54 protein-coding genes, 1 tRNA gene and 2 pseudogenes (1 of these 57 cut by a window edge) are annotated in these 52282 nt (G+C 38.2%); 27 read left to right on the top strand and 30 right to left on the bottom strand.

Annotated elements, in window-relative coordinates; all coding sequences use genetic code 11:
- Window positions 1–256: 256 nt before the first annotated feature.
- Both CA730_RS14275 and CA730_RS14270 read left to right on the top strand, forming a co-directional pair.
- Complete coding sequence (locus CA730_RS14275; RefSeq protein WP_096668224.1) at window positions 257–982, top strand: hypothetical protein; 726 nt, start codon at window positions 257–259, stop codon at window positions 980–982.
- A gap of 17 nt (window positions 983–999) precedes the next feature.
- Window positions 1000–1665 carry a hypothetical protein gene (locus tag CA730_RS14270; protein WP_157749980.1) on the top strand — a complete coding sequence of 222 codons (666 nt, stop codon included), beginning with the start codon at window positions 1000–1002 and terminating at the stop codon, window positions 1663–1665.
- Between the two features lie 12 nt (window positions 1666–1677).
- On the opposite strand, the gene murD is transcribed toward CA730_RS14270, so the two are convergent.
- Window positions 1678–3060 carry a UDP-N-acetylmuramoyl-L-alanine--D-glutamate ligase gene (gene murD, locus CA730_RS14265; protein ID WP_096668220.1) on the bottom strand — a complete coding sequence of 461 codons (1383 nt, stop codon included), beginning with the start codon at window positions 3058–3060 and terminating at the stop codon, window positions 1678–1680.
- An 80-nt stretch (window positions 3061–3140) separates the two neighbouring features.
- Window positions 3141–5291, bottom strand: coding sequence for a glycine--tRNA ligase subunit beta (glyS, locus tag CA730_RS14260; protein ID WP_096668218.1), 2151 nt, complete (start codon window positions 5289–5291; stop codon window positions 3141–3143).
- 468 nt (window positions 5292–5759) lie between these two features.
- Between glyS and CA730_RS14255 the strand changes: the two genes are divergently transcribed.
- A complete protein-coding gene (locus CA730_RS14255) occupies window positions 5760–6350 on the top strand; it encodes a Uma2 family endonuclease (RefSeq protein WP_096668216.1) in 591 nt (196 codons plus the stop codon).
- Here the strand turns inward: CA730_RS14255 and CA730_RS14250 are convergent.
- Window positions 6344–6661 carry a hypothetical protein gene (locus CA730_RS14250; RefSeq protein ID WP_197705445.1) on the bottom strand — a complete coding sequence of 106 codons (318 nt, stop codon included), beginning with the start codon at window positions 6659–6661 and terminating at the stop codon, window positions 6344–6346. The two genes, CA730_RS14255 and CA730_RS14250, sit on opposite strands and share 7 nt — an antisense overlap.
- Before the next feature lie 274 nt (window positions 6662–6935).
- On the opposite strand from CA730_RS14250, the gene CA730_RS14245 reads away from it, so the two are divergent.
- Window positions 6936–7397 carry a DUF29 domain-containing protein gene (locus CA730_RS14245; protein ID WP_096668214.1) on the top strand — a complete coding sequence of 154 codons (462 nt, stop codon included), beginning with the start codon at window positions 6936–6938 and terminating at the stop codon, window positions 7395–7397.
- Between the two features lie 204 nt (window positions 7398–7601).
- Here the strand turns inward: CA730_RS14245 and CA730_RS14240 are convergent, their stop codons facing one another.
- The 4 genes from CA730_RS14240 to CA730_RS14225 form a co-directional block, all read right to left on the bottom strand.
- A complete protein-coding gene (locus CA730_RS14240; protein WP_096671536.1) occupies window positions 7602–8144 on the bottom strand; it encodes a Uma2 family endonuclease in 543 nt (180 codons plus the stop codon).
- A gap of 145 nt (window positions 8145–8289) precedes the next feature.
- Complete coding sequence (locus CA730_RS14235) at window positions 8290–9048, bottom strand: Uma2 family endonuclease (protein WP_096668212.1); 759 nt, start codon at window positions 9046–9048, stop codon at window positions 8290–8292.
- A gap of 96 nt (window positions 9049–9144) precedes the next feature.
- Entirely contained in the window at window positions 9145–9558 is a 414-nt protein-coding gene (locus CA730_RS14230; protein WP_096668210.1) for a tetratricopeptide repeat protein, read from the bottom strand.
- 600 nt (window positions 9559–10158) lie between these two features.
- A complete protein-coding gene (locus tag CA730_RS14225; protein ID WP_096668208.1) occupies window positions 10159–11604 on the bottom strand; it encodes a glycoside hydrolase family 13 protein in 1446 nt (481 codons plus the stop codon).
- 98 nt (window positions 11605–11702) lie between these two features.
- Between CA730_RS14225 and smc the strand changes: the two genes are divergently transcribed.
- Window positions 11703–15332, top strand: a complete 3630-nt coding sequence (gene smc, locus CA730_RS14220) for a chromosome segregation protein SMC (protein ID WP_096668206.1) — start codon at window positions 11703–11705, stop codon at window positions 15330–15332.
- Window positions 15333–15387: 55 nt separating this feature from the next.
- Window positions 15388–16908 (top strand): AAA family ATPase, encoded by a 1521-nt coding sequence (locus CA730_RS14215; RefSeq protein ID WP_197705444.1) that lies wholly within the window; start codon window positions 15388–15390, stop codon window positions 16906–16908.
- Window positions 16909–16972: 64 nt separating this feature from the next.
- Here CA730_RS14215 and CA730_RS24425 read toward each other — a convergent pair whose 3' ends face one another.
- Window positions 16973–17149 carry a hypothetical protein gene (locus CA730_RS24425; RefSeq protein ID WP_157749979.1) on the bottom strand — a complete coding sequence of 59 codons (177 nt, stop codon included), beginning with the start codon at window positions 17147–17149 and terminating at the stop codon, window positions 16973–16975.
- Between the two features lie 95 nt (window positions 17150–17244).
- Between CA730_RS24425 and CA730_RS14210 the strand changes: the two genes are divergently transcribed.
- Complete coding sequence (locus CA730_RS14210) at window positions 17245–18015, top strand: Rpn family recombination-promoting nuclease/putative transposase (protein ID WP_096668204.1); 771 nt, start codon at window positions 17245–17247, stop codon at window positions 18013–18015.
- Between the two features lie 401 nt (window positions 18016–18416).
- Here the strand turns inward: CA730_RS14210 and CA730_RS14205 are convergent, their stop codons facing one another.
- Both CA730_RS14205 and CA730_RS14200 read right to left on the bottom strand, forming a co-directional pair.
- Complete coding sequence (locus CA730_RS14205; RefSeq protein ID WP_015080096.1) at window positions 18417–18821, bottom strand: type II toxin-antitoxin system VapC family toxin; 405 nt, start codon at window positions 18819–18821, stop codon at window positions 18417–18419.
- Window positions 18822–18828: 7 nt separating this feature from the next.
- Complete coding sequence (locus CA730_RS14200) at window positions 18829–19125, bottom strand: hypothetical protein (RefSeq protein WP_027402408.1); 297 nt, start codon at window positions 19123–19125, stop codon at window positions 18829–18831.
- Between the two features lie 637 nt (window positions 19126–19762).
- Here CA730_RS14200 and CA730_RS14195 point away from each other — a divergent pair.
- Together CA730_RS14195 and CA730_RS14190 are read left to right on the top strand one after the other, a co-directional pair.
- Window positions 19763–20155 carry a type II toxin-antitoxin system VapC family toxin gene (locus tag CA730_RS14195; RefSeq protein ID WP_231939841.1) on the top strand — a complete coding sequence of 131 codons (393 nt, stop codon included), beginning with the start codon at window positions 19763–19765 and terminating at the stop codon, window positions 20153–20155.
- A gap of 83 nt (window positions 20156–20238) precedes the next feature.
- Window positions 20239–20466, top strand: a complete 228-nt coding sequence (locus tag CA730_RS14190; RefSeq protein WP_096668202.1) for a hypothetical protein — start codon at window positions 20239–20241, stop codon at window positions 20464–20466.
- A gap of 70 nt (window positions 20467–20536) precedes the next feature.
- On the opposite strand, the gene CA730_RS14185 is transcribed toward CA730_RS14190, so the two are convergent.
- On the bottom strand, window positions 20537–21178 hold the full coding sequence (locus CA730_RS14185; RefSeq protein ID WP_096668200.1) for a restriction endonuclease subunit R: 642 nt from the start codon (window positions 21176–21178) through the stop codon (window positions 20537–20539).
- Window positions 21179–21416: 238 nt separating this feature from the next.
- A complete protein-coding gene (locus CA730_RS14180; protein WP_096668198.1) occupies window positions 21417–22358 on the bottom strand; it encodes a DUF2382 domain-containing protein in 942 nt (313 codons plus the stop codon).
- 140 nt (window positions 22359–22498) lie between these two features.
- Between CA730_RS14180 and CA730_RS26460 the strand changes: the two are divergent.
- Both CA730_RS26460 and CA730_RS14170 read left to right on the top strand, forming a co-directional pair.
- Window positions 22499–22689 (top strand): annotated as a pseudogene (locus tag CA730_RS26460) (hypothetical protein); the annotation flags it as partial.
- Window positions 22690–22830: 141 nt separating this feature from the next.
- Window positions 22831–23820: a PRC-barrel domain-containing protein gene (locus CA730_RS14170; protein WP_096668197.1), complete on the top strand. Its 990-nt coding sequence runs from the start codon at window positions 22831–22833 to the stop codon at window positions 23818–23820.
- A 79-nt stretch (window positions 23821–23899) separates the two neighbouring features.
- Here CA730_RS14170 and CA730_RS14165 read toward each other — a convergent pair whose 3' ends face one another.
- The 5 genes from CA730_RS14165 to alr form a co-directional block, all read right to left on the bottom strand.
- Window positions 23900–25393, bottom strand: coding sequence for a P-loop ATPase, Sll1717 family (locus tag CA730_RS14165; protein ID WP_096671534.1), 1494 nt, complete (start codon window positions 25391–25393; stop codon window positions 23900–23902).
- 10 nt (window positions 25394–25403) lie between these two features.
- Window positions 25404–26810, bottom strand: a complete 1407-nt coding sequence (locus CA730_RS14160) for a tyrosine-protein kinase family protein (protein WP_197705443.1) — start codon at window positions 26808–26810, stop codon at window positions 25404–25406.
- 3 nt (window positions 26811–26813) lie between these two features.
- Entirely contained in the window at window positions 26814–27245 is a 432-nt protein-coding gene (locus CA730_RS14155; protein ID WP_096668193.1) for a HEPN domain-containing protein, read from the bottom strand.
- A gap of 324 nt (window positions 27246–27569) precedes the next feature.
- A tRNA-Leu gene (locus tag CA730_RS14150) sits at window positions 27570–27651 on the bottom strand.
- 121 nt (window positions 27652–27772) lie between these two features.
- Entirely contained in the window at window positions 27773–28960 is a 1188-nt protein-coding gene (gene alr, locus CA730_RS14145; RefSeq protein WP_096668191.1) for an alanine racemase, read from the bottom strand.
- Between the two features lie 540 nt (window positions 28961–29500).
- Between alr and CA730_RS14140 the strand changes: the two genes are divergently transcribed.
- Both CA730_RS14140 and CA730_RS14135 read left to right on the top strand, forming a co-directional pair.
- Window positions 29501–29998 (top strand): HNH endonuclease, encoded by a 498-nt coding sequence (locus CA730_RS14140; RefSeq protein WP_096668189.1) that lies wholly within the window; start codon window positions 29501–29503, stop codon window positions 29996–29998.
- A 659-nt stretch (window positions 29999–30657) separates the two neighbouring features.
- Window positions 30658–31944, top strand: coding sequence for a DHH family phosphoesterase (locus CA730_RS14135; RefSeq protein WP_096668187.1), 1287 nt, complete (start codon window positions 30658–30660; stop codon window positions 31942–31944).
- A gap of 54 nt (window positions 31945–31998) precedes the next feature.
- On the opposite strand, the pseudogene CA730_RS14130 reads toward CA730_RS14135, so the two are convergent.
- Window positions 31999–33242 (bottom strand): annotated as a pseudogene (locus tag CA730_RS14130) (DNA cytosine methyltransferase).
- A 77-nt stretch (window positions 33243–33319) separates the two neighbouring features.
- On the opposite strand from CA730_RS14130, the gene CA730_RS14125 reads away from it, so the two are divergent.
- Window positions 33320–33541 (top strand): hypothetical protein, encoded by a 222-nt coding sequence (locus tag CA730_RS14125; protein ID WP_096668185.1) that lies wholly within the window; start codon window positions 33320–33322, stop codon window positions 33539–33541.
- A gap of 15 nt (window positions 33542–33556) precedes the next feature.
- Here CA730_RS14125 and CA730_RS14120 read toward each other — a convergent pair whose 3' ends face one another.
- Both CA730_RS14120 and CA730_RS14115 read right to left on the bottom strand, forming a co-directional pair.
- The gene (locus tag CA730_RS14120; protein WP_096668183.1) at window positions 33557–34396 is read right to left on the bottom strand and encodes a TdeIII family type II restriction endonuclease; all 840 of its coding nucleotides are present in this window, start codon (window positions 34394–34396) and stop codon (window positions 33557–33559) included.
- Window positions 34397–34410: 14 nt separating this feature from the next.
- Window positions 34411–35784, bottom strand: a complete 1374-nt coding sequence (locus tag CA730_RS14115) for a DNA cytosine methyltransferase (protein WP_096668181.1) — start codon at window positions 35782–35784, stop codon at window positions 34411–34413.
- Between the two features lie 155 nt (window positions 35785–35939).
- On the opposite strand from CA730_RS14115, the gene CA730_RS14110 reads away from it, so the two are divergent.
- Window positions 35940–36113: a type II toxin-antitoxin system HicB family antitoxin gene (locus CA730_RS14110; RefSeq protein ID WP_096668179.1), complete on the top strand. Its 174-nt coding sequence runs from the start codon at window positions 35940–35942 to the stop codon at window positions 36111–36113.
- 204 nt (window positions 36114–36317) lie between these two features.
- On the opposite strand, the gene CA730_RS14105 is transcribed toward CA730_RS14110, so the two are convergent.
- The 10 genes from CA730_RS14105 to psbB all read right to left on the bottom strand — a co-directional run bounded on the left by CA730_RS14105 (window position 36318) and on the right by psbB (window position 46419).
- Window positions 36318–36920 (bottom strand): cytochrome c oxidase subunit 3, encoded by a 603-nt coding sequence (locus CA730_RS14105; protein ID WP_096668177.1) that lies wholly within the window; start codon window positions 36918–36920, stop codon window positions 36318–36320.
- A 114-nt stretch (window positions 36921–37034) separates the two neighbouring features.
- Window positions 37035–38687, bottom strand: coding sequence for a cytochrome c oxidase subunit I (gene ctaD, locus CA730_RS14100; RefSeq protein WP_096668175.1), 1653 nt, complete (start codon window positions 38685–38687; stop codon window positions 37035–37037).
- A 49-nt stretch (window positions 38688–38736) separates the two neighbouring features.
- Complete coding sequence (locus CA730_RS14095; RefSeq protein ID WP_096668173.1) at window positions 38737–39663, bottom strand: cytochrome c oxidase subunit II; 927 nt, start codon at window positions 39661–39663, stop codon at window positions 38737–38739.
- A gap of 89 nt (window positions 39664–39752) precedes the next feature.
- A complete protein-coding gene (locus CA730_RS14090) occupies window positions 39753–40364 on the bottom strand; it encodes a DUF2231 domain-containing protein (RefSeq protein ID WP_039199347.1) in 612 nt (203 codons plus the stop codon).
- Entirely contained in the window at window positions 40361–40861 is a 501-nt protein-coding gene (locus CA730_RS14085; protein WP_027401298.1) for a DUF2231 domain-containing protein, read from the bottom strand. Before CA730_RS14085 ends, CA730_RS14090 begins: the two co-directional genes overlap by 4 nt.
- Before the next feature lie 629 nt (window positions 40862–41490).
- The gene (locus CA730_RS14080; protein ID WP_096668171.1) at window positions 41491–42156 is read right to left on the bottom strand and encodes a nitroreductase family protein; all 666 of its coding nucleotides are present in this window, start codon (window positions 42154–42156) and stop codon (window positions 41491–41493) included.
- A gap of 322 nt (window positions 42157–42478) precedes the next feature.
- Window positions 42479–43234 carry an HAD family hydrolase gene (locus CA730_RS14075; RefSeq protein ID WP_096668169.1) on the bottom strand — a complete coding sequence of 252 codons (756 nt, stop codon included), beginning with the start codon at window positions 43232–43234 and terminating at the stop codon, window positions 42479–42481.
- A gap of 119 nt (window positions 43235–43353) precedes the next feature.
- Window positions 43354–44394, bottom strand: a complete 1041-nt coding sequence (locus CA730_RS14070; RefSeq protein WP_053538713.1) for a 30S ribosomal protein S1 — start codon at window positions 44392–44394, stop codon at window positions 43354–43356.
- A 296-nt stretch (window positions 44395–44690) separates the two neighbouring features.
- Complete coding sequence (locus tag CA730_RS14065) at window positions 44691–44795, bottom strand: photosystem II reaction center protein T (protein WP_039199353.1); 105 nt, start codon at window positions 44793–44795, stop codon at window positions 44691–44693.
- A 97-nt stretch (window positions 44796–44892) separates the two neighbouring features.
- Window positions 44893–46419, bottom strand: coding sequence for a photosystem II chlorophyll-binding protein CP47 (gene psbB / locus CA730_RS14060; protein WP_096668167.1), 1527 nt, complete (start codon window positions 46417–46419; stop codon window positions 44893–44895).
- Window positions 46420–47126: 707 nt separating this feature from the next.
- Between psbB and CA730_RS14055 the strand changes: the two genes are divergently transcribed.
- From CA730_RS14055 to lepB, 12 genes are all read left to right on the top strand, one after another.
- Window positions 47127–47702, top strand: a complete 576-nt coding sequence (locus tag CA730_RS14055) for a TerD family protein (RefSeq protein ID WP_096668165.1) — start codon at window positions 47127–47129, stop codon at window positions 47700–47702.
- A 12-nt stretch (window positions 47703–47714) separates the two neighbouring features.
- The gene (locus CA730_RS14050; RefSeq protein WP_096668163.1) at window positions 47715–48320 is read left to right on the top strand and encodes a TerD family protein; all 606 of its coding nucleotides are present in this window, start codon (window positions 47715–47717) and stop codon (window positions 48318–48320) included.
- Window positions 48321–48323: 3 nt separating this feature from the next.
- The gene (locus CA730_RS14045; protein ID WP_096668161.1) at window positions 48324–49031 is read left to right on the top strand and encodes a zinc-dependent metalloprotease family protein; all 708 of its coding nucleotides are present in this window, start codon (window positions 48324–48326) and stop codon (window positions 49029–49031) included.
- A 45-nt stretch (window positions 49032–49076) separates the two neighbouring features.
- Complete coding sequence (locus CA730_RS14040; RefSeq protein WP_096668159.1) at window positions 49077–49259, top strand: Hsp70 family protein; 183 nt, start codon at window positions 49077–49079, stop codon at window positions 49257–49259.
- A gap of 105 nt (window positions 49260–49364) precedes the next feature.
- Entirely contained in the window at window positions 49365–49565 is a 201-nt protein-coding gene (locus tag CA730_RS14035; RefSeq protein WP_157749978.1) for a hypothetical protein, read from the top strand.
- 92 nt (window positions 49566–49657) lie between these two features.
- A complete protein-coding gene (locus CA730_RS25660) occupies window positions 49658–49993 on the top strand; it encodes a hypothetical protein (RefSeq protein ID WP_231939840.1) in 336 nt (111 codons plus the stop codon).
- A 17-nt stretch (window positions 49994–50010) separates the two neighbouring features.
- Entirely contained in the window at window positions 50011–50343 is a 333-nt protein-coding gene (locus tag CA730_RS25655) for a hypothetical protein (protein ID WP_231939839.1), read from the top strand.
- Complete coding sequence (locus tag CA730_RS26080; RefSeq protein ID WP_269076470.1) at window positions 50321–50449, top strand: hypothetical protein; 129 nt, start codon at window positions 50321–50323, stop codon at window positions 50447–50449. Before CA730_RS25655 ends, CA730_RS26080 begins: the two co-directional genes overlap by 23 nt.
- Window positions 50446–50940: a LysM peptidoglycan-binding domain-containing protein gene (locus CA730_RS14025; RefSeq protein WP_096668155.1), complete on the top strand. Its 495-nt coding sequence runs from the start codon at window positions 50446–50448 to the stop codon at window positions 50938–50940. The genes CA730_RS26080 and CA730_RS14025 overlap by 4 nt, the downstream gene beginning before the upstream one ends.
- A 114-nt stretch (window positions 50941–51054) precedes the next feature.
- The gene (locus CA730_RS26075) at window positions 51055–51180 is read left to right on the top strand and encodes a hypothetical protein (protein ID WP_269076469.1); all 126 of its coding nucleotides are present in this window, start codon (window positions 51055–51057) and stop codon (window positions 51178–51180) included.
- Entirely contained in the window at window positions 51173–51664 is a 492-nt protein-coding gene (locus CA730_RS14015; protein WP_096668153.1) for a nucleotide exchange factor GrpE, read from the top strand. Before CA730_RS26075 ends, CA730_RS14015 begins: the two co-directional genes overlap by 8 nt.
- 89 nt (window positions 51665–51753) lie before the next feature.
- Window positions 51754–52282, top strand: partial view of a signal peptidase I gene (gene lepB / locus CA730_RS14010; protein WP_096668151.1) — the 5' portion only. It continues 44 nt past the right edge of the window; the window shows 529 of its 573 coding nt (coding positions 1–529); it begins with the start codon at window positions 51754–51756; its stop codon lies beyond the right edge, outside the window.

The raw sequence follows: 52282 nt of genomic DNA, 5'->3' as shown, positions 1-52282 counted from the left end.
AGATTTTTGATATCTGACGCACCTTACCAATGTGCCAGTTGCGTAAGTCCTGAGATCTCCAACAAGATCCGACAATTAGTAACACAAAGAAAAAAAGTATTAAAAATTGTAAATCTTTGATTGAATCTGAGATGGAAAATGAGATGAAAAAAATGAAATCTCAAGAATTGAAAGATGGAATTAATTTAAAAAGCTATAGTTTCACTGGAAAAGATTGGATATATTATTGTAAGAACGATGATTATATCAGTAATTTATGGGAAGATTATGTAGAAATAAAAGAAAAAAATACTCACAATTTTTTTCTTCACACATAATAAATTGTATCCATGAATTAGAAAATAAATATTTTACAAATACTGAATGGATATTACCTACTTCAACATTAGTAATTGTAAATAAACAATTCAGATATATTTTTGGTGATCCATATATAATTGAAGATTTTTTTAAATCAAATCCCGTAAATGATCAAAGTATTGTTGTATTAATAAATAAATTAATGACTGTTGATGACATATTGGAAAGTTGGATAGAATATAATAATCTACAACATAGATATCCTATTTTTAAAGAAGCATTAGAAGCACATAACGAAAAAAATTTTTTCTTAAGTGTTTCAACTTTAATTCCTCAAGTAGAAGGCGTTATCAGAGATATAATAGAAAAAAATACTGATATTACTAAGATGAAGAAAATTCCTGATAGTGATGGTTTATCAGATAGTGACATTGAGAGAGTAATTACATCATTAAAACTAATTTGTAACCAAGAAAAAGACATTAACAACATAGGTAATATTTTAAGTCCGTTATTGGAAATGCTGAAAAAATTGTACAAAGATGATAGAGAAATACCTAATAATGATGGATTATATCGTAAAGGTCTTTGTCATGGAGGAATAACTAATTTTGGTACGGCTAAAAATTCTTTAAAGTTAATACTTATGCTTGATAGACTAATTTTTTTATTCATGATTTAATAAATAGTTTTTGAAATGTGTCTAACAAATTAATGATGAAACTTATGATTATAGAAATTGAAAATCAATTTTATCCTAATTGGATTTTACCAACTTCAACTTTTCACAGTGAAACGGTTTCGCAAGTTGTAAAGGATGCCTATGAACAGCAACTAACACCAGATCAAATATTTGTTGATAAATTAATGGTATTATCAAAAATTGAAGAAACTTTAGATAATTGGAAAAATAAAAGAAATAGCAATGTAGAAGAAAGATTTCCTATATTAAAAGAAGGAATGACAGCCTATTTAAAAGAAAAATATTACTTGAGTATATCCGCACTAATACCACAAATAGAAGGATTATTAAAAGATGCGGCAAAGGAAGTTGGTCTTAAAGGAGTTATTTGTTGGAAAAAGCTAGATAACGAATGCCTGGAAAATGCGGTTAATACCTTAATGGAAAAATGGAAGGAAGAAATTTGGATAAACGATAAGTTAGTAGATTTACTTAATGAGAATTTCCCCAAAGTGATTGCTTATCTATATAAAGAATATGATTCAGAAATAGATGAAGAAAATCAACTTAATCGTCATGGAGTATGTCACGGAATACAAACGAATTTTGGTATTGCGACAAGTTCTTTACGTTTAATTCTAATAATTGATAGAATTATCTTCTTCATGGCAGATGAGAAATAAGTTAATTCTACCCTACGGTACTAGGTATTTTTGGCACAATTGCCGAAAGTCTTCACCCCGCATTTCAAAGTTAGGATATTGGTCAAAACTAGCGCAAGCTGGAGATAGTAATACTACTGAGGCTTGATATTTTTTGGCTAATTCCGCAGACATGGATACAGCGTTTGCCATTGTTTCCACTATGTGATAATTACTATATCCCACCTCTTGCAGACGTTTAGAAAATGCTGGTGCTGCGTTACCTACGAGTAAGACAGCGGCGGCTTTAGCTTGAATTTGGGCTAACCAGGCGGTATCATCTCCGGCTTTGGCTTCTCCACCAGCGATTAAAATGGCGGGACTTTGCACAGATGCTAATCCTACTTCGGCTGCGTCGTAATTGGTGGCTTTGCTATCATTAATAAAATCAATGCCTTGCCAATTGCAGATATGCTCTAAGCGATGGGGAACGCCAGGGAATTCACGGACAGCTTGAGAAATAGCGGCAATATCTATACCTGCTAATCTAGCAGCGGCGACGGACATGAGGAGATTTTGCTGGTTATGTTCCCCTACCATTAGCAATGCAGATACCTCAACAATGGGTTGGGGTGTGGCGGTGATTTTTTCCATTACCCAGCCATTTTCTATATAAAAGCCTTTTTCACCGATTAGGAATTTTTCACCTTTAACGGTTGTCCAATAGGCATTTGGCCAATGAGTTAATCCTAATTTGTTCAAATAAGTATCATCACCATTAAATATTTGAATTTGGGAATTATGTAATAATTTGGCTTTGATATTATAGTAATTTTCTAATGTTTTATGTCGGGCTAAATGATCTGGGGTGAAGGTTGTCCAAATCCCAATGCGAGGCGCTAAAGTAACGGAAGATTCGATTTGATAACTACTAAGTTCACCAATTATCCAATCAGGGCGATTTTGGATTTTAGATTTTGGATTTTGGATTGCAACTTCACAGGCGGCGTGACCAATGTTACCACAGGCGGGAGCGTTCAATCCTGCTGTTTGGAAAATGGCCGCAGTTAACGCGGTGGTGGTGGTTTTACCATTTGTACCAGTGATTGCTACCCAAGGAATATCTTGTAAATGTCGCCAAGCTAGTTCCATTTCACCAATAGTTTCTATGCCTATTTCTCGCGCTTTGGCTAAAATAGGAATATCCCAAGGAACTCCGGGACTGACAACTATTAATTTGGATATATCAGAATTGGTGAATTCTGGTTTGTGTCTTAATTTGACGGTAATGTGTTTGCTGGCGAGTTGTTGTTGTTGTTCGAGGAGGGTTGGGGAGGTGCTACTATCGCAAAGTTCAACCTCCCAGCCTTCCTGTTTCAACAATCTTGCCGCAGCAACACCGGATTTTCCGAATCCAATAATTAACGCTTCTGGCATAGACTTTGTAGCATCCCTGGTTAAGCTCCCCTATTGTAGTGTTAATTGGTGCAAATTACACAACTTTTTGTTGCTTTAGGCTACAAATTTTTGACTATTGCGCCAAAGTCCGCCAGTACACGGGCGTGATTTCGTAATAATCCCAGCAGATTTAGACGATTTTGCTTAATATCGGGATTTGCGTCCATAACTAAAACGCTGTCTTCACCATCAAAAAATGTACTGACAGTGGGGGCGATTTTTGCCAGTGCGGTTACTAACAGTTGGTAGTCCCGGTTTTGTTGTGCTGCTTGGGTTTGAGGAACTAATTCGAGTAAAGCGTTATAAAATGCAGATTCGGATTTTTTCTGGAACAGTTGGGGATTAATTAAAGGTTGTGGTTCTAGGGTTTGGAAGTCTAGATTTCCCTGGGCTGCGAGACGGGTAGAACGGTTGACAGTTTCGTAGATTTTATCTAATGTACCATCTTTGCGGATTTGTTGTAAATAGAGAGCGCGATCGCGGACATCTAATAAATCCGTTAATGCACGTTCTGTGTATTCAGGATCATTTTCTCCCAAAACTGCATTTACTAAATCGTAATCTATCTGTTTTTCGTCTTGTAATAAGGTGCGAATTCGTTGCAGGAAAAATTCTTGCAATCTTTTAATTAAGGATTTGGCATCTTTATTAAAAGTTGTAGCGAAATCTGTGGCGATTTGTTCTAAAAGGGTTGATAAATTAATTTGCAAATTTGCCAACCAGGTAATATTAATAATGGCATTTGCTGCGCGACGTAATGCAAAAGGATCTGATGAACCAGAGGGAATTAATCCTAAACCAAAAATACTAACTAAGGTATCTAATCTATCCGCTAAACCGACAATTTGACCTGTGAGAGTTTGGGGAAAAATATCATCAGCATTTCTGGGTAAATAATGCTCAAAAATCGCTTTTGCAATTTCTGGATTTTCGCCATTGGCTAAGGCGTATTTTTCGCCCATGATTCCTTGTAATTCTGGGAATTCATAGACCATTTGCGTTACTAAATCGGCTTTACAGAGTAATGCGGATCTTTGTATATTCTGGATTTTATCTGGATTTAATTGTAATTGGGTAGTAATTTTTTCGGCATTTTTAACTATTCTTTCAACTTTGGCACGAACTGAACCTAAATCTTCTTGGAATGTGACTTTTTCTAATTGGGGTAAATAGCTTTCTAAGGGTTTAGCTAAATCAGCTTTATAGAAAAATCTGCCGTCTGCTAACCGCGCTCGAATTACTCTGGCATTACCAACAGCAATAATATCAGATTTGGCTGGATCTCCGTTACTAATGGTGATAAAATTGGGTAATAATTCCTGGCAATCAGCGTTTTTGAAGACGGGAAAATAACGCTGATGACTTACCATGACTTCGGTAATTACTTCTTTTGGTAAGTTGAGAAATTCTTCTTCAAATTGTCCGATAACTGCTGTGGGATATTCAACTAAATTGACAACTTCTGCTAACAAGTCGGGGTAAATTGGCGTATATCCGCCTAATTTTTCAGCGGCTGCTTTGACTTGTTCTATGATAATTTCGGCTCGGTTTTCTGGAGGGACATTTACATAACCAGAAGCCAATGTTTTCACATATTCTGTAGCGTGGTCAATGCTGACGGGTTCGGGGTGTAAGACTCTATGGGTGCGAGAAAGGCGATCGCTCTTGACAATTTTTGCCCCATTTTCTAATTGTAGTGGTAAAATTTCCCCATCTAACAATGTGACTAAGGTGCGAATTGGGCGCGAAAATCGTCCGTCACCATGTCCCCAGCGCATTAACCGCTTGCCTTCTAAGTTCCAGACCCATTGGGGAACAAGTTCGGTTAAAATATCGGCTATGGGACGACCGGGAATTTGTTTGTTAACAAAGACGAAATCGCCTTTTTCTGTGGGACGAATTTCTAAAGCGGAAATATCTACACCTTGCTTACTCGCAAAACCAATGGCGGCTTTAGTGGGTTGTCCATCTTTAAAAGCTGCTTGTGCAGGTGGACCTTTGATTTCTTCTTCTCTGTCTGCTTGTTGGGAAGGTAAACCAGTAATCAGAACTGCTAACCGTCGCGGTGTTCCATAGACTTCAACAACCGCTTCGGGGAGATTATGGGTTTTGAGACTTTCGGGAATGCGTGATCGCCATTGTACAATAGCATCACTCAAAAAACCTGCGGGTAATTCTTCTGTACCGACCTCTAATAAAAATGCTGGCATAAGATAAGATACTGTTTTTAACTTGGTGTGGCTTAATATTAGTCAATTCCAGCATTGTACGCCAGTCCTGACTTTTGGGAGCAACTCCATTCATAATTGCAAAGTTTATCTTTAAATATTTCTAGAAAATTCATCAATCACAATCCTGTCTATCTGGATGTAATTTTACCAACCTTTCCATCAAAGCGATCGCTTGCTTAACTCCCCCCTAATTACCTTTACATCTAGAGAGTACCCACAATCCCCGAAAATCTATCATCTTATAGACACACGGACGTTTATTTTCACAAATATTTACAATTAACATGAAAATGTCAGTATCAATCCCTTGAATCCTTCCATAATCTATCCATATTTTATGATACAATTATTAACAAATATCCAAGTAATTTTAGAAACGTAATCGCTTCTTCTCTACATCCTCACCGCGTCACCGCTTCCATACCTTGTATTTGAGGAATAAAAACTATGACAACTACATTACAAAAAGCTATTGTACCAAATAATCATCTAGTTCTTACAGGAATTACTTGGGAAAAATTTGAGCAAATAGAAACCACCTTTCAAGATATTGAGGGGATAAGATTTATTTATTTAGATGGAGAATTAGAAATTATTATGAATTTAGGACAAGAACATGAATATTACAAAAGAACAATTAGTTTATTGTTAGAAGCATACTGTAGAGAAAAAAGGGTTAGATTTTATGCTGGAGGTAGTGCCACTTTAGGAAATAAAAATATAACTGGACGTAAAGAACCTGATGAATCCTATATTTTTCATAGCAAAAAAGACATTCCCGATTTAATTATTGAGGTAATTTTCACCAGTGGAAATATAAAAATATTAGAAATATACAAACGAATTGGTATTCCTGAAGTTTGGATTTGGGAAGATGGATTATTAAAAATCTATGCTTTAGAAAATGATGAATATAATCAGGTTAATCAAAGTCAATTATTACCAGATTTAGATATACAAGTGTTAAATCAGTATTTTGACTACCATGATCAATATGATGGAGTCACAGAATTTATTAACTACTTAAAAACTCAATAAATAACCTGTTCAAAACTATTACTGAATATAAAGCTTAACACCTCCATCAGCGCTTGTAAATTCTCTAATACATAATATTTAACATTCTTAATAAACTCCATTTCTTGCAAAACTGCAAATTCCCATAACTTACCATTAGAAAGTATGCCAAATAACCGACTATTTTGATTACTATTCATTTTTTGTGCAGCAATCAGTTCCCCTAAACATTGTCCCCAACCTTCCTCAAAGTTATCCTTTTTAGCTTCCACTATAATTAGATAAGGCTTCTCCAAAATAATTTTACCCCTAGAAGAACGTTGAGCAACCATATAGTCAGGAATCCCTGATAAATTCTCATCATAATTTAAAGTTTGATGATATCCAAAATACTGAAATTATGTTAATCTTTAAGTAGGGTCTGCTAATAGCGTGGCGTGGCGTTAGCCATATAAACCTAGAACTGAGATATATCAGAGTTTGAAGGTAAAAAAGGTGAAACAAGTGCAAGGAATAAGCGTTGAAACTACCAAAACCCTAATAAAGACAATTTCTCTATGATGCACATAGTAAATGATCACTAACTCACAAAAAAGGATTGTGATTATGACAAATTTAACACAAAATCAACTCCAAAAACTGTATGAAAGTGACGATTATCTATGGTTGCAAGAAACTATTAAACTGTTAAAAATCAAAGATCTAGATAATCTAGATTTAGATAATTTAATTGAGGAGTTGGAAAGTTTGGGAAGAAATGATTTAAACAAAGTTAGAAGTCTGTTAAGACAGATTATGATTCATATTTTATTATTACAATATTGGGAACAAGAATATGATCGTAATTATCGTCATTGGAGGGGAGAAATTATTGCTTTTCGAGATGATATAAATAATAACTTAACGACTACATTAAAAAATAAGTTAAGTCAAGAACTAGAGCATATTTACAATGTATCAATGAAGTTAGTTATTGAAAAAACAGGAATATCTCTTAACCTATTACCTGATAATTGTCCGTATTCATTAGAACAACTATTAGATGATAATTGGTATCCTCAAAAATAACTAAATTTGATTAGTAGATTCAATCTCAACTATACTAGGATTTACGCATTGACAAAATTCCCCAAATATGTGAGGTAAATTTTATCCCTTGTAGGGTGCGTCAGACACGATATTTTGACAAAAAAACAGATTCCCTCTATCTGACGCACCCTACTCAATAAGTTATTCCCAAAGCCGAAAACGACGCAATTTCGTTCATTTATATCAGTTCAACATCTGACTAACAATAATCTCAATATCAGGAAAAGCTAAAGACTTAATTATCGGTTCTTGCCATTTTACTTTCATTAAATAATCCCTGTTGTCAGGGTTACGAAAAACTATTAATTCTTGACTTGTTAAGTTGATAATCCAATACTCAGCTATTTGCGCTTGGGCATAGATTTTTCTTTTAATTAATAAATCTTTACTTAAACTCGTATTAGCAACTGCAATCAACCAAAAAATATCATCGGGATATGGATGATGTTGATTATATCTGTGTTCGGGTAATTTAACAATGGCAATATCTGGTTCTGGTTCAGAATTAGACAAAGTAATTGGACTATTAAACCTGACATCTGCTTTTCCTTGTAAAAGATTTCCTAAGTAATTTACACTTCTTTTTGCAGTATTATAATGTTGAGGTAATTCTGGACTCATTTCTACAATTTCTCCATCTATTAACTCGCAATTACGACCTGTTAAAATGTCTGATTCAATCATTTTATGGTAGTCGCTAATTGTCCATTTAACTAAAGTTTTCATTGGCCAAAAACTCCATATTTTTCTGCTATTTAATTTTAACAAACCCAATGAATTTAAACCCACTTAGGTGGGTCTTGCCTGTGTAGACGCGGTTTCTAACCGCCCGGTTAACTGTGATTTAAATCATCTCCATATACAAGATTGCTCAATTATCAAATTCAACGCCTAATTCTCGCAATTTTGCTGCTAATCTATCAGCCCGTTGCTTTTCCTGTTCAGCCCGCTGCTTTTCCTGTTCAGCCCGCTGTTTTTCCTGTTCAGCCTGTTCTTCTCCTGTTAACAAGAAATTACCTTCCAAATCCCACCACCTTAGCCAAGGTAACTCGACATTTTTATATGTTCCTTGCCAAATTCCTAATTCAACACCCATTTTTTCAATTACATAATGACCCCTGGCATTAGGTGGCATCAAGTGATATTGTCCTTCGATTAAATGATATAATTCTAAGGATGATTTATTTTCTTCATAAATACCGTAAAAAGGCACTCTAATCGCTTTTTCATAAACCCAAAATTTGCCCTGATATGGAGTTTCGTCCCTTTCTTCTTTACCATTACCGGATACAAATTCAATGACAATTAGGGGAGCAACTAATTCTTGCCACATCACATAAGAACGGCGCATTTGACCATTTAAAGCAGGTGGCACATCAGGAACATAAAACCAATCTGGTGCTTCTGCGCCACTTTCTGGTGGTTCTGTAATCCGCCAATAAATACCGCTATCTTGTCCTATGCAAAATTGTTTGTCTGGATGAATTGTTTGTAATTTTGACCAGATAGATTCTGTTAAAAGAATACTTTGAGGATGTTCTTGAAAATTTTTCACAAATGTTCCATCTTCACAGGGTAATTGGGTATGATCTGGTAACTGTGTTGAAGGAGCAATTTTCAGGGTGTCCATAGTTTTCCATTTTGGAAGAATATGTTGGTGTTAGCTAAGACGGGATATAATTTTATATCCATCAAACTATATTATAAACAATTCTGAATATAACTTTTACTTCCCTATTGTCTTCTTTGTATTTGCCAAAACAGTTTTATAATCCTGTCTATCTGGATGTAATTTTACCAACTTCTCCATCAAAGCGATCGCTCCCTGATTATCTCCCGACTTTAACCGAATAATAGACAGCTTTTCTAAAGCTGTTTGATTATTCGGTTCACGCTGTAAAATTAACTCATACCCCTTAATTTGTTTCTGTAACTCATTTTCAGCCGATTGAACTACTGCTTGCTTAGGTTTTTTCCAAGACTGTTTGATGGCATTAACCCCGCCGAACAATATTGAACCGCCAAATGAAATAAGTTCAATATATGTAACAATTCTTTTCTTTCGCTCAATCTGCTTACCGCACCGAACCAAATAATCATTCCCGGAACTAGTACAGGTCGGCGGAAATAAATAGACCATTCCAAACTACTGGAAAGCTCATTGTATATTCGTTTTGACTTTTGACTTTTGACTTTTGACGAACGCCCTGCGGTACTAGCCATACCTTAAAAATTGCTGTTGTCTAAATTGCAGCATTACTCCTATGTGATTAGATTACCCACAAAGCTCAAAAAAATATCACCAACAAATATTTTTTCACACTGGCTATTATCCAAATATATCACCGTAAGTCACTCGTTAGGAAAGGATGTAATAGATAATAGGTCAAAAATTTGGCGTTGCTGAAACGAAGGATGAATTTAGGTGTAGAGACGTTCCGGACAAACGTCTCTCCAACAGTTTGGATATCATCAAAAATCATTAGAGGATGTTTTAAAAGTTTTTAATGTATAAATAAACCCCTCTCCAAACCTCTCCCCGACGCGGGGAGAGGCTTTGAAACCCCCATTCCCTGGTAGGGAAGGGGGCTGGGGGGTTAGGTTCTTGGAAATTATTGGTTTCATCTAATACTTTTCAAACAACCTCTTAGACATCTTCAAAAATTAAATATGCCTCCTCCAAAACCCTTGTAGAGACGTTCCATGGAACGTCTCTACTTTTTTTAGCAGATTTTAACATTTATCCCAAAATTAAACCACTACGGGGAGGAATAGTTAAACAAACATTTTCCCCCTTCCAGACAATTTCTCCATTTCCAAATAAAACTTGTTCAGGTTGATTTTGCAAATTACTACAATCTATATTCACCGTAATAGATTCAGTCCCCACATTCACAGCAATAATTAATTCTTCCCTTTCTAAAATCCGCGCAAATACATAAACTGTTCCTACTGCATAAAGAACTTGATAACTACCAAGTCGCAAAGCTGGATGATTTTGACGTAGAGAAATTAATTGTTTGTGAGTATTTAAAAGTTCTTGATTCCAGTCAGATTCTAGGGGGAAAACACGGCGACAATCTGGATCTATGCCTCCAGGTAAACCCACTTCATCACCATAGTAAATACTCGGCGCACCGGGAAAGGTGAATAATAACAAATTAGATAATTCTACACTTGCTTGATCACCATCAGCAATACTCATTAATCTGGCTGTATCATGGCTACTCAAGACGTTTAATTGAGTTAGTTGAATTTCCCAAGGATATAATTCTAAAAGGCTGTGAATTTTGGCTGCATAACCAGCCGCATCTAGGGCAGGATAGGGATAATAACTCTGAGACTCTACTAATTCTAATACGATGCGATCGCCTACAGCAAACGCCAGAACTGCCTCATTAAATAAATAATTGAGTACCCCATCAAATTGCGTCCCATCGAGCCATTCACGGGCATCTGTCCAAACTTCCCCCACAATATAAGCATGAGGATTAATACCTTTAACTCGTTGGCGAAATTCCTGCCAAAAACCCGGAGTTTTAATTTCATAAGGCACATCTAACCGCCAACCATCAATGCCAAATTTCAGCCAATATTCGGCAATTTTCATGATATACTCCTTCACATCTGGATGATCATGATTAAAGGTTGGTAAAGAGCGAATCCCCGCCCAAGCATCATAGTTAGCGGGTAAATTACCATCATAAGGTGCAAGCGGCCAATTTTGAATTTTAAACCAATTTACCCAAGGGGAATTAGAACCATTTTCTAAGACATCATGAAAAAAGAAAAAGCCTCGACTAGAATGATTAAATACGCCATCGAGAACTATTTTCATATTTCGTGAATGGGCTGCATCTATTAATTCTCGTAAAGCTTGATTTCCCCCCAACATCGGATCAACTTGGTAATAATTATGGGTATGATAACGATGATTACTAGCAGATTGGAAAATGGGTGTAAAGTAAATTGCATTCACCCCTAAACTTTGGATATAGTCTAATTTTTCCAGCACACCCCATAAATCACCACCTTTGTAACCTTGGAGTGTAGGTGGTGCATCCCAGGCTTCTAAATTGCTATTATTTAAGAAAGTGTGACGGGAACGCTGACTTCTCGCAAATCTATCGGGGAATATTTGATAGAAAACTGCGTGTTTCACCCAATCTGGCGTTTGAATCTGCATAAATTTATTTATTACTCTTTTTTATAGCCACGAAATGATAAATAATTGGTACACTTGTTTACTTAACCCAGATCATAATCATAGTTAACCAGTGCCTCATGGTATATGTCAAGCGCGTTGAACTTACCAATTTTAAATCCTTCGGTGGGACTACTGCTGTCCCTTTGCTACCGGGTTGTACTGTCATATCTGGTCCCAATGGTTCTGGGAAGTCAAATATTCTAGATGCTTTGTTGTTTTGTTTGGGACTGGCTAGTTCTAAGGGTATGCGGGCGGAACGTTTACCGGATTTGGTGAATAATGCCCAAAAACATAAGGGGCGTTCGGCTCTGGAAGCTAGTGTAACTGTGACTTTTGATATTTCGGATGTCTCTCGCAGAGGCGCAGTGGCGCAGAGGGAGGAAGTAGGGGAGGTAGGGGAAGTAGAGGAGACGGAGGAAAATCCAAAATCCAAAATCCAAAATCTAAAATCGTCTGAGTGGAGTGTGACTCGGCGGTTGCGGGTGTCTCAACAAGGGGGGTATACGTCTAATTATTATATTAATGGTGTCGCTTGTACTCTGTCTGAGTTACATGAGGATTTAGAAGAGTTGCGGATTTATCCTGAAGGCTATAATGTGGTGTTACAGGGGGATGTAACGAGTATTATCTCGATGAATGCGCGGGAACGTCGGGAAATTATTGATGAGTTGGCCGGGGTGGCGACTTATGATCGGAAAATACTCCAAGCTAAGTCTACTTTGGATGAGGTGAAGGATAAGGAAGATAGTTGTCGGATTATTCAGACTGAGTTAAGTGTACAATGCGATCGCCTTTCTCAAGACAAGGCTAAGGCGGAAAAGTATCAATTATTGAAAATTGAGTTTATTCAAAAGCAGTCTTGGGAGGCGGTGTTATCTTGGCGTTCTCTCCAAGCACAGCAGGAAAAGCTGGTTGCACAAGTTCAAGATGGCGATCGTAATTTCAGTAATTTTACTACTGAATTAAATACAACTAATTCCCAAATTGATCAGAAAACTACTGAATTAGATCAACTCAATCTTCGGGTTAAGGCTTTGGGTGAGGAGGAACTTCTTTCTGTTCAATCAAATCTCGCTACTCAAGAAGCTGAACGGAAACAACTCCAACGACAACAACGGGAATTAGAAACATCTATTCAAGAATCCACAAAGCGATTAAATCAAACTTATCAGGAAATTCAACAATATCAACTTGCTTTAGAGGAAGCTAAAAAACAACACAATGTAGAAATGTTGAATGTCACATCTCTACAATCAGAAAGAGATAAAGCTCAACAAAATTTAGAGTCTTCTCGTCAAGCTGCTGCGGAAATTGCCTCAGCTTCGGAAGCTTGGGTACAACAACAAACAGCTTTAAATCGGCAAATTGAATCTTTGCTGCATATTCTCGAACCCCAACGCACTGAACAGGCGCAATTACAGGAACGGAATACTCAATTACAACAATTGATTTCGGAACAATCTCAGTTAATTGCAACTTTAGAACCGGAATTAACCGCAAAGCAAGTTGAATGTGGGCGTTTGGAAACAGAATTTAATGCTTCTACCCAACCTATTCAAAATTTAGCCGAAAATCTCGCTGCGACAGAACAAGAGTTACAAATTCAACAAGATACCCAAAAGCGACTTTTACAAGAACAACGCGATAAACAACGTCAATTAGATAAATTAGAAGCACAAACACAGGCACAACAGGAGATCCAAGGAACACAAGCTAGTAAGGTAATTTTACAGTCAGAAATGCCTGGTTTATGGGGTTTGGTAGTGCAGTTGGGCAAGGTAGATCCTAAATATCAATTAGCTTTAGAAATGGCTGCTGGTGGGCGTTTAGGGCATATTGTGGTGGAAGATGATAGTGTGGCATCTGCGGGAATTGAACTGTTGAAACAAAAACGGGCCGGAAGGGCAACTTTTTTACCTTTAAATAAAATTAAAGTCCCGAAATTTACTCAAGATGCAACTCTGCGTTTAGCTGATGGTTTTGTCAGTTATGCGGTAGATTTGGTAGAATGCGATCGCCGTTATCATGATGTATTTGCCTATGTTTTTGGTGCAACGGTGGTATTTGCAACCCTGGCACAAGCTCGGAAAAACATGGGACTATATCGGATAGTCACTTTACAAGGGGAATTATTGGAAACTAGCGGCGCAATGACTGGAGGTAGCGGTAATCAACGTTCATCTTTACGCTTTGATAGCGGTGAAGCCGGAGAATCTCAAGAAGTCGCTAATTTAAAAACTCGCTTAATAGATATTGATCGGATTTTAGAACGTTGTGGAGAAGCAATTTCTACTTTAGCAACTCGCACTAAAACATTAACTATAGAATTGACGGAAGCACGTCAAGGACGCAGAGAACAACAATTATATTTAGAACAGTTAAAGAAAGATATTAAAGGTTTAACAACGCAGTTAGAAAATACTCGTTCCCAACTTTCCCAAAATACCCAAAAATTCACATCTGCACAATCCCGGTTAGAAATTTTAAATCAGGAATTACCAGAACAAGAAACTCAATTACAACAATTGAGACATACTTTAGCTGAGTTGGAATCTTCCCAAACCCCCAGCGAATGGCAACAAATCCAAGCTATCATTAAAACCCAAGAACAGGAATTACAACAACGAGAAACCGCGTTAAGAGATGTGCAACAACAATTAAAAAATCTCGAAAATCAACAACAACGATTACAAGAAAAAATAGAAGAATCTCAAACCAGAGTTATTCAATATCAACAAGAAGAAACGACAGGAAAACAGCAACAAGCAACAGTTAATAGTCAAGTTGAAGAATTGAATAATTTGATTACCACAATGCAAGCTAATTTGCGGAAATTAGAAGAGAATTTAGGGGAAGAGAAAAAGAACCGAGATACAGCAGAAACCGAATTGCGATCGCTCTTATTGCGTCAACAACAATTACAATGGGAAATTGAGAAACTGCAAGAAACTCAACAAAAACGCCGGGAAGATTTAACAGCACTGCAAAACCAATTGCGAGATTTAGGTGCAGAATTACCCAGTCCCCTCCCAGAAGTTCCCAATAAAGTTGATTTAGAAGACTTACAAAAAGAATTGCGGAGTTTAGGTAAACGTTTACAGGCAATGGAACCTGTGAATATGTTAGCTTTGGAAGAATTCGATAAAGTCCAAGGTCGTCTTCAAGAACTTACGGAAAAATTAGAGACTTTAGAAGGTGAACGGACAGAATTATTATTAAGAATTGAAAACTTTACCACCCTCCGTCAAAAAGCATTTAAAGAAGCTTTTGATGCAGTAAATGAGAATTTCCAATCAATTTTTGCTATCCTTTCCGATGGTGACGGTTATTTACAACTAGATAATCCCGAAGATCCTTTTAACAGTGGTTTAAACCTAGTTGCACACCCGAAAGGAAAACCCGTCCAACGTCTTGCTTCTATGTCTGGGGGAGAGAAATCCTTAACTGCATTAAGTTTTATTTTCTCTCTACAACGTTATCGTCCATCTCCATTTTACGCCTTTGATGAAGTTGATATGTTTTTAGATGGGTCAAATGTGGAACGATTAGCGAGAATGATTAAACAACAGGCAGAACAGGCACAGTTTATAGTTGTGAGTTTGCGCCGTCCGATGATAGAGTCAGCACAGCGGACAATTGGGGTGACACAAGCTAGAGGTGCATATACTCAAGTTTTGGGGATTAAACTACAATCATCTGACCATTAAAAAAGTCCGCAGAATTGCGTAAGATATATAGTTGTGAAGCGAAATAATTTGTCAGATGAGAATAAAGAAACTTCAGCTTAAGAATGGCTACAAAAGATTTTTTGACCTTACTATTGATCTAGGTGAAAATCCCAAAAGGATAGTTGCATTGGTGGGTCCTAATGGCTGCGGAAAAAGTAGTGTGCTAGATGGGATGCTTTTTCACAACAATGCACATAATCGGGTAGGAAACAAAGATGGTAAAGATCATCAATATCATTCGATGAACAGAACTCCAAATTACAATCATCAAAATGTTTCTATTCAGTTTTTGGAAGGAACATTTCAGGAAATTAGAAGTGAAAAGCAAAGGTCTGGCAAAGAAAATACAATATTTTCATTTCGTAGTCCATATAGGTACAACAGCAGCCTTATGGTCAAACAATCAATGGCGACTCCTGATATAAGATTCAATCAATATGGGGCGACTACAACATCAGATATTGATGACAAAATAGAGGAAAACTACAGGCGACTCTATATCAAATATAACAAATATCTGAATGATTTTGACTGCAAACCAAGTGAGGCAAAAGAAAAAATAATTGGAGATTTGAACTCTTCTATTAAAAAGTGTCTTGATTTAGAGATATCAAGTATTGGAAATATTGAAGCTTCTCAAGGTAGTCTTTACTTTAAGAAGTCGGATCACCCAAGTGACTTTGAATTCAATGTCCTTTCTTCAGGAGAAAAAGAAGTAATTGATATACTTTTGGATCTCTATCTAAGGCAAGATGAATATTGCGATACTATATTTTTATTAGACGAACCAGAGCTGCACATAAATACATCAATACAGAAAAATCTTTTAATAGAAATTGATCGTTTAGTTGGAGAGAACTGCCAAATATGGCTTACAACCCATAGCATAGGCTTTTTACGCGCTCTACAAGATGAGATGAAGGACAAGTGTCAAATTATTCAATTTAAGTCCAACGATAAACTCGCTTCAGAGGCTTATACCCTGACTCCGATGAAGGCGTTAAGAGCAAATTGGAGTGATATTTTTTCAATTGCGCTTGATGACTTAGCCAATCTTGTTAGCCCTAAACGTATAGTCTATTGTGAAGGACGTGACGAACCAGGTATGGGTGGGGTCGAGAGAGGATTAGATGCCCAGGTTTTTAATAATATATTTTCGGAAAGTTATCACGATACACTCTTTGTTTCGAGTGGAGGTAATACTGAATTAGATAAGCGAAGTGATATTGCAATTGCGATTCTAAGCAAGGTCTTTTCTAACCTGGAAATATTAGTCTTAAAGGATAGAGATATGGCATCAGGGCGAGATACTACTGAGCAGGACAGGCAATCATATCTCCAGCTTAATCGAGCCAATCACAGAGTCCTGAAAAGATGGGAAATTGAAAACTATTTGTATGACAAAGAAGTTCTTGTCAAATACTGTGAAGAAAATAACCGCGAATTTAGTGAAAATGAATACGATCTATCTATTAGTGACAGATATAGACAATCAGAACTTAAAAGATGTCACTGGAAAAATAAAAAATATTTGTGGAATTACTTCCAGCGTTAATGCTGAAGTATTTAAGTTGAATCTTTCTAAGTGTATCTCGGAAGAAATGAATGTTTATAAGGAATTAATTTCCTGTATCTTTGATCGTTGTTAGACTAAAGATGCTAACAAGTGCGATCGCTAGTAGGTTAGATTTATAAAGTGCGACCGCTTGTAGGTTAGATTGATAAAGTGCGATCGCTTTTAGGTTGGATTGATGAAGTGCGATCGCTAGTAGGTTAGATTGATAAAGTGCGTTCAATTGTACCGTTATACAGAAAAATTCTGGATAAAACCAAGGGAAAAATTCTATCCGACTTTGAATTGAGTAAGCGGATATTATCGTATAATTTTTTCATGTATGACGATACCTGCCGATTTCTTGCCGAAAATTTCTCTGCTGACTTTGCCAGTTGGCTTTTGGGTGAACCTGTCACCCTGACACAAATCCAACCCTCGGAACTCTCCCTTGACCCGATTCGAGCCGATGCCTTGATTTTGCTGGAATCTAACGAATCCTTTTTACATATCGAGTTTCAAACGCTCCCTAAAAATAATATTCCATTTCGCATTTTGGATTACCGTGTGCGAATGTACCGAAAAGATCCAACTAAACCAATGCGACAGGTCGTAATTTACTTAAAGCAGACTAGGTCGGAGTTGGCTTATCAAACGAGCTTTATGATGGAGCGGACGCGCCATGAGTTTGATGTCATCCGATTGTGGGAACAACCTGCATCACTTTTCCTGCAATATCCTGGGCTGATTCCCTTTGCGGTTTTGGGTGAAAGTGTTAATGCCGAGGAAACGTTGCGCCAAGTAGCTAAAAGGGTGGATCAGATTGTAGACCCTACAACAAAAGCAAACCTGATGGCAGCATCAGGGATTTTGGCTGGGCTAAAATTAGAAGATGAGATCGTTTATCGCATACTACGGAGAGACATCATGCAGGAATCCACTGTTTATCGTTCGATTGAAAGAGATGCTCGGAAAGAGGAGAAGCGGGCGATCGCGCTTAATCTTCTACGCGGTGGCGTGGCACTCAGTCTTATTGTATCTTCAACAGGTTTATCGATCGAGGAAGTTCAACAGATTCAGCAGCAACTGAATGAGTCTGCAAAAAACTAAACTTGCTCGTAGGTGGTGTTAGGAAGTGCGATCGCTGATCTTATAGGGTGCGTTAATGAAATGTAACGCACCTTATTTTTAATTGAACAAAAGCGATTTTTTCGGAGTAACTTCTCAAGAGAAAGTCAAAATCATTAGGACTTACGCAAGTGTCACAAAAAAATCTGTTGTAGGGTGCTTTACTACTGCATAAATCCTGCAAATAAACAGATTGTTGATATCTGACGCACCCTACCAATGTGCCACTTGCGTAAGTCCTGATCATATCAGTGCGATCACTCGTAGGTTAGATTGATAAAGTGCGAGTTCGCCACTTACACCCTGACCAAATGCGAAAAACCCAATAACAGCTTAACCAAACCTACAGTTTTAAATACATCAGCCAAAAAATAATTTAATCATCATAATTCTACCCAATTCTCTAAACTTAAACCCTCAACTCTGGCCAAATCACTATCATTAGAAACCACAATTAAATCTTTAAGAATAGCAGTAGCAGCGATTAAAACATCTTCAGTTTGAATTGGTACACCCCTTAATCTCAAATTAGCATGAATTTGAGCAGCTTTTTCTAAAATTGCTAAATCATCTAAGAAAATAATCGGATATTCTTGACAAAATTCCTCAAATCTTGCTCTTTGTTTTGGTGCATCAACCGCTAAAAAACCTCGCCTAATTTCAAAATAGGTGATACAACTAATAAAAATCTTTTCTTCCTTAGACTCACTAATTGTAATCTTGTGAAGAATTTGGGAATTTTGTTTGAGTGCTAAAGAAACAATATTAGTATCTAATAAATAATTCATAAATTTTCTATTTTCTTTTAACTGCATCATCAAAAATTGCCATTTGTTCAGGAGTAAAATCCTCTCCTATTTTAGCCAAAAGGTGTAGAGCCATGATACCACTACAACGCTTTTTAAGACTTTCTTCTGATATCTGACTAAATTCTTCTAAAGAAAAGTTTTCTTTAAATACTTTTACTAAATCTTGAACCATTTTCGTATAATTTAGATCCTCTTTAAATAAAGGACGTTCTTCCATTAAAATAGCAACAACATTCTCAATTCTCTTAATTATTGATTCTTGTTTCATATCAGTTGATAACATAATTATTACCTCACTAAATAGTCTTTATGTCCATTATATCAAGTTTGTGAACTTTTGGGAATTATTTATACTAACACTTTTAAATCACCAATGAGTCCCCAAAAGTTTGTAGCGACTGTTTTGAATGTCAAGCGATAGCGAAGCGCGACCTAGGAATCGCTCACAGTTTAAACTGATAAAGTGCGATAGCGTTCGCAAAGCGTCCCGGAGGGAACTAGCGCGACCTAGGAATCGCTTGTAGGTTGGATTGATAAGGTGCGATAGCGAAGCGCGACCTAGGAATCGTTTGTAGGTTGGATTGATAAAGTGCGATAGCGAAGCGCTCTGTAAGAGTGGCGCAACGGTGACTTTCAGTTCGCTTTTTTCTATTGTCATCAGGACTTACGCAACTGGCACAGCGATCGCTTGTAGGTTAGATTGATAAGGTGCGATAGCGAAGCGCGACCTAGGAATCGCTTGTAGGTTGAATTGATAAAGTGCGACAGCGAAGCGCGACCTAGGAATCGCTTGTAGGTTAAATTGATAAAGTGCGATAGCGAAGCACGACCTAGGAATCGCCGATCTTGTAGGGTGCGTTAATGTAGTGTAACGCACCTAAAATATAAGCTAAAATGAAGTAGCTTACAATCTACCGTGTATGGGTGAAACTGTCTATATTGAAACCAGTATCTTAGGCTACCTTACTGCTCGACCAAGCAGAGACATTATTGTGGCGGCTAATATTGAGATAACGAGGGAGTGGTGGAATACACGGCGCAGTGACTTTCAACTATACTCATCCCAAGCAGTCTTGAAAGAAACTACCCAAGGAGATGCCAAAATTGCATCTCAACGACTCGAAATTCTTAGCAATCTATCATTACTCAACTTAAACCAATCCGTGCTGGATTTAGCAGAGCAATTTTTAGGCCGCAGCAACCTTCCAGCAAAAGCTGATGTTGATGCTATTCATATCGCAGTTGCAACTGTTCACGGAATGGATTATCTGCTGACATGGAATTGCAAGCACATTGCCAATGCTCAAATTTAGGGAAAATTGGCGGAGATCAGCATTGATTTTGGATACGAATTGCCGATTCTTTGTACACCCTATGAACTTCTAGGAGGTTGATTATGTTTCATGATGAGATTGTGGAAGAGATCCACAGAATTCGTGAACAGTATTCTCGGTCATTCAATCATGACTTGAAAGCTATCTTTGCTGATTTGCAAAAGCAACAAGCTGAAAGCGGTAGAGAAGTTGTGAGCTTATCACGAAAGCAAGATATAAAAACACGTTGGAGCGGACGGGGGCGATATCTTGGTGGTGATGCGCCCGATGTTATCCGCCACTCAACTTAGCCATCATATCGAAGCGATCGCTCAAATTAGACTTATAAAGTGCGATAGCTTCGCTCGCCGCAGGCATCGCCTAACTCCTCAAATCGCCAATATAAGCCCCAATTTGTTTAAGTCCCTGCAAAACTTGGATGCGTTCTGCTATATTTTCAAGTAACCGATAAGTATGCGATCGCGTATATTGAGGGACATCTTGGCGGCGATCACATTTCAAAAACAATACTTCCCTTCCATTTGTAACCATTCCATAGTAACTTGACGGCAAATTAGGAGCGCTCAACAAATAAGTAAGTGCTTGAGGAATTCCTGCGGTAACGTCTAGCCTTGCAGGTTTTGATTCGATTACCAAAATCCAAAAACTATCTTGGATTACCAAAATATCAATTCTGCCTTGAACCGCCATAGCATTAGCTTCATCAGCAACTTCGATACTGGTACTTACTTCTGCTTTTACCAGAAAAGGAAATTGATAGAAACCAGCCAAATCTAGCAATGGCGACACCACGACAAGCTTAACAATTTCTTCAAGTGGCGCTTCCTCTTGACTGAGATAGGTATAGTTGCGAGTGAGGCGATCTAGTCCTTGTAGTTCCGCTTCGGTTAGAGTCGGCGCATTATTTAACCATTCATCAAAAAAGCGATCGCTAGAATTGAGTCTCAAGCCAAAGGTTTGACGGAGATTGCTAAGGGTAAGGCTACTAGCATTTGTAATCACAGTTAAATCCTTGTAGTAATTACATGAATTTTAGAAGTTTAGGAATTTTATCTGGGTTCTAATACTTAATATACGATACGTAGGTTAACAGAAAAATTTAAAGGTATGTGAAGAAAAGTAAAATCACTCAAAACTCTCTTCCTGTTCCCTGTTCCCTTGCCCCAACTACAATATTTTCTGTGGCAACGAGAGCCATTTTCCCAAAACGCCGAACTGCTGTTTCAGTACAATCATTTAATTAGTTTCTTCTCTCACCTACTCGTTGATCATTGCGACTCACATCTAATTCCTCACGCCGAATAGTATCTTCAGCTTCAACTGTATCCTGTTGAACTATTTTCTTGACTTTCACTTCCTCCCGCAAAACTGTTTCCTTTTGGATATTAGGGACTTCTTCATAAATATCCATCCGAGTCACTTCTCCCTCACGGAAATCAGATTCACCAGGTAATATAGCTTTAGCATCCGTTTCTCCATTACTGTGTTCAATAACTATACGTTCTTTTTGAACAGGTACAGAAATTGTTACCATTTCAGTATATAATTCCTTACTAATAGTTACTTCTCCTGTCTTCACACGAGATTTAGTGGCAACTAAACGTTCTTCGTATAGCTTGAGGTTGTGGTGATCCTGCTCATTCACATTGTAAAGATTTGGTTCTTCCTCATACCTATATGTATTACGTTCAGCAGGAACAGGAGGAGTAACAGGTGTAGTTATTGTGCGATGGCTAGAAACTGCTGTAACATCTACAGGTATAGGTGACTCTAAAGGTGTTGATGACTCTAAAGGTTCTTGTACTGTTGGCGGACGATAAACGCCCCGCACCCGTTCCTCATAGTCGTAATCAATTTCTTGCAAATCTTTAAAATCTGGTAAATTTTTTACCTGTTCCTTTGTAAGCCTAATTGCATACACCCGTTGCTTATCGTAGTCAATTCGGGAACGTCCTATTGGCAACAATACTTGCCTACCAAAGAACCAAAAACCTGTGTCCACAACTAAATAACGCAAACGCCCTGAATCATCTACCAAGATGTGTTTGACAGTGCCAACTTTATCATTGTTTATGTCTGAATAGACATCAAAATGCTTAATCTTTTCAACTTCACTGTCATCCAACTCTGGACGATCATAGTTAGAGTCAGCAGTAAAGTCTTCAATTTTGTATAAAGCCATATTCGTTTAGCTCCAAACAGCTATACTTACAATTTTAAAAATAAAATTTTTTACTTCTTCTTTCTCAAGGAAGATATTAATATCAATAAATTTTGCTGTTCTGGTCGAAATGTATCATCAGGATATGCAGCCACAATTACGAAGTTGATATGTTTTTAAATGGGCCAAACGGGGAATGATTAGCTAGAATGATCAAACAACAGGCGAAACAAGCTTTATAATTGTGAGTTTGCGCCGTCCGATGATAAAATCAGCCCAGCGCACAATTGGCGTAACTCAAGCCAGGAGCGCGTATACTCAAGTTTTGGGTATTAAGTTAGGTAACAGGTGACAGGGAACAGGGAACAGGAAAAAAGTTTACCAATGACAACTGACAACTGACAACTGACAAATTTCTGTTAAAAATAGACATATACATAAACCAGATTCGAGATTGCCTACGGCACGCTACGCGAACAGGACGACCTATAGAATGACTTCAGAACAAATAGTTAGACGTTCAGATATATTAAACACTCAGGTAATCACCCGCGACAACGGTAAGCGGTTAGGTATCGTGAGTCAAATTTGGGTTGATGTTGATCAAAGAGAGGTTGTGGCACTAAGTTTGCGAGACAGCCTGATCTCTATTTCTAGTTTGCCTCGTAATATGTATCTCAACACCATCAACCAAATCGGTGATGTCATCTTAGTTGATAACGAGGATGTCATCGAAGATGTGGAAGTAGAGATTCTCAGCAACCTGATGAACTGGGAAGTAATCACGGAAACAGGTGAAGTTTTAGGCAAAGTAAGAGGCTTTAAATTTAATGGCGAAACGGGTAAAATATACTCTATCGTTATTGCCTCCTTGGGTTTACCCCAAATTCCTGACCAGTTTTTGAGTACCTACGAATTATCCATAGATGAAGTTGTCAGCACTGGTCCGAGTCGTTTAATTGTTTTTGAAGGTGCTGAAGAAAGAGTAAACCAGTTAACTGTAGGCGTTTTAGAACGGCTGGGTATTGGTAAAGCCCCTTGGGAACGAGACCCAGAAGAAGAATTTGGTTATACTGCCCCCCGCACAGTTGCACCCAGCAATCAATTACCTAGCGGTGTACCCCTCCAACCACCCCGGCCAAAAGTCCGCATTCCTGAACCCATAGCCCAGGAAGAAGAATGGACTGAAGACTACGTAAAAGAAGAAAGACCCCAGCGTCAGGTCATGAAAGCCCGTTCCTACGAGTCAATTCAATATGACGAAGATGAAGAAGATAACTGGAGTGATGCAACGGTCAGGGATAGTTATCAGGAAGCGCCCAGATACGAAGTCAAGCCTGCTAAAAAGACCTATGCTGACCAGTATGATGACTATGATGATGATCTGGATGGTGATGCGTGGGATGATGCACCAAAGCCTGTAAATATTCCCAAAAAGGTTAAGGAACGACAAGTGGAATACGAAGAAGAAGGCGGATATTAAGTTTTGTAAACCCCCTCTACTACAGGTAGGGGGGGTTATTTTTTTGGCAGTTGCTCTCTACATGAGTTTCAATCTTATGCTACTTGGGACGTTGAAGCCCACCTTTCCGTTTAACTTTAAATCCATACATATATATTTCAGGCATATTAATTCTTCCATCAGAACGACTTTCTACAATTCCCAGTTGAAGTAAATATTTCAAAATTTCTTCAGGGTTAATCACAGGTGGTTGCTTTTCGGGTTTTTCGCTCCAGTTAGTAGATTCTACTGCTTCTAAAAACCTGTCTTTCTCTACTGGAACTACAAGTTCAGCTAAACTTGTTTTAAGGGATTCTAACCAAGGATACTCCTCTTGAGTTAATTCTATAATTCGCGCTTTTGAAGTATCTATTAAAGCCCCCTGTAAATCAGAGGGTTGCAAAAGTACCATATTTTGTTCAACAGTCGAGTGCTGTTGTATTCTCAGTTCTGCGGCTAAAACAAATAACTTGAGAAAAGAACGCGGTGCAATTCGACCATCAGCATCCTGAAGGTGATTGGGAATCCAGCGATAGGTAATTCCTTTTTTAGCATTAGCACCCATATACTTACCAATCATTCTTTCGATTAGTTCTTCAAATAATTTTTCATTTGATGTTACACTCCAGCCCAAACCAGTTTTATTTTCAGTAATTAACTCTGGGATATTTTGCAAATATTCTGTCATTTCAGATCCAGCGTTTGCAAGTCGTTTGACCAAAAGTTGGTAAAGCCATGAAGTTTTCCATTCCAATCGAACTTGATGGCCTTGCAGTTTAGAAGCATCAGGAAAATTCAAAAAATCCTCTCGAAATAGATCAGTACGCAAAAAGATTTTAGGTCGTATTCTATCCCAACGTCGCCATCGATCAAGCCACAAAGCTAAAAGTTGACGTATTGGACTTGCTAAGGCAGTATAGGAAACAACTAATCTATCTAATTCATCATAAGTAACGAATAACCAATCATCTGTTTCAATAAGTTTTTGATCTAATTTATCTAAGACAGAATTTAATTTTTCAAGATTTTGATTGACAATAGGTTGCCAAGTTGATAAAAGAGATAAATCATCTCTCAGAAGATTAACTATTTCTGGCTCTATTCGTTCAATTAGAAAATCTTTGAACTTAAAATCTTCTTGCTGTAATAACACGCCTAAAATTAAACCAATCCAGAAGCTACGCCATTCAATATTTGTAGCTTTATCCATTTGCCTTTCTACACTTTCTGGTGCTGGAAATTGCTTTTTGTCCTTGCAAAAGCCAGCTACCCATGTTGTTTTACTCAAGGTGGGTAAGGATCTAATTCCCAAGCTTTCAACTAAAGCTGCTCGTCCTGAAGGAATTGCTAGTAAACGGAATAATTCAGTTTTTCCTACTCCTCTTCCTCCTAATATTAATAATATATTTGGTTCTAAAGCATGACGATAATCTGCTATGGGTAAAAAGTTTTTTAAGAATGTTTCATGATCATTACTTTCATGTTCAGCAATTCCTTTACCAGGGGCGATATTCGCTATTAATTCTAGTAATTTGTGTTTATTAATTTCAGACATAGGTTTTAATCTAATTATTTTTTTGAAATTCACGCCCAAAAAGATTACACAACTTTTCTGCAATCTCCTTATAAGGAGAATTGGTCATGATTTCTGCAAGCTTTGATAGTCGAGTGGATTCTTCTGGAGTTGAGTTGCGAGAAAATAGAGCTATGTCCCCCCGTAGACTCTCCTGATAAGGTACAACTAGCGGAAAAAATGGTTCTTCTCTATTGTTAGCATCAGGGACATCTTCATCTTCGGAGTAATAGTTTTCTCGAAAAAGGTCGTAGGCTTGTTCCCGAAATTCTGTTAATTCTGTTTCTCGTCCTGGGATTCCTGTTGCAGGAGCCATCGAATGTACAAGAATCAACGGTAAACGCTCATCAACTCCAGGACTTGCTAAATGTCGAATAACATGAGTTAGTCCAGCCCAACTTTGACGTGATTGAGTGCCAAAGATCACTGCCGCATGGGAGAGTTTAGCGATCGCTAATCCACCAATATCATGAAACCCAGCCCGCGCATCCATTAGAATAAAATCTAAAGGTCTGACTGCACTTTCCAATTCTTTTAACATACTTACCATTGTACTTTCCAGTTCACCATTTACAAGGTTCTGAAAATCTAATCTAGCTAATTTTTCCAAATAATTTTTATCTACTGTTCCAGCCGGAAGTAATTGTATACTCTCACCATTATCATCTAGCAAAATCCGTTCATTAATGCTGATCAAATGAGTACGCAGTTTCCAATCTTGTTCTTGAATTTTCTTTTCCAATAAATAATCAATTACACCTGGATTATTTGGATTATTTGGATTATCTGGATTATCTGGTGAAAAAATTGTAGCCAATCCTGGTGCTTCTAAATCGAGATCAACAATAGCAACTCTATGACCATTACGGGCTAAAGTCAAGGCAGTTGCAACTAGACTACTAGTTCGTCCCACACCTCCTTTAAAGGAGAAAAAAGATATGATCGCGGGTTTGTATTTTTGATAGACTACGGCCTCTGTCCAAGGTTGTTCACCTACGTTATTATCTATCCATGCCTGTTTAGCAATGTGGCGTTCAAGAATATACCAGCGAGGACTTGATCCATTATCCCAAGATGCAAAAACTCTTTCATCCTTGATAGTTTTAATTAAAGATTGGTAAGCATCGTTATTTCTTCGTGGTAGCCAAATATCATTCCCATAATACTTTCCAAGTTTTGTAGATAAAAGGGTCTTAAGGTCAGTGGTTTCTAATTCTTCAATGGTATTATTTTCTAATGGGGTATTATTTTCTAATGATTCAAGAAAAATTCTAATCTTTCCGTTAACGTCACGAATAATAGTTACGGAATCAAGTTTACGTCCGAGTGTATTTACAATGCTTTCGTCATTAAAGCATTCGCGTACTTTATCAAAGGTTTCACTAAAACTGATCATCATTTCTTAAATATCTTTGCTGAGAATTGAGCCGTCTAACACTAATTTGGAGATTATTTCTCGGTAAATTTCTTCCGCACGTTGAACAGCAGTTGTTGCGTCAGCTTCAGTCCAATGTCCAGATTTGAAATATCTCCTCATTGGATGATCTTTAGCGAGAACAGTACCAACTATTCGTGAAGCCGGTAGTTGTTTATCCAAAACGGGGTAGATAACCCGTAAGCGTTCCATTAACCTTCCATCAAGTTCAGCGAGGTTATGGTTATATTTTTTTGCCGCATCTTGATCATGCTTAAAGTTTTGCTCAACAAGTACCTTGAAACAACATTCCACAACATAACCTGCTAGGTAAACGGCATTGTCCCATCGTTGCTCTCCCAAAAGAATTTGGGCATCCTGTAGATGCCTACCTGCTGAATTAGAAAATGAACCTTGCATTGTTTACTACAAATTGCTGTATAATAGGCACAAGTTTTCAAAACCTAACCTAAAATATATCATTAACAATACCTTAGCCAAATTACGAGGGTGAGATGATAATGCTTTAACCACAAACTCCCGTTTTTCGCTAGGCTGAAGATGAAAGATTAAATGATGGGTTAGTAGCTAAAATTACTGATATTATCCCTAAATTGTTCATAAATGCGAACTGCTTGCAGCAGTGCTTCGTGATCGCCCCAGAAAGGAATCACAGTTTGTCAATGACGACATATAATTAATCGCTGCACAAAATCACCATTAACTCAACTATCTGTTTAAAAGTGCGGATAAAAGGACTTGAACCTTCACTCCTTTCGGAACTAGAACCTAAATCTAGCGCGTCTGCCAATTTCGCCATATCCGCATTAATAACTTATGTTAGCACAACAAATTATTTATGGCAATAGGGAAAAAAGTAAAAATTTAAGTCCCAATTTTAAATTAGGGTATGGGGTATTAGTGATTTTTCCCATATCCCTAATTATCTACATCACAGCTACACGAGGTAGACGATGTTTGAAACCACAGAGAATTTCCCAAGAAATGGTATTGAGGCAATTTGCCCAGTCATCAGCGGATATTTGCTCTTTTCCCTGTTCTCCTAGCAAAGTGACTATTTCCCCTTCTTGCAAATCGGGGATGGAACTCACATCTAACATAATTTGATCCATTGTAATTGCGCCAATTTGCGGTACGCGCTGCCCACGAATTAAGACTTGCATTTGATTGGAAAGACTACGGGGAACTCCGTCGGCATAACCAATACCAACTACAGCTAGACGCATTTCCTCAGAAGCAATAAAATGATGTCCATAACTAACTCCAGTTCCTGCGGCTATGGTTTTCACTTGGGTAACTCTGGCTTTGAGTTGTAAAACCGGTTGCAGTTTGATTTGATTTTGTAAATGAGTGGCAGGATAAAGACCATAAATAGCTAAACCCACCCGCACCATGTCATAGTGCAGTTCTGGATTTGTTAAGGTGGCGGCGGAATTTGCTAAATGTAAACTGGGAATGTTAATCCCTTTAGCTTTGATGTGTGCAGTTGCTTCTGCAAATCTTCTATGCTGTTCTGTCATGATTGTGGTATCAAGACTATCGGCAGTTGCTAAATGAGAATAGATACTGGCAATATCTAAATGGGGTAATCCTTGTACCAACTGGACAAAATCTGCCGCTTGTTGCCAATTAGTGCCTAATCTAGACATTCCTGTGTCTAATTTAATATGTACGGATAAAGAGGAATTATGGTTAATTGTTTCTAAGGTGTTAGAAAATTCTAAAGCTTGTTTAGGGCTACATAGTGTGGGCTGAAGTTGCCAATGGGCGATCGCCTGAATTTGTTCTGGTGTGTTGGTTGCCCCTAAAATCAGAATTGGGGCTTTAATACCATCTTCTCTTAATTGAATACCTTCGGGAACTGTTGCCACACCTAACCAACTAGCGCCCGCTGCCAAAGCAGTCCTCGCAACTGTTACTGCCCCATGTCCATAGGCATCAGCTTTAACAACCGCCATTAATTGGGTACGTGGTGATAAAAACTTGACCAACTGCTTGACGTTATGAGACAAAGCTCCTAAATCAATTTCTACCCAAGCCCGCTGCGAAAACCAAGCATAAGTATCACGTTCCTGATTGTCAGCAAAAATCGGGGTTTGCTTGCGACTTAACATTGCATTTCACTCCTATCACACCACCGAAAAGCTTCTCACATCCCCTAGAAGCTATATCACTTTAATCAGGAAGTTTAACTTTGATCCGGCGATTTATACAAGATAGTAGCACGAGCAATATTAGTGTATCCCCACACTCAAAAATCTCTTGATTATTGGAAAGATAGTTCTTCCTTATCAAGTCTACGATAACAAATATAAAATCAAATGTCAATCCCCAAATACTCCTTTATGGCGATTTTTCAAATTCAGGAAAATATCAATAATCTAGGACTTACGCATTGACGAAGTTTCCTAAATATGGATTGCGGTTTTTTGTCTCTTGTAGCGATCGCTTGACAATCAAGACAGTCGCTACTAGTAAGGCTGGAAATGATTAATTTAGGACTTACGCATATCATGTCTAATTTGTATAGTGCGTAAGTCCTATAATCAATCACAGGGATCTCAAGCAAGGAGAAAAGTATAAATTATTCTCATATCCCCAGCGGAGTGTATTTGTGTTAATATATGTAAAACTAATACCTTGAGCGCAGATTCATGAGGAAGGTTTTAGTCCTGAACGCCTCTTACGAACCGCTCAACATCACCAGTTGGCGACGTGCCACCGTGTTGTTGATTAAAGGCAAGGCTGAACGCTTAGAATACAACAGTAAATTCCTTTACTCGGATTTTCCGATGCCAACCGTAATTCGGTTGCGTCATTATGTCCGCGTTCCCTATATGGAAATTCCGCTGACTCGGAGAAATATCTTGCATCGTGATAGCCACACTTGTCAATACTGTGGTAACACAGGAGACGGGTTAACTCTCGATCATGTCATGCCAAGATCACGAGGAGGTGAAGATACTTGGGAAAATATCGTTACGGCTTGTGTCCGCTGCAATATCAAGAAAGGTTGTCGTACACCGCAAGAAGCGCGAATGCCTTTGCGTCATTTACCCCGTCAACCTTACAGTAGCCTCTACTTTGAGGTAACAAAGCATCTTAAAAGTGGAATGCACCAGGAGTGGCAAAAGTATGTTATAGGTCTTTGACATTGCACATAATTAACTACAAAAGCTCAGGACAAAGTTCACCTGTAGGTATATCCGTTTGACCAAACTCGGTCAATGATAGTGACTACAAGTAGGTGTTTTACTCGTTTTCGTCCAGTGCTTACTACAGCTTGTGGCAAGTTTCCACCAAGCTGATATTTTCATGGGCGCAGTATCCGATTACCTTAATTTCCCGACGTGGTGCGTTATCTTCTAAAAAAAACGATATATAGATAGATCTTGTTCTTAACTGATAATTTGTTACAATTACGAGTAGATGATTTGTCACCAATAAATTGAGATATCAATTTGGACACAGAATCTCAACATTATCACAAGTCAAATAAATGTTCAAGATAATTATCAAATTTTTTCATAAAAATCTGCATATTTGTTTAGACAAAGTCACAAATCATGAGGTTGTATATAACTCAAGAGGTATAGCATACTTGACTTTCAGCATTTTTGTAGCACTTTAGTTGGATGCAATAGATCCTTAGCTTATGCTATTGACAAAAAATCAACCACTTTACACATTGCCAAAAGAATTAATTTTAGATTTTGCCAAGTTCTCTGTAGCTTTATAAGCGCACTATTGCTTGGATTGTATCTGAATGGATAACCCTATTTTCCCCGCTTAGAAATACAGTTAGTTACTTATGTACGTGAATTATCCACCTTCTCAATTTGAGAGTTTATCATTGACCACAGATCCCCATCCAGAGGAATTAGAAATAGAGAAAGAGGTAATTGAACTTCCAGCGTTAAACCGGACTTCCTTAGCACCCTCACCATCCTCTAATGGTGATGGAGGCATCTATTTGGTGCAGCGTGGTAATTCTCTAGCATCTCAAAAATCAGAGGAGTTACAGAAGACGCTGCTTGCACATCGTCATGAACGCCAATTGGTGATTTTACAGGATTTTCCTGATCCTGATGCTCTTTCTTGTGCTTGGTCTTACCAATTAATTGCCCAACAGTATGATATCAAGTGTGATATTGTCTACGCGGGAACTTTAAGTCATCAGGAAAATATTGCTTTAGTTAAGCTAACTAATTTACCTGCTCAACGTTGGACAATACAAACTTTAAAAAATAAAGATTTGTCATCTTATCAAGGGTTTGTGTTAATTGACAACCAGGGAACTACGTCTCAATTATTACCAGCCATCCAACAAGCGGGAATTCCCCTGATAGTGCTGGTAGATCATCATAGTTTACAAGGGGAACTCAAGTCAGAATTTGTTGATGTTCGTCCTTATGTGCGAGCTACAGCGACAATTTTTACTCAATACTTACAAGCAGGATTATTAACTTTAGATAATAGCATTAGCCAGCACGTTAAATGTGCTACAGCTTTAATGCACGGGTTACGCTCAGATACAAATCGGTTGATGCAGGCACAGGAAGAAGATTTTATGGCTGCTGGGTATTTGAGCAGGTTTTATGATGCTCAGTTACTAAATGCTATTTTGCAAGCAAATCGTTCTAAGCGGGTAATGGATGTGATCGAGCGATCGCTTAAAAACCGCATCGTTCAAAATAACTTTTCTATAGCTGGTGTTGGTTATTTGCGCTATGATGACCGGGATGCAATTCCCCAAGCCGCTGATTTTCTCGTGACTGAGGAAAATGTGCATACAGCAGTAGTTTATGGAATTGTTCATGATGAAGATGACGAATTAGAAGTGGTGATAGGTTCTCTCAGAACCACAAAACTGACCTTAGATCCTGATGAATTTATTAAAGAAGCCTTTGGACAAGATAGTGCTGGGCGATTTTTTGGTGGTGGGAGGACGGGTGCTGGAGGCTTTGAAATTCCGATGGGTTTCTTATCTGGTGGTAATGAAAATTCAGCTTATGCCAAAATCAAATGGGAAGTTTTCGACGCACAAATTAAACAGAAATTATTGAAATTGGTAAATCCTCGAGATAATCCAATTTAGTCTTACAACAAATTCAAAGACTTGATTAATTTAGGGTTTAGCATTGCTAAACCCCTACATACAATAATTCTGGGAATGAACCTCAATTAGTTGTTGAATTACGTATAAATAAACCGGATTACTATATAAAGAAAATAGAGAGAGTTGTTCAGTAACTTCTTTTCCTTGTGGTTGATGTCCCTGCATTAAATTAATCAGGTATTCACCAAGTTCTTTAGCGAGTAACACAGGAACTGCATTACCAATTTGCTTATACTTAGAACTTATTGAACCATGAAAAATCCAATCATCAGGAAAAGTTTGAATTTTCGCAGATTCGCGCACAGTTAAAGGACGAAGTTCTACAGGGTGACACATATCTGTAGCTTTTTGTTGGGGACTGGTTGTGATTGTTGGTGAAGGTTTATCCCAAGATAATCTTCTGTAAAAACCAACTTTTCCCCCACCAGAATTATAAGCACCTCCCATTGCTTCTCTTTGTAATTCTTCTGGTAAATTTTTCCAATTTTGTCCGGCTGCTAATAATCTTAAAAACTTGAGCCGATTTTCTGAATAAGCAATAAATTCTGGTTGGATATCCACAAAATCTGTTAACGCGTCTTTTAAAGTTCTCCACTTTGGTAAAATTTTCCCATCTTTACTATATTTAGCGAGAGGAAATGTAGCAGCTTCACCATCTCTAGAACCAATAAAAACTACACGGGATCTATTTTGAGGAACACCATAATCTGCTGCTTCTAAAAGGTTGTAAACTACGTTATATCCTAATTCTTTCATTTCTGCTAAAACTACTTTTAAAGCTGCACCATTCATTTCATCAAGTTCTAAAGCTGGGTAATCTTTTCCGCGTTGGTTAATAGGACGATGACGTAAAGAAGCAGAAAGTAAACCTCTGACATTTTCCATTAAGAAAAAGCGGGGTTGAACTTCTTTGACAATGCGGAAAAATCCATAAATAAACTTCCGCGTGGGTCCATAACTGAACCCCGTTTTCCTGCGGTACTAAATGGCTGACAAGGGGGACCACCCGTAACTAAATCTATTTCTCCCGGAAGTAATGCGCGTCCTAAATTTAAAACTCTTCCACCTTCTTCTAGTAATTCTTGGGAAGTAACTTTTTCTAATTCTCTGGGAATAGCACTTTCTTGGAGATAAGGTCTATTTAAAGCAATTGTTTTGACAGCATCACGGTCTTTTTCAACTACACTAACGGTATGAAATCCTGCTTGTTCTAGTCCTAAATCTAAGCCATAAGCACCTGTGAATAGGGAAATGCAAATAGGTTGATTATTGATCATTTGGCAAGTAAATTTATTGAGATGATATATTATAGCTAAAAATGCTAAGTTAGATAAAAATCAGGAAGTGATAATTTATGAATACGGAATCTGGAATCAAATCACAGGAAGATAATAAATCTCATATTCCCGTTACAGAGTTACATCAAAAAATAGATGCTGGTGTGAAATTTGCAATAGCCAATGCAATAGAAAGACATCGCAGGTTAGGAGAATCAATTAGTATTTTGCGAGATGGTAAAGTTGTTACTTTGACAGCAGATGAAATACCACCTCGTGATGTTAAATTGAAGTTGTAATTATTTACATGAAATCTAAAATCCAAAAGCTAAAGCATCAAGCATATATTTACTTTTCTCATGTCCAACTTCTAGATAAATTTCTAGTAATTCTTCATAAGCAGTTTCTCCCCCTATTATTTTCCAAAAGTCATTACCGATAACAACTGCATCATTAAAAGGCGTATAATTTAGGGTACAAGACCACTTGTAATCTGCTTTTTTCGCCCCATAAGGATTATAAGGCATAGCATAATAAGCTTTCACTTGAGGACGATTTTTTCCACTTAGCAATTGAAATCTGAGTAACCGTTGAGTCACCTCTAAACACTGTCCTTTATTAGGTTTAGGACCCTTAATTTCAAAAAATAATTCTGTTCCATCTTTAGCTAAAATATACAAGTCCGTGCGAACAATTTTAAGTTCTAAATCATCACTGCGTCTAGCATTTAACACTGCTGTTATCATTTGCTCTAAAGATGGCTTACCTTGCTTATTTGTTGCAGCAGATTCATATTTTTGTTTTTGAAGTTCAGCTTCTGCAAAAGCTGTAAGACTTACTTCAGCTTTAATATCATAACCTCGACGTACATCTTGATGATACTCTAGCGCAATTAAACGAGCGCATTCTTCAAAAGAATTACCTAATTTTGTACTCAAACCTCTTTCAAATTGGTTGATACGTATTAATTCTGGTGGGATAAGTGCAGCTTGAAATGGCTTTAATTCTCCATTAGATGAAGACCTAGATAAATATTCGGCTGCATTATCTGGTTTTAAAATTTTACGTCCTTTATATTCATCTATAAGACCATCAATAAAACCTTCTAGATATCCTTTGATTGCTGCGCGAGTTGTAATATTAATAGCTGTCATATTTTAACCAATGTTTAAAGAATAATGTTGAGTAAAGATTTAGCCAAATGATAGATTACAGGCACAGATACAGCATTACCAAATTGATGCTTTGCCTTATTTTCATTATCGGCTATTTGGAAATTTTCGGGAAATCCTTGTAATATCGCGTAATCTTTTGCCGTTAATGGTCTATATTTTTTAGGAAGATAAATTTTTTCGATAAAGTTCTGTTTATATATTTTTGGTTCATCACATTCTATTGATATACTTGCTATATAATCTCTTGTACCTGTTGCGGTTAAAGTACCAATAGCATCAGCGTGAGGTAAATAAATTTTAGAAATTCCATTAATACCTGATGAAATTTTAGAATTTACAAACTCATAACCTTTATTTTCTACAAAACGCAAAATTGATTTTTCAATTAAGATATTGATATCTTCAATATTTAACTCAGGAATTAAAGATTGTAAAATTTCTATACTTAAAGGATTTCCGTCTTTATCACCATATATTTTCTTTCTTCTATTTTTTAAAATAGTATGACAAATTAGCTTTTCTCTCTGGGTTGTTTCTATTAAGTCCCAAGAATGAATGGTAGTATGTCCGTCTCTGACATCTGAAAATAGAAAAAAATTATTTAATTCATCTAATTTTTGGAATCTACCCCTAGCGCCAGGAATTTTACCATCTGTAAATAAAACTTCTGGAGTAAATTTCTTTTTAGAACAATCACTGCGTTGAATATCCTGAATTACATCATATAATTTACAATGTTTATTTATAGGTTTAGGAAAGCTAAACCCCCAACTGTTATCCAGATCATTTCTAATACCAACAATAAATATTCTGTCTCTATCTTGAGGTAAACCAAAATCATAGGAATTAAGCACCTGATATTTAACTACGTATCCAGATGATGTTAAATTATCAAGTATATATTCTAAACTTGTCCTGTTTCTCGGCTCAGTTAGACCTTTAACATTTTCAAATATAAATGCTTTAGGTTGATTAGCTTTTAATACTCTAAAAACATCATTCCATAATTGACCTCTGGAATCATCCAAACCTTTTAATTTACCTGCTATTGACCAAGGTTGACAAGGAACACCACCGACAATTATATCTAGTTCAAAAGGCAGTTTATCTAAATTAGTGATATCTCCTAAATATGGTTCATCAGCATTGGTATCACGAATAAAGTTATTTTTGTAAACTTTGATTGCTTCTTTGTCAATTTCTGAATAACCCAAACAAATTCCTCCTAGTTCTTCGAGAGGAATTCTAAAACCACCAATACCGGAAAATAGGTCGAGAAATGTAAAGTTAGTGGTGATTTTTATTGTTTTAGAAGGTTGGAGTAATTCAAATAATTCTAACTGTTGAGTATTAATACTAAAGTTCATTGAAAATAAACAGGATTTACCAAAAAATTATCAGGTGGGCAAAACCCACTTTAGACATTATACACAAAAATTTTCATAATTTTTCCAAATAGATAATTTTGTGAAATAGGATTATGCTTTAAAATAAACTATATCAACAAAATCCCCATACCCAAATGAGTAGAGAATTTAATGTAATTATTGAACGTGATGCTGATGGTTATTTCGTCGCATCTGTACCCAATATTCACGGTTGTCACACGCAAGCAAAATCTTTAGATGAACTGATGGAACGGGTGAGAGAAGCAATAGAACTGTGTTTAGAAGTAGATGAAAGTCCATGCTGGTGAAACAATTGGAACTGGATTAATCACACAAATACTCCGTGATTGTCAAGTAGATAGAGAAGAATTTAAAACCTTACTTTAAAATAGATAATTAAGGAATTTTTACAATAATAAAAAATCATTTTAGCATAATTTTTAAATACATGAATAAGGGTTTAGCATTGCTAAACCCCTACATAATTTATTGATTCTTTGCTAATAAAATATCTACTGCCAAACGTAGATAAGCAGAAACAAAACAATCCAGATAACATCAACAAAGTGCCAAAACAAAGAAGTGGCATTTATCCCAAAATGGCCATTATCAAAATTACCAGGAACGAAAGAACGCAACAACATAATTAACTGTAACAGAATACCCGTAAAAACGTGCAAACCGTGAAAACCAGTTAATAGATAAAACATTCCGCCGAAAGTACCAGAAGTAAACCCAAATTCCAGTTCACTCCATTCTACAGCTTGGCCATAGAGGAAATAACCACCCATAACCATTGTTAAAAATAACAATAGACGATAAGTCTTTAAATCATGCTTTTCCAGAGCCTTTTCGGCAAAATAAATCACAAAACTACTAGAAACCAAAACCACAGTATTAATGCTAGGTTCTTTTATTTCCAAACCAGAAACACCAGGCGGCAACCAATTAACAGCAGAAGTTTTGTAGATAATATAGCCAGCAAAGAAACTCAAGAAAATGACACTTTCCGATAACAGAAACACAATAAAACCAAACATTTTACTGCCTTCTTCATCATGTCCATGCTCATGACTAACATGATCTAACTCATCAGGAGAAACAGAACTATCCATCATAATTTCCAAATCAGTAAATTAGTGAGAAATAAGATCCCCGACTTCTGTTATAAATTCCTACAACTTATTTAGAAGATAAAAAAAGAAGTCGGGGATCTAAACCTTGACAAATTATTCATGTTCAGAAGATGCCATTAATTCAGCCTTACCATAACCATAAGGCTCACAAGTAACAATCGGAAGTTCCTCAAAATTCTCAACAGGAGGGGGAGAAGAAACAGTCCATTCCAAACTAATTGCTCTCCAAGGATTAGCAGGAGCTTTTTCTCCATCCATCCAAGAAATTAACATATTGAAGATAAAAGGAAGAGTAGACATTCCTAACAGGAAAGAACCCAAACTAGCAACAATATTCCAACCAATTAATTCAGGTGCATAGGAAGCAACCCGGCGTAACATCCCTTGCAAACCTAATGGGTGCATGGGTAAGAAATTTAAATTTGTGCCGATAAATGCTAACCAAAAATGGACTTGTCCCCAACCTTCATGGAACATTCTGCCAGTCATTTTGGGAAACCAATGATAGATAGCAGCATACATTCCCATAGTCACAGTTCCATAGAGAACATAATGGAAATGTCCCACTACAAAATAAGTATTATTAACGTGAACATCTACTGGAACAGAAGAAAGCATAATTCCTGTAATCCCAGCAAACACAAACATTACCAAACCACCCAAAGCAAATAACATGGGAGTAGTTAAGCGAATTTTCCCACCCCAAATAGTTGCCACCCAAGCAAATACCTTAATCCCCGTGGGAATAGATACAAACATGGTTGTCACCATGAAAAATAACCGTAGCCAACCAGGAGTACCACTCACATACATATGGTGTACCCAAACAATGCCGCTAACTACAGCAATTAACATTGAAGAAACAGCAACGACTTTGTAACCAAATAAAGGTTTGCGAGAATAAACGGGAAATATTTCCGAGAAAATCCCGAAGATAGGCAAAATAATTACATACACAGCGGGGTGAGAATAGAACCAGAAATAATGTTGAAACATTACTGGATTTCCGCCTTTAGTAGGATCAAAAAAGGCAGTTCCCACTGTAATATCAAGAAGTAGCATTACTGCCCCGGCTGTTAAAGCTGGCAGTCCAAATAATTGGATAATTTGGGCGCTAAATACTGCCCAAACAAAGAGGGGCATTCTAAAGAAACCCATGCCCGGCGATCGCATTTTCACAATGGTGGTGACAAAATTCACCGCACCCATAATGGAAGAGACACCAGAAATAGCCACCGCTAATAACCAAAGAACTTGACCATTAATCAAGTTGCCCGTGGGGTTTTGGGTACTAACGGGGGGATATGCCCACCAGCCAGATTGAGCCGGTCCACCGGGAACAAAGAAGCTGGCCATGAGGAGAATTCCCACTACAGGAACCATCCAAAAAGCGACAGCGTTCAAGCGGGGGAATGCCATATCTCGCGCCCCAATCATCAGGGGAACGAGGTAATTAGCCATACCAACAAGAGAGGGAAATGTCCACAAAAACAGCATCACTGTTCCGTGCATGGTGAACATTCCGTTGTACACTGTGCGGTCAATTAAATCTGATTCCGGGGTGATAAGTTCTCCGCGCAAAATCATGGCGAAGATACCACCAACCAAGAAGAACATAAAGGAGGTAACGAGGTATTGAATCCCGATAACTTTATGGTCGGTACTGAAGCTGAAGTATGTTCTCCAGGTTTGGGGCGGTTCGTGGTGATGTGATTCACCAGCAACATGAATGGGGATGTTAGTCATGTGTTAGTTGTCAGTGGTCAGTTGTTAGTAGTAAAGAAAAATTACAGAGTTAACCAGGGAAGTTGACTAATGGAGGCGCTGCGGGTTCAACAGTTTTCCAACCACTGTCAATGCCGTTTTCTATTTTCAGGGCATATTCAGAAGCCGCTTGGTTGGAGGCTGGACTGGGTTTTTGACTCGCAGCTTTGCTTAACCACTGCTGATATTGACTAGGTGATTCCACAATGACCTTAGCTCGCATGGTGGCAAAGTATGTACCGCTATACTGAGAGTCGGTCAAATCATACGCACCGGGGCGAATGGGGGTAAATTCAAAGTCGAGGTCGTTACCAGGAATAATGTCTTGTTTGAGGCGGAAAGCGGGGATATAAAAGCCGTGAAGTACATCTTCCGAATGGAGATTTAGACGGATACGGCTACCCTGAGGTAAATGCAATTCTGTACTGGTAACATTGCTTTGGGGATAATGAAACACCCAAGCCCACTGTTTAGCTAATACATCAATGTGTTCTAAATCCTCACCTGCTGAAACTGCTGAAGCTTCACCCAGTGCAGCATCAGCGGTTTCTGTCTTCATCGGATTATGTAAATGGATCTGATGAGAAGGTCCCTGGATGCCCATTTCTTCGTAAACTTGGTAACTATAACCCGCAATCCATAACACCAACATAATTGGGATTGCCGTCCAAACTACTTCTAAAGTAACGTTACCTTCAATATGCGGACCATCGCCTAAATCATTGGCTTTCGCCCGGTGGAAACAAATAGAATAGAAAAGAGTAGCAGTTACTCCCAGGAAAATTAAAGATCCTAATGTTACCAAAAAGCTAAATAAATCATCAATTAGATGAGATTCAGCAGCCCCTTGGGGAGGAAGCCAAGAATAAGCCTGTTTACCAATCCATAGACTAGTAAGAGTTACCGCAACTGCCCCAGTAACTATGGTCAAAAAGTTGAGAAATTGCCGAATTTTCATAATGGTCAGTTGTTAGTTGTCAGTAGTCAGTAGTCAGTGGTCGGTTGTTAAATCAGAATTTTTACCGATTACCAATTACTAATCACCCATTACCGATTACCAAATATTTGATTGATGTCTTTTCCGGCTCTTAGTAATTTATCGGCTGTATTGTGAACACCAAAATCTGCCGCCAAGTGCGCTCCTAATGTGCCGTGAAAATACATCAGCAACATAATAATTACACCGACGACCAAGTAAGAAATTTGGACTTCTCTCTCTTCGTATTTGCCGATAACGTAACGTTGCCAACCCCTCCAAAAGGTCATACCGACAATCATCGCTAATAGCAATACGCCGCCCACACCATGCCACATCATTGTCGGCATTGCCAGCATTCCCCAAGGACTTTTGATATCTGCTGGTGGGGCTGCCAACAACATTTCATAAAAACCTGCACCAACCGTGAAAAATGTAATCACAGCCGCAGCAAAAATGTTGTACCAACCTACATCAAATAATTGAGAACGTTCAACCTTAATTCCCAAAAACTTGAACAACCATTTTTCCACAGGAAAAAATACACCTAAAAGATCAAAGATAATGGCAATGATAAATAAACCTAATGTAAGATGTACCAAATTAGGATGAATCGGAATGGCATAAGGTAAACCATTTGCACCCATTTGGTGACTAATTTGGTCTAATAATTCTGAATTCATGGCAAGATTCCATCCTTTACCGCTTCCACAACAGGTACAGTATGTAAGCCATACACCCATACAAGTTCATCACCAAGATATACTTGAAATCCAACCAGGACTGTTAATAAAACTGCCACAGCTATGTAATGAAATGGAAGTTTTTTTGAGTTACGACTTCGCAACACATAACGCCAAGCTGTAATTGCAGCAATAATACCTGAAAGTGACCAACCGATAAGAGTATGAACATTTAATACTGATTTAGCCAGTTCGTAGGGTTTAGCTAAACCAGCTTCAAATTGACCAAAAATAATCGCCACAAAAATAGCTACTGTGGCAATACACATATTCCACCAACTCACCTCAAATAAGGTAGTTTTCCCAGTTAAATACCCAGCGACATCACAAAAAACAGAAAATAGAACCATCGCAATTACAAAGTGAACCACGATAGGATGTAAGGGATCTGGATATGGTAAATTATGCTCATTCAATGAAGTGAAAAAATCCAGCATTAAATTCTCCTAGACTTACTACTCCTTAGCCAACCTTGAATAATTGCTAGATACTCACTAACATCAATAAATTATTTGATAAATATGCTGTGAGTTCGCTGCAATGTATAACCAAATAGCCAATTACTTTTGGTCAAGTTATTTCCTCATAGTGACAACAGCAATTATGGATGTAGCTAAACTAAATCACTGTTAGAGGTTGAATTTACTAGATGTAAATTTTTATGAATTGTCCAAAAAACTAAAAGCAGAACTTCTAGAATTAATGAGAGAGACAACAACAGATTTTGATCTTGGCTCTATTACAATATTTTTAAATCAAAACCAAATATTTTTATGTTTATTGATGTACAATTACAAATTATCACTTTGTAATTTAAAAGACCGAAATATATAGTTTTTAGAGTAGGTATGATCTGGGTTAAATAAGATTTCAAGAATAATTAAACGCAGATGTAGCTTGCTTACCGAAGGGTACGCAGACAGAGAAAGATGATTCTGTGCAATATTCTCTTTTTGCGCCTCTGCGCCTCTGCGCCTCTGCGTGAGACAGAATGCAATTCACTGATCCAAAAATCGCTGTCAACTGATATTTGTATTTATACTAACCTAAATCCCCAAATCCCTAATTAGCCTTGATAGGGATTATCTAGTCTATCTACAGAAACATTAACAGATAATGGTAGCCGACCGGGATTTAAACGGGGTTCAGCCGCATAACCTACAGGTACTAAAACAGCAATACCTATATCTGGGTCATTTTCTGCACCAATTATAGCTTTGACCTGTTCCTCAATCCAACCATTCATAAAGCAGGTGGATAAACCCAAACTTTCCGCTGCTAACACTAAATTTGTAGCAGCTATCATGGCATCTTTAATGGCGTATTCCCGGCGCTTGTCTCCTAAACTAGCTTGAAATTGCGGAATCGCACCTCTAAAATAATTAACTGTTCCCTCATTCCAAGCCCCAGTGGCTGCACCTTGCTCTAAAATGGGTGTTAAATCTTTTCCTCCCGCAGCAGCGTCAGCCGCGAAAACAAAGGTAACAGGTGCTTGAATAATTTGTTGTTGCTTCCAAGAAGCTGCACATAATGCTTCTTTTTGGGCTTGGTCCTGCACTAAAACTATTCTCCACGATTGGACGTTAAAACTACTGGGTGCAGCTACGGTTAATTCTACCAGTTGCTTAAGTAGTTCTGCGGAGATGGGATCTTGTTTAAAGGTTTTGATGGAACGACGTTGTACTATGGCAGTAGGTACGTCTAATGCTTTGATTTGGGTATTTGAAGTCACGGTATTTTCCTCTGTTTTATCCTATGTGCTTAGAGTAACGCTTTTTTGTACGCATTTCAATTGATGGACTTTTATCCAGAATGCACTTCAATCAACCGTAAGGTAAATTGCATATTTTCTGGCACTGGTCATGGTTGAACTGATTAACAGTATAAACACTGTTTAACTCAGTATAAGTAAAAATTCAAGCATTTGTAATTATTGAGAAGCCGGAAATTATTTACAGGACTTACGCGACCGGCACATTGGTAGGGTGCGTCAGACTGCATAAATCTTGCAAATAAACAGATTGTTGATATCTGACGCACCCTACAACAGATTTTTAGTGTGACACTTGCGTAAGTTCTAATTCAATCACCTGAATTTCATCAAGTTGATTAATCACTACATCTGCACCTTGAACATTATCTGCCCTAGCAATCCAAGTAATCCCAATACAGCCAGCAGCCTCAGCATCACGCGCCATTTGCATATCACCCATAGAATCACCTACCATTAAAGTTGTCTCTGGTGATACTCCCAAGGCTTGGCAAGCTTCTAAAAACAGGGTTGGATCTGGTTTACTAGGACCTTCATCAACACCTTTTTCTAGTTGCAAATAATCGCTTAATTGGTGAGTATTGACAAATTTTTTGACTTCTTGAGTCGTTGCTGCTGACAGGATTCCCAATTTTAGCCCTGCTGCTGACAAGGACTTTAATATCTCTAAACTACCCACAAATAAAGGTGAAGGAGTTTTACCAACATATTGATCAGCTTCTTCTAAAGCTTGACGGGCGATTTTTAAGGATTCAAACCATCCCCTGCCAGTTTCTGCAATGTAAGCTGCTGCTGCAACTTCTGTTTCTCTACGACTCGCTACTGATATTAAACCTGCTGGATCTAAGAAATTGCCATTAATACCAAAAGCCATTAATAAAGGTTCGCCAATTCCAGGAATTTGTGCGTCTATCATCCGTGCTGCTTTTTGTCCCAATGTTCTTAAATATGACTCTGAATCTTCTAAAGTACCGTTTTTATCAAATAAAATTGCTTCAATATTAGAAAACGCAATGTTTTTACATTTAATAGTTGCCAAAATATCTCACCCCATTCATATTAATTGCGGATTTTAGATTGTAAGTAAAAAAAAAGAGGGGTTTCCCTCTTCATAATATACTTTAACAATCTGAGTTGTAATCACTGGCAATTATCAATCTATGATTCAATAGCTGCGGGGATCTCTTCTTCAATCTCTGTTGCTGGAGGAATTTCTTCCTCAACTACAGTTTCCATAGGTGCAACTTCTTCAGCTACGGCTTCCACATCTGTAGCTTCTACAGGTGTAGTAATGCCTTGCTGTTTGGCAAGCAATTGTTCCCGATACTTAGCTGCCATTTCTTCGGCCTTATCGTAAACCAAATCACGGTTTTTGATCATGTCACCAGGTTCGGGTTCTAACTGTTTAGTAGACAGTGAAATCCGTCCCCTTTCTGCATCCAAGTCAATGATCATTACTTTCACTTCATCATTAACATTGAATACACTATGAGGAGTATCAATATGCTCGTGGGAAATCTCAGAAATATGTAATAGTCCGCTCACTCCACCAATGTCAATGAAAGCACCGTAAGGTTTGATACCGCGGACAGTACCAATGACCACTTCGCCAACTTCCAAACGGTTCATTTTCCGCTCAACCAGCGCTCGACGATGGGAGAGAACTAAGCGGTTACGCTCTTCATCTACTTCTAAGAATTTCAAGGGCAGTTCTTCGCCTACCAAATCTTCCTTGGGTTTGCGAGTGCTAATATGAGAACCGGGGATAAAGCCGCGTAGTCCTTCAATTCGCACTAATGCACCACCACGGTTGGTTGCGAAAACGCCAGAACGGACAGTAGCATCTTCTGCTTGCAACTGCCTAACTCGCTCCCAAGCCCGCATATACTCAATCCGACGAATTGAAAGGGTGAGCTGACCATCTTCATTTTCATCGGTAAGGATGAAAAATTCCCGTGTTTCGTTTGATTGTAAGACTTCTTCCGGGGCATCAACCCGGTTAATAGACATTTCTTGTATGGGTATATATGCTGCGGTTTTCGCACCTATGTCAATCAGAGCGCCGCGCGGCTCTATACTGAAAACTGTACCCGGTACGACATCTCCAGGGCTGAAGTGATAGTCGTATTTATCAAGTAGAGCAGCGAAATCTTCGTGGGTAAATCCAATTTCTGTAGCGGTTAAGTTCTGATTGACCATGCTAATGTGTTCCTGGGTCTAGTCTCCGTAAAGGTTTTGTCATAAATTCAGTTTATATGTAAGTAGTGGGAGGACAATTTCCACTTACATTGCTGTCTTATCCTAGCTTAGAATAGCTAGTCTTAACACATATTAACTTCCAGACATAAAATTATATCATATATGGCGGTGAATAGGGAATAGGTAATGGGTAATATCTGAGTTTTAATACCTAAACCAAAATATCCGCTGCTACTTATGATAGTAACAACGGATATTGTTAGTATATATTCCCTAATTAATTGGGAATAAATAACCTATTTCTCTTTTTTCTCAAACCGGGGGGGTTCGCGGAAGGCGATTGAAAAAAAGAGTACACCTATTGCTAGGGCTAAAATCAAGATGTAAGCAACACTTTCCATATTTTTCAGATCCTGCCTGTTGAGCCAGTAATTTTAGTTTAACAAACCACAGAAAAAGCATGAAGTAGAAAAATCTACTTCACACCTCATCCAAGTTTTAAGCTTCCTTTCTCCGGCGAGTTGTCTTGTCACCCAGCTTCTGGAAAAGACCCCATTCAACTTGTTCTTCTTCAATTTCCACACCGGCAAATACATCACGGTAGATTGTCCGTGAACCGTGCCACAAGTGACCAAAGAAGAATAATAGAGCAAATACAGCATGACCAAAGGTAAACCAACCTCTAGGAGATGTGCGGAATACACCGTCAGAGTTCAAGGTTTCTTTGTCAAATTCAAATATTTCTCCACCTTGAGCTTTGCGGGCGTACTTCTTCACATCAGCGGGATCTGTAAAGGTTTGACCATTCAGGTTCCCACCGTAGAAGCTGACTTTTACCCCAGTTTGTTCAAAGCTGTATCTAGATTCTGCGCGACGGAATGGGATGTCAGCACGGATAACGCCATCTTTATCAGTCAAAATGACTGGGAAGGTTTCAAAGAAGTTCGGTAGACGACGAACTGTTAATTCCCGTCCTTCTGCATCTGTGAACACAGCGTGACCTTGCCAAGATTCAGCAATACCATCACCTTTCACCATTGGACCTGTACGGAATAGACCACCTTTCGCGGGGCTATTACCAACATAATCGTAGAAAGCCAGTTTTTCAGGAATTTGCGACCAAGCTTCGGTCAAAGAAGCACCTTCAGCAACGCTTGTTTGCACACGACGCTGAATTTCTTGGCGGAAGTAGTCTTGATCCCATTGGTAACGGGTAGGACCAAACAGTTCGATTGGGGTAGCAGCGTTACCGTACCACATGGTTCCGGCTACTACGAAAGCAGCGAAGAATACAGCAGCGATACTGCTGGAAAGTACGGTTTCAATATTACCCATCCGTAGGGCTTTGTATAGCCTTTCGGGAGGTCTAACGGTGAGGTGGAATAAACCTGCAATAATACCGACGATACCAGCCGCAATGTGGTGAGCGACTATGCCACCTGGATTATAGGGGTTAAATCCAGATGGACCCCATTCTGGGGCTACTGGCTGAATACTGCCTGTTAGTCCATAGGCATCAGATACCCACATTCCTGGACCAAATAGTCCAGTCTGGTGGAATGCACCAAAACCAAAACAAAGTAAACCGGATAAGAACAGGTGAATACCAAACATTTTTGGTAAATCTAGTGCAGGTTCACCGGTGCGAGGATCTCTAAAGAGTTCCAAATCCCAGAAAACCCAGTGCCAAACGGCAGCTAAGAATAATAAACCAGAGAGAACGATGTGAGCGGCAGCAACGCCTTCAAATGACCAGAAACCGGGGTCTACTGCTGTGCCACCAGTTACACTCCAACCGCCCCAAGACTCGGTTACGCCTAAACGTGCCATGAAGGGAAGTACGAACATCCCTTGTCGCCACATGGGGTTGAGAACTGGATCACTAGGGTTATAAACGGCTAGTTCGTACAGTGCCATTGAACCTGCCCAGCCAGCTACTAAAGCTGTGTGCATTAAGTGTACAGAAATCAGCCGACCTGGATCGTTGAGAACGACTGTATGTACTCGATACCAAGGTAGTCCCATTGACTACAAGCCTCCTGGATAGTTATGTTTACAAAGCAATTTTCTTACGGAGGTTCACAGATGACGGAAACCGTCAATTAGAGAACTCTCTGAGTTTTTTTATTGCTGATTTTGAGTTTGGCAATACTGACGCACTACCATAGTTTGAGTTCTTTTGTCAAGAACTGGCTGTTTGAGTGTTTGGGTAATTGCTAAACAAAAATGAGAATATTTTAAAAAGTGTAACTATTGATGGAACGCTTTGCAAGGGTTTCTATTGCTGGAGTTACGTAGCTTGTGGCTTAAATATCGCTATCAGTCCCCAGAAATGCTGGTTATAACCTGATCTATTGGGAAGGCTGAAGTTTTTTCAGTCCACTATTCCAGGATAAAACTAAATCGGGGTTTTGTTGGGCGAACTGCTGGCAGCAGCACTTTGCGATCGCTTGTAGACAAACCACAGGTTTTATTTTAGACTGGCTGTTCTTCAGTGTTTGCGAATATTTACAACATTGTGACTTGCCTTTTTAATATATATATGCTGAAATAAGTATTAATTATGATGTCTTTCATGGCAGCATACAAGATTTAACTGCAATTATTTTTAGTGTGCCTCAATTTTTCCCATTCCCTATTAATACTACACAGAACTGTATCTCAATTTCAGATACTAGTGTCAAATTTGGCTAGAAGTAAAAGCAAGTAAAAATTTAGGAGTTTACCAAGCAATGGCAGTTTCGCTAACTAAAGGACAACGGATTTCACTAGAAAAAGTAGCTCCCGGACTCACCGAAGTATTTGTGGGTTTGGGCTGGGATGTTAAGGTTGTGGATACTGGCTTGGATTTTGACTTGGATGCCTCCGTCTTTATCCTGGGAAGTAACGAAAAACTAATTTCTGATCAGCACTTCATTTTTTACAATAATCTCACCAGTCCAGATCCTGCCAAATCAGTCCAACACACTGGAGATAACCTGACAGGTTTAGGTGATGGTGATGATGAAGTCATTAAGATCAATTTACAAAAAGTCCCTGCGGATGTTCACAAAATAGTCATCACTGTCACTATTCACGAAGCAGCAGAACGGCATCAAAACTTTGGTCAAGTGCAAAATGCCTTTATTCGGGTTGTAAATGCTCAAAACGAAAAAGAAGTTATTCGCTATGACCTAGTTGAAGACTACTCCATTGAAACTGCATTAATTATGGCTGAACTGTACCGCAAAGATGGAGATTGGCGGTTAAATGCCGTTGGTTCAGGCTATCAAGGGGGATTGAAAGCTTTATTAGATCGCTTTAGCTAGGAGAAATTAAACATGGCAATTAATCTCCAGAAAGGACAGAGAATTTCCCTTTCTAAAGAAGCTCCTGGTCTAACTAAATTGATGTGTGGACTGGGTTGGGACGTAGTTAAACGCTCTGGTGGCGGATTTTTTAGAAGTTTTGGTGGTGGTGGTCATGACTATGACCTAGATGCCTCTGTAGTTTGCCTGGATGCTAATGGTAAATTAACAGCCAAAGAAAACATAATCTACTTTGGGAATCTTCAACATTCATCAGGATCAATCGTCCATACAGGAGACAATTTAACTGGTGCTGGTGATGGTGATGACGAAGTAATCATTATTGATTTACCTCGCATTCCTGCTGATATTGCTAAACTAGTCTTCGTCATCAATATTTACGATTGTATTGCTCGTAAACAAGATTTCACCCAAGTGGACAATGCCTTTGTTAGATTGGTAAATTCAGCTAATAACAAAGAATTAGCTCGATATAACCTTTCTGGAAAAGAGTATAGCGGTATGACAGGAATGGTTTTAGCTGAAGTTTATCGCCACAATAACGAGTGGAAAATGGCAGCTATTGGGAATGGTGTTAGTGTTAATGGTTTAGGGGAACTTGTTACGTCTTATTGTTAAATAATGTCACTTTACGATCGCCTGAATTTAACCAAAAAAACTAAGACCAATCGTAAATTGCAAGTTCCCATCTGGGAACGGATTAATCTTGACAGACCAGCAAAACCAAGTTGTCAAGGTTGCCGTTCTCGGATTCAACTTGATTGGCGTGTGTGTCCATCATGTGGCACATTTCTAATTATTAAAGATCAAGAAATACGTCATTGTATCTGGGTAGATATTTCTGGAATCGTTAACACAACTGATAACAATAGCACCATGCTAGAAATCATGGCAGATGCTTTGTCTAAGGTTTTTAGTGCTTTTAGAAGTGTTCATGTATTTTTGACTTCAGACGAACCAGAGGAGAAAGAATGGGGGCGTAATTTCACTCATGTATATGTATTTGCAGATCAACAACCAATAGATTATTTAGGAATAGCCAGTTTCCGCCATCATCAAGTTACAGATATTGCTGGTGTTCGCATTGACCAAATTCTTCATACTTCCAATCAGGCTAGTTTAAATTTAGGTCAATTGTCTAATTTAATTGCTAATACTATCGCTCATGAAATTGGTCATACATTGGGATTAGATCATTCATTATTACCTACAGATGTCATGCACGATGGACTTGATCATCGGATTCATAGTTTAATGCCTCCTTCTTTTCATGTAGGACAAATTATCTCCATGAATAAAGCTATTTGTCAACATAAATCTTTGTCATAATTGAAAATTAAATTAAATCATTGATAACCAGGGTGAGAATGAATTATGGGTAAAGCAATCGGTATAGACTTGGGAACAACTAACTCCGTCGCTGCATTTAAGTTAGCAGGTGTGGAAGTAGTCACAGCTAATGACAACACACCCCCAGATAGAAAACTCACCCGTTCAGTAGTAGCTGCTGAACAAAATAAATTTTTGGTAGGAGAACAGGCTTATTCAATTAGTTAATCGTCAAGATCAAGTTATTAATCGTGGCGATATATAGCGGTTCTCGATTGAGTGAGATACAAGAACCCCACCCCCAACCCCCTCCCCGCAAGCGATGAGGGGGCTATGATGTATCTCATGCAAGTGCATACCGCTATATTACCGATAACTGTTTCTCATACTTTTAAAACTGTAGTGGAAGGACAAGGCCTAATTCACTTTCAGTTTTTCAGCCCTGATGATGTGAAAGAAGATTTATATGGGGTGAAAAATAATGAAAGGATTGGGGATATACTCAAAACGGCTAAAACTTGGACTTTTTTATAATACAAATAACAGTCTCCAAACCTCTCCCCGTTGCGGGGAGAGGTTTGGAGAGGGGTTCCATATTTAGTTAAACAATAAACCGTTTGCAGTATATGTGGTTGGGTTTAGATGATAAATATCCAGCGGGAACGGAAATTATTGCTTATTTGGAGTTGGATGAAAAGAACAGCGATTTGAAAATGACTGCAACTTTAAAAAGTAATCCATCAGTGAAAGTCAGTTGTAATTTTTCGCGGGGGCGGGTAGACGAGAAAATCCATCAAGAATTAGAGGCAGCTATAGAAGAACTAAATCGCCAAGACTTAACTGCATTCGGTGTAGAATCAGCCTTGAAGTTAGCTGTACCAGTTGTGCAGCTAATGGGATTATTAATCCTACCACTGGAGAAGAGTATAGTGATTTACAGGAACGGGCGGAGGAAAGTCTGAATCAGTTCCAGGTATCTATGTCACCTGAACGCTTAGAAGCAGAGTATTTGGTGAATGAGTGCGATCGCGTGATCAATTTCTGTGGCTTTATGATTCCTGAATTTCAGCAAGAACGATTACAAAACTTGAGTCAAGAATTACAATTTGCTATTAATACTAATAATCTCTCCTCAATGGAGTATCACAGTCAAGAAACCAGACGAGAACTTCGCAACTTACCTGATAAGGTACAGCTAGTACAAGGTTGTATTCTCGCTATCCAACAAGCCAAAGCCGTTGCCCCTACCCAAGCTAATGCCATGTATGACAAACTCTCTCGGATGTTAAATGCAGCCACTAGTGGTTGGTGATAGTAATGAAGCAGATCGTTTATGGCGAGAACTACAACCAGATGTACAACATTGGTTAAATCAAGAATTACCCAGTAATAGTATTATCACGGGACTTACACGATGAACACCATAACTAAAATTGACTGTCCTGTTTGTGGCTACAAGGGAATTGAGAGCAACAGTTGTCCTAATTGTGACACTGATGTTTCTCTAATTCGTTCATTGGCAGAATTACCCCAGCGTCCGAAATCCTGGACAACAACTATTGCCATTTTCATGCTGATAATCGGTATTACTATCGGTGCAGCAGGTAGTTTTTTTGCCCTGCAAACAGCTATATATACGGCAACAGTTCCTAAACCTACAGTTCCTACTACTGCTAATCTCACTCCCCCTGTAATTACCCCTGTCATTCCTAAATCAGCCCCAATCCTAGCTACTTATACCGTAAAATCAGGAGATACTCTTAGTAGTATTGCGGGAAAATTTTGTAGTAAACCTACTGATTGGCAATTAATCGTTGCTGCTAACCCTGAATTGCAAAAACGGGAAAATCAACTAGATATAGATCAGGTGTTGAAAATTCCTAGTAGCTGTCAAAGGAAAAGCCCATGAAGATAGTTGACGGCTTCAAACAAAAAATATTTAGAAGATTACTGTCAGGGTTGTCAAGAGCGCAATGGTCAAAATTATATTCAAGCCCAAATGTGGTTAATTAAAGCTTATTAAATGGGTGGACAATTACAAAGAGCGATCGCTTTGAGTGAAATTTTGCGTAATCATCCTCATTCCCAAATCAACACTTGGGCTAACAAAATTCTAGCTGTGCTATCCAAAGAGATTTCCCGTGCCTGATTTATCCCCGAACTATCTGATTAGCTTAGAATTACGAGAATTACTCGTCCAAAAACTCGGCGTTCTGCAAAAAGACAATGTGTTATTACAGCAGTCTTTAAGAGAACAGCAAATTAAAACTACAGCCCAAACAGAAGATTTATTCTTGGAACTTTTAGAAGTTGCTGATGCTTTAGAAGCTTTATTAGACTATCTAGAAAACAATCCTAGTCCTAGTCCAGAATTTATAGAACGTCTACCCAGATCCATAGGTGCGGTTAATCGTAAGTTTCTCGGTGTTTTAGGAAAGCGCCAACTTTTGCCTATAAAATTACAGGAAGGCACGGAACCAGATTTTAACTTATGTCGGGTCATCGACCGGGAAGAAAGAACAGATATCCCAGACCAAACAATTACTAAAATTGTCCGTCGCGGATTTCATTTAGGTGAAAAAGTTCTCCGTCCCACAGAAGTCATTACTGCTAAATCAGATGATGGTCATTAGTCATTGGTCATTAGTCATGAGTTGGGAAATATATTCTCCCTATCCTCTGCTGCTGCAATTCCTTTAAACTCTTACTTACACTGTTAACTATGACTCCTCACAAAAGTGATATTAAAGATACTTCCTCACAAACAAACATAAGGAGTGGTTGGCAGGAAAATTTAGTTTTAATAACTATTGCCCTGTGTTTAGCACTTCTAATTCGGACATTTATTGCTGAACCACGCCTGATTCCCTCAGAATCAATGTACCCTACCTTGCACACAGGCGATCGCTTAGTCATAGAAAAAGTATCATACCGGATTCATCCTCCCAAAATCGGCGATATCGTCGTTTTTAACTCACCACCAGAATTACAAAGACGTGGATATTCTCAAAACCAAGCCTTTATCAAACGAGTAATTGGTGAACCAGGAGCAATAATTAGTATCGCCCAAGGCAAAGTTTACCTCAACGGTACAGCCTTAACAGAAGACTACATTGCCGAACCACCAAATAGCCCATTTCCCGAAATCAAAGTCCCAGAAGGCGCATTTTTTGTGATGGGAGACAATCGCAATGATAGCAATGATTCTCGCTACTGGGGTTTTGTCCCCAGTCAAAACGTCATCGGTCGCG

The sequence above is a fragment of the Dolichospermum compactum NIES-806 genome, assembly GCF_002368115.1.
Taxonomy (GTDB): Bacteria; Cyanobacteriota; Cyanobacteriia; order Cyanobacteriales; family Nostocaceae; genus Dolichospermum; species Dolichospermum compactum.
Note: the sequence above shows the minus strand (reverse complement) of the source record. Positions and strands in the feature narration are given on the sequence as shown.

Bases quoted from the DNA above. Each gene is read 5' to 3' on its own strand.
- CA730_RS14240 (WP_096671536.1), bottom strand. From the start codon at position 8,144: ATGAAAACTTTAGTTAAATGGACAATTAGCGACTACCATAAAATGATT.
- smc (WP_096668206.1), top strand. From the start codon at position 11,703: ATGGTATATGTCAAGCGCGTTGAACTTACCAATTTTAAATCCTTCGGT.
- ctaD (WP_096668175.1), bottom strand. From the start codon at position 38,687: ATGACTAACATCCCCATTCATGTTGCTGGTGAATCACATCACCACGAA.
- CA730_RS14225 (WP_096668208.1), bottom strand. From the start codon at position 11,604: ATGCAGATTCAAACGCCAGATTGGGTGAAACACGCAGTTTTCTATCAA.
- CA730_RS14195 (WP_231939841.1), top strand. From the start codon at position 19,763: ATGGGTGAAACTGTCTATATTGAAACCAGTATCTTAGGCTACCTTACT.
- psbB (WP_096668167.1), bottom strand. From the start codon at position 46,419: ATGGGACTACCTTGGTATCGAGTACATACAGTCGTTCTCAACGATCCA.
- CA730_RS14245 (WP_096668214.1), top strand. From the start codon at position 6,936: ATGACAAATTTAACACAAAATCAACTCCAAAAACTGTATGAAAGTGAC.
- CA730_RS14065 (WP_039199353.1), bottom strand. From the start codon at position 44,795: ATGGAAAGTGTTGCTTACATCTTGATTTTAGCCCTAGCAATAGGTGTA.
- CA730_RS14255 (WP_096668216.1), top strand. From the start codon at position 5,760: ATGACAACTACATTACAAAAAGCTATTGTACCAAATAATCATCTAGTT.
- CA730_RS26080 (WP_269076470.1), top strand. From the start codon at position 50,321: ATGCAGCCACTAGTGGTTGGTGATAGTAATGAAGCAGATCGTTTATGG.
- CA730_RS14120 (WP_096668183.1), bottom strand. From the start codon at position 34,396: ATGACAGCTATTAATATTACAACTCGCGCAGCAATCAAAGGATATCTA.
- CA730_RS14230 (WP_096668210.1), bottom strand. From the start codon at position 9,558: ATGGTCTATTTATTTCCGCCGACCTGTACTAGTTCCGGGAATGATTAT.
- CA730_RS14105 (WP_096668177.1), bottom strand. From the start codon at position 36,920: ATGGATAGTTCTGTTTCTCCTGATGAGTTAGATCATGTTAGTCATGAG.
- CA730_RS14215 (WP_197705444.1), top strand. From the start codon at position 15,388: ATGAGAATAAAGAAACTTCAGCTTAAGAATGGCTACAAAAGATTTTTT.
- CA730_RS14210 (WP_096668204.1), top strand. From the start codon at position 17,245: ATGTATGACGATACCTGCCGATTTCTTGCCGAAAATTTCTCTGCTGAC.
- CA730_RS14205 (WP_015080096.1), bottom strand. From the start codon at position 18,821: ATGAATTATTTATTAGATACTAATATTGTTTCTTTAGCACTCAAACAA.
- CA730_RS25660 (WP_231939840.1), top strand. From the start codon at position 49,658: ATGTGGTTGGGTTTAGATGATAAATATCCAGCGGGAACGGAAATTATT.
- alr (WP_096668191.1), bottom strand. From the start codon at position 28,960: ATGTTAAGTCGCAAGCAAACCCCGATTTTTGCTGACAATCAGGAACGT.
- CA730_RS14040 (WP_096668159.1), top strand. From the start codon at position 49,077: ATGGGTAAAGCAATCGGTATAGACTTGGGAACAACTAACTCCGTCGCT.
- CA730_RS14170 (WP_096668197.1), top strand. From the start codon at position 22,831: ATGACTTCAGAACAAATAGTTAGACGTTCAGATATATTAAACACTCAG.
- CA730_RS14045 (WP_096668161.1), top strand. From the start codon at position 48,324: ATGTCACTTTACGATCGCCTGAATTTAACCAAAAAAACTAAGACCAAT.
- CA730_RS14050 (WP_096668163.1), top strand. From the start codon at position 47,715: ATGGCAATTAATCTCCAGAAAGGACAGAGAATTTCCCTTTCTAAAGAA.
- CA730_RS14035 (WP_157749978.1), top strand. From the start codon at position 49,365: ATGATGTATCTCATGCAAGTGCATACCGCTATATTACCGATAACTGTT.
- CA730_RS14135 (WP_096668187.1), top strand. From the start codon at position 30,658: ATGTACGTGAATTATCCACCTTCTCAATTTGAGAGTTTATCATTGACC.
- CA730_RS14140 (WP_096668189.1), top strand. From the start codon at position 29,501: ATGAGGAAGGTTTTAGTCCTGAACGCCTCTTACGAACCGCTCAACATC.
- murD (WP_096668220.1), bottom strand. From the start codon at position 3,060: ATGCCAGAAGCGTTAATTATTGGATTCGGAAAATCCGGTGTTGCTGCG.
- CA730_RS14155 (WP_096668193.1), bottom strand. From the start codon at position 27,245: ATGCAAGGTTCATTTTCTAATTCAGCAGGTAGGCATCTACAGGATGCC.
- CA730_RS26075 (WP_269076469.1), top strand. From the start codon at position 51,055: ATGGGTGGACAATTACAAAGAGCGATCGCTTTGAGTGAAATTTTGCGT.
- CA730_RS14180 (WP_096668198.1), bottom strand. From the start codon at position 22,358: ATGGCTTTATACAAAATTGAAGACTTTACTGCTGACTCTAACTATGAT.
- CA730_RS14055 (WP_096668165.1), top strand. From the start codon at position 47,127: ATGGCAGTTTCGCTAACTAAAGGACAACGGATTTCACTAGAAAAAGTA.
- CA730_RS14090 (WP_039199347.1), bottom strand. From the start codon at position 40,364: ATGAATTCAGAATTATTAGACCAAATTAGTCACCAAATGGGTGCAAAT.
- CA730_RS14110 (WP_096668179.1), top strand. From the start codon at position 35,940: ATGAGTAGAGAATTTAATGTAATTATTGAACGTGATGCTGATGGTTAT.
- CA730_RS14235 (WP_096668212.1), bottom strand. From the start codon at position 9,048: ATGGACACCCTGAAAATTGCTCCTTCAACACAGTTACCAGATCATACC.
- CA730_RS14250 (WP_197705445.1), bottom strand. From the start codon at position 6,661: ATGGTTGCTCAACGTTCTTCTAGGGGTAAAATTATTTTGGAGAAGCCT.
- CA730_RS14025 (WP_096668155.1), top strand. From the start codon at position 50,446: ATGAACACCATAACTAAAATTGACTGTCCTGTTTGTGGCTACAAGGGA.
- CA730_RS14160 (WP_197705443.1), bottom strand. From the start codon at position 26,810: ATGATGATCAGTTTTAGTGAAACCTTTGATAAAGTACGCGAATGCTTT.
- CA730_RS25655 (WP_231939839.1), top strand. From the start codon at position 50,011: ATGTCACCTGAACGCTTAGAAGCAGAGTATTTGGTGAATGAGTGCGAT.
- CA730_RS14085 (WP_027401298.1), bottom strand. From the start codon at position 40,861: ATGCTGGATTTTTTCACTTCATTGAATGAGCATAATTTACCATATCCA.
- CA730_RS14095 (WP_096668173.1), bottom strand. From the start codon at position 39,663: ATGAAAATTCGGCAATTTCTCAACTTTTTGACCATAGTTACTGGGGCA.
- glyS (WP_096668218.1), bottom strand. From the start codon at position 5,291: ATGCCAGCATTTTTATTAGAGGTCGGTACAGAAGAATTACCCGCAGGT.
- CA730_RS14115 (WP_096668181.1), bottom strand. From the start codon at position 35,784: ATGAACTTTAGTATTAATACTCAACAGTTAGAATTATTTGAATTACTC.
- CA730_RS14275 (WP_096668224.1), top strand. From the start codon at position 257: ATGGGAAGATTATGTAGAAATAAAAGAAAAAAATACTCACAATTTTTT.
- CA730_RS14200 (WP_027402408.1), bottom strand. From the start codon at position 19,125: ATGTTATCAACTGATATGAAACAAGAATCAATAATTAAGAGAATTGAG.
- CA730_RS14165 (WP_096671534.1), bottom strand. From the start codon at position 25,393: ATGTCTGAAATTAATAAACACAAATTACTAGAATTAATAGCGAATATC.
- CA730_RS14070 (WP_053538713.1), bottom strand. From the start codon at position 44,394: ATGGTCAATCAGAACTTAACCGCTACAGAAATTGGATTTACCCACGAA.
- CA730_RS14190 (WP_096668202.1), top strand. From the start codon at position 20,239: ATGTTTCATGATGAGATTGTGGAAGAGATCCACAGAATTCGTGAACAG.
- CA730_RS14125 (WP_096668185.1), top strand. From the start codon at position 33,320: ATGAATACGGAATCTGGAATCAAATCACAGGAAGATAATAAATCTCAT.